Source organism: Stenotrophomonas sp. YJH_SMC_8 (assembly GCF_059371315.1).
In genome coordinates this window covers 1-47,691 of record NZ_JCAFUL010000024.1, presented here as the reverse complement: position 1 = coordinate 47,691, position 47,691 = coordinate 1, and the positions used below count along the sequence as shown (strand labels likewise).

At 63.1% G+C, this 47,691-nt stretch carries 44 protein-coding genes, 1 tRNA gene and 1 pseudogene; 26 read left to right on the top strand and 20 right to left on the bottom strand.

What is annotated here, in order from left to right; translation table 11 throughout:
* Window positions 1–124, top strand: a pseudogene (locus AC5P88_RS19590) (IS110 family transposase); the annotation flags it as partial.
* Between the two features lie 189 nt (window positions 125–313).
* On the opposite strand, the gene AC5P88_RS19585 reads toward AC5P88_RS19590, so the two are convergent.
* Window positions 314–901, bottom strand: coding sequence for an FMN-dependent NADH-azoreductase (locus AC5P88_RS19585; RefSeq protein ID WP_164225645.1), 588 nt, complete (start codon window positions 899–901; stop codon window positions 314–316).
* A gap of 127 nt (window positions 902–1,028) precedes the next feature.
* On the opposite strand from AC5P88_RS19585, the gene AC5P88_RS19580 reads away from it, so the two are divergent.
* Entirely contained in the window at window positions 1,029–2,021 is a 993-nt protein-coding gene (locus AC5P88_RS19580) for a LysR family transcriptional regulator (protein WP_049429058.1), read from the top strand.
* A gap of 54 nt (window positions 2,022–2,075) precedes the next feature.
* On the opposite strand, the gene AC5P88_RS19575 is transcribed toward AC5P88_RS19580, so the two are convergent.
* Window positions 2,076–3,149 (bottom strand): DUF4241 domain-containing protein, encoded by a 1,074-nt coding sequence (locus AC5P88_RS19575; RefSeq protein ID WP_495225830.1) that lies wholly within the window; start codon window positions 3,147–3,149, stop codon window positions 2,076–2,078.
* Window positions 3,150–3,272: 123 nt separating this feature from the next.
* Between AC5P88_RS19575 and AC5P88_RS19570 the strand changes: the two genes are divergently transcribed.
* The 3 genes from AC5P88_RS19570 (at window position 3,273) to AC5P88_RS19560 (ending at window position 8,818) form a co-directional block, all read left to right on the top strand.
* Window positions 3,273–3,362 (top strand) — tRNA-Ser (locus tag AC5P88_RS19570).
* A 700-nt stretch (window positions 3,363–4,062) separates the two neighbouring features.
* Entirely contained in the window at window positions 4,063–8,358 is a 4,296-nt protein-coding gene (locus tag AC5P88_RS19565) for an RHS repeat-associated core domain-containing protein (protein WP_495225829.1), read from the top strand.
* Window positions 8,351–8,818: a tetratricopeptide repeat protein gene (locus tag AC5P88_RS19560; RefSeq protein ID WP_495225828.1), complete on the top strand. Its 468-nt coding sequence runs from the start codon at window positions 8,351–8,353 to the stop codon at window positions 8,816–8,818. Before AC5P88_RS19565 ends, AC5P88_RS19560 begins: the two co-directional genes overlap by 8 nt.
* A 518-nt stretch (window positions 8,819–9,336) precedes the next feature.
* Here the strand turns inward: AC5P88_RS19560 and AC5P88_RS19555 are convergent.
* The gene (locus AC5P88_RS19555; protein WP_495225827.1) at window positions 9,337–12,090 is read right to left on the bottom strand and encodes a UvrD-helicase domain-containing protein; all 2,754 of its coding nucleotides are present in this window, start codon (window positions 12,088–12,090) and stop codon (window positions 9,337–9,339) included.
* A 299-nt stretch (window positions 12,091–12,389) separates the two neighbouring features.
* Here AC5P88_RS19555 and AC5P88_RS19550 point away from each other — a divergent pair, with 299 nt between their 5' ends.
* Window positions 12,390–12,782, top strand: coding sequence for an ankyrin repeat domain-containing protein (locus AC5P88_RS19550; RefSeq protein ID WP_164225441.1), 393 nt, complete (start codon window positions 12,390–12,392; stop codon window positions 12,780–12,782).
* An 88-nt stretch (window positions 12,783–12,870) separates the two neighbouring features.
* Here AC5P88_RS19550 and AC5P88_RS19545 read toward each other — a convergent pair whose 3' ends face one another.
* Both AC5P88_RS19545 and acuI read right to left on the bottom strand, forming a co-directional pair.
* Entirely contained in the window at window positions 12,871–13,191 is a 321-nt protein-coding gene (locus AC5P88_RS19545) for a hypothetical protein (protein ID WP_495225826.1), read from the bottom strand.
* A gap of 146 nt (window positions 13,192–13,337) precedes the next feature.
* Complete coding sequence (gene acuI / locus AC5P88_RS19540; protein WP_495225825.1) at window positions 13,338–14,327, bottom strand: acrylyl-CoA reductase (NADPH); 990 nt, start codon at window positions 14,325–14,327, stop codon at window positions 13,338–13,340.
* Window positions 14,328–14,429: 102 nt separating this feature from the next.
* Between acuI and AC5P88_RS19535 the strand changes: the two genes are divergently transcribed.
* The 4 genes from AC5P88_RS19535 to AC5P88_RS19520 all read left to right on the top strand — a co-directional run bounded on the left by AC5P88_RS19535 (window position 14,430) and on the right by AC5P88_RS19520 (window position 17,977).
* Window positions 14,430–14,777: a winged helix-turn-helix transcriptional regulator gene (locus AC5P88_RS19535; protein ID WP_495225824.1), complete on the top strand. Its 348-nt coding sequence runs from the start codon at window positions 14,430–14,432 to the stop codon at window positions 14,775–14,777.
* Window positions 14,778–15,275: 498 nt separating this feature from the next.
* Entirely contained in the window at window positions 15,276–15,683 is a 408-nt protein-coding gene (locus AC5P88_RS19530; RefSeq protein ID WP_495225823.1) for a hypothetical protein, read from the top strand.
* Between the two features lie 76 nt (window positions 15,684–15,759).
* The gene (locus tag AC5P88_RS19525) at window positions 15,760–16,623 is read left to right on the top strand and encodes a Smlt3025 familytype IV secretion system inhibitor (protein WP_495225822.1); all 864 of its coding nucleotides are present in this window, start codon (window positions 15,760–15,762) and stop codon (window positions 16,621–16,623) included.
* A 31-nt stretch (window positions 16,624–16,654) separates the two neighbouring features.
* Window positions 16,655–17,977, top strand: coding sequence for a Smlt3024 family type IV secretion system effector (locus tag AC5P88_RS19520; RefSeq protein ID WP_495225821.1), 1,323 nt, complete (start codon window positions 16,655–16,657; stop codon window positions 17,975–17,977).
* A gap of 69 nt (window positions 17,978–18,046) precedes the next feature.
* Here the strand turns inward: AC5P88_RS19520 and AC5P88_RS19515 are convergent, their stop codons facing one another.
* From AC5P88_RS19515 to AC5P88_RS19480, 8 genes are all read right to left on the bottom strand, one after another.
* Entirely contained in the window at window positions 18,047–18,244 is a 198-nt protein-coding gene (locus AC5P88_RS19515; protein ID WP_080355030.1) for a hypothetical protein, read from the bottom strand.
* A 115-nt stretch (window positions 18,245–18,359) separates the two neighbouring features.
* Window positions 18,360–18,737 carry an EF-hand domain-containing protein gene (locus tag AC5P88_RS19510; RefSeq protein ID WP_106549076.1) on the bottom strand — a complete coding sequence of 126 codons (378 nt, stop codon included), beginning with the start codon at window positions 18,735–18,737 and terminating at the stop codon, window positions 18,360–18,362.
* 27 nt (window positions 18,738–18,764) lie between these two features.
* Window positions 18,765–19,163 carry a hypothetical protein gene (locus AC5P88_RS19505; RefSeq protein ID WP_106549077.1) on the bottom strand — a complete coding sequence of 133 codons (399 nt, stop codon included), beginning with the start codon at window positions 19,161–19,163 and terminating at the stop codon, window positions 18,765–18,767.
* Window positions 19,164–19,253: 90 nt separating this feature from the next.
* Entirely contained in the window at window positions 19,254–21,215 is a 1,962-nt protein-coding gene (locus tag AC5P88_RS19500; protein ID WP_495225820.1) for a MacB family efflux pump subunit, read from the bottom strand.
* The gene (locus AC5P88_RS19495) at window positions 21,212–22,402 is read right to left on the bottom strand and encodes an efflux RND transporter periplasmic adaptor subunit (protein ID WP_495225819.1); all 1,191 of its coding nucleotides are present in this window, start codon (window positions 22,400–22,402) and stop codon (window positions 21,212–21,214) included. Before AC5P88_RS19495 ends, AC5P88_RS19500 begins: the two co-directional genes overlap by 4 nt.
* Window positions 22,403–22,537: 135 nt before the next feature.
* Entirely contained in the window at window positions 22,538–23,179 is a 642-nt protein-coding gene (locus tag AC5P88_RS19490; protein WP_258179457.1) for a hypothetical protein, read from the bottom strand.
* Between the two features lie 72 nt (window positions 23,180–23,251).
* The gene (locus AC5P88_RS19485) at window positions 23,252–24,628 is read right to left on the bottom strand and encodes a sensor histidine kinase (protein ID WP_495225818.1); all 1,377 of its coding nucleotides are present in this window, start codon (window positions 24,626–24,628) and stop codon (window positions 23,252–23,254) included.
* Window positions 24,628–25,302: a response regulator transcription factor gene (locus AC5P88_RS19480; RefSeq protein ID WP_049429698.1), complete on the bottom strand. Its 675-nt coding sequence runs from the start codon at window positions 25,300–25,302 to the stop codon at window positions 24,628–24,630. The genes AC5P88_RS19485 and AC5P88_RS19480 overlap by 1 nt, the downstream gene beginning before the upstream one ends.
* Window positions 25,303–25,512: 210 nt before the next feature.
* Here AC5P88_RS19480 and AC5P88_RS19475 point away from each other — a divergent pair, with 210 nt between their 5' ends.
* Window positions 25,513–25,794 (top strand): hypothetical protein, encoded by a 282-nt coding sequence (locus AC5P88_RS19475; RefSeq protein ID WP_495225817.1) that lies wholly within the window; start codon window positions 25,513–25,515, stop codon window positions 25,792–25,794.
* Between the two features lie 58 nt (window positions 25,795–25,852).
* Here AC5P88_RS19475 and AC5P88_RS19470 read toward each other — a convergent pair whose 3' ends face one another.
* Both AC5P88_RS19470 and AC5P88_RS19465 read right to left on the bottom strand, forming a co-directional pair.
* On the bottom strand, window positions 25,853–27,994 hold the full coding sequence (locus AC5P88_RS19470) for a TonB-dependent siderophore receptor (RefSeq protein WP_495225816.1): 2,142 nt from the start codon (window positions 27,992–27,994) through the stop codon (window positions 25,853–25,855).
* Window positions 27,995–28,068: 74 nt separating this feature from the next.
* The gene (locus tag AC5P88_RS19465) at window positions 28,069–28,713 is read right to left on the bottom strand and encodes a TetR/AcrR family transcriptional regulator (RefSeq protein ID WP_495225815.1); all 645 of its coding nucleotides are present in this window, start codon (window positions 28,711–28,713) and stop codon (window positions 28,069–28,071) included.
* A gap of 82 nt (window positions 28,714–28,795) precedes the next feature.
* Between AC5P88_RS19465 and AC5P88_RS19460 the strand changes: the two genes are divergently transcribed.
* Window positions 28,796–30,325, top strand: coding sequence for an FAD-dependent monooxygenase (locus AC5P88_RS19460; RefSeq protein WP_495225814.1), 1,530 nt, complete (start codon window positions 28,796–28,798; stop codon window positions 30,323–30,325).
* A gap of 45 nt (window positions 30,326–30,370) precedes the next feature.
* Here AC5P88_RS19460 and AC5P88_RS19455 read toward each other — a convergent pair whose 3' ends face one another.
* The 4 genes from AC5P88_RS19455 to AC5P88_RS19440 form a co-directional block, all read right to left on the bottom strand.
* Entirely contained in the window at window positions 30,371–30,616 is a 246-nt protein-coding gene (locus AC5P88_RS19455) for a hypothetical protein (RefSeq protein ID WP_495225813.1), read from the bottom strand.
* A 122-nt stretch (window positions 30,617–30,738) separates the two neighbouring features.
* The gene (locus AC5P88_RS19450; RefSeq protein WP_106549086.1) at window positions 30,739–31,005 is read right to left on the bottom strand and encodes a hypothetical protein; all 267 of its coding nucleotides are present in this window, start codon (window positions 31,003–31,005) and stop codon (window positions 30,739–30,741) included.
* Between the two features lie 103 nt (window positions 31,006–31,108).
* A complete protein-coding gene (locus tag AC5P88_RS19445) occupies window positions 31,109–31,585 on the bottom strand; it encodes a hypothetical protein (RefSeq protein WP_495225812.1) in 477 nt (158 codons plus the stop codon).
* 92 nt (window positions 31,586–31,677) lie between these two features.
* Window positions 31,678–32,916, bottom strand: coding sequence for an NADH:flavin oxidoreductase/NADH oxidase family protein (locus AC5P88_RS19440; protein ID WP_495225811.1), 1,239 nt, complete (start codon window positions 32,914–32,916; stop codon window positions 31,678–31,680).
* 89 nt (window positions 32,917–33,005) lie between these two features.
* Here AC5P88_RS19440 and AC5P88_RS19435 point away from each other — a divergent pair, with 89 nt between their 5' ends.
* Window positions 33,006–33,485, top strand: a complete 480-nt coding sequence (locus tag AC5P88_RS19435; RefSeq protein ID WP_495225810.1) for a MerR family transcriptional regulator — start codon at window positions 33,006–33,008, stop codon at window positions 33,483–33,485.
* A 16-nt stretch (window positions 33,486–33,501) separates the two neighbouring features.
* Here AC5P88_RS19435 and AC5P88_RS19430 read toward each other — a convergent pair whose 3' ends face one another.
* Window positions 33,502–34,710 (bottom strand): MFS transporter, encoded by a 1,209-nt coding sequence (locus AC5P88_RS19430; protein WP_106549090.1) that lies wholly within the window; start codon window positions 34,708–34,710, stop codon window positions 33,502–33,504.
* A gap of 238 nt (window positions 34,711–34,948) precedes the next feature.
* On the opposite strand from AC5P88_RS19430, the gene AC5P88_RS19425 reads away from it, so the two are divergent.
* The 13 genes from AC5P88_RS19425 to AC5P88_RS19365 form a co-directional block, all read left to right on the top strand.
* Window positions 34,949–35,206, top strand: coding sequence for a hypothetical protein (locus AC5P88_RS19425; RefSeq protein WP_099550990.1), 258 nt, complete (start codon window positions 34,949–34,951; stop codon window positions 35,204–35,206).
* 36 nt (window positions 35,207–35,242) lie between these two features.
* Window positions 35,243–36,922: a type IV secretory system conjugative DNA transfer family protein gene (locus AC5P88_RS19420; protein ID WP_495225809.1), complete on the top strand. Its 1,680-nt coding sequence runs from the start codon at window positions 35,243–35,245 to the stop codon at window positions 36,920–36,922.
* Window positions 36,923–37,349: 427 nt separating this feature from the next.
* Entirely contained in the window at window positions 37,350–37,796 is a 447-nt protein-coding gene (locus AC5P88_RS19415; RefSeq protein WP_010484845.1) for a hypothetical protein, read from the top strand.
* 89 nt (window positions 37,797–37,885) lie between these two features.
* Window positions 37,886–38,941 (top strand): VirB8 family type IV secretion system protein, encoded by a 1,056-nt coding sequence (locus AC5P88_RS19410; protein WP_054172019.1) that lies wholly within the window; start codon window positions 37,886–37,888, stop codon window positions 38,939–38,941.
* Window positions 38,938–39,717 (top strand): TrbG/VirB9 family P-type conjugative transfer protein, encoded by a 780-nt coding sequence (locus tag AC5P88_RS19405; RefSeq protein WP_495225808.1) that lies wholly within the window; start codon window positions 38,938–38,940, stop codon window positions 39,715–39,717. Before AC5P88_RS19410 ends, AC5P88_RS19405 begins: the two co-directional genes overlap by 4 nt.
* Window positions 39,714–40,979, top strand: coding sequence for a TrbI/VirB10 family protein (locus tag AC5P88_RS19400; RefSeq protein WP_495225807.1), 1,266 nt, complete (start codon window positions 39,714–39,716; stop codon window positions 40,977–40,979). Before AC5P88_RS19405 ends, AC5P88_RS19400 begins: the two co-directional genes overlap by 4 nt.
* A gap of 14 nt (window positions 40,980–40,993) precedes the next feature.
* Window positions 40,994–42,037 (top strand): P-type DNA transfer ATPase VirB11, encoded by a 1,044-nt coding sequence (gene virB11 / locus AC5P88_RS19395; protein WP_049398229.1) that lies wholly within the window; start codon window positions 40,994–40,996, stop codon window positions 42,035–42,037.
* A 3-nt stretch (window positions 42,038–42,040) separates the two neighbouring features.
* Window positions 42,041–43,000 carry a lytic transglycosylase domain-containing protein gene (locus AC5P88_RS19390; RefSeq protein WP_495225806.1) on the top strand — a complete coding sequence of 320 codons (960 nt, stop codon included), beginning with the start codon at window positions 42,041–42,043 and terminating at the stop codon, window positions 42,998–43,000.
* Between the two features lie 73 nt (window positions 43,001–43,073).
* A complete protein-coding gene (locus AC5P88_RS19385; RefSeq protein ID WP_049436633.1) occupies window positions 43,074–43,484 on the top strand; it encodes a TrbC/VirB2 family protein in 411 nt (136 codons plus the stop codon).
* Window positions 43,477–43,785 (top strand): VirB3 family type IV secretion system protein, encoded by a 309-nt coding sequence (locus tag AC5P88_RS19380; protein WP_495225805.1) that lies wholly within the window; start codon window positions 43,477–43,479, stop codon window positions 43,783–43,785. The genes AC5P88_RS19385 and AC5P88_RS19380 overlap by 8 nt, the downstream gene beginning before the upstream one ends.
* Window positions 43,786–43,866: 81 nt before the next feature.
* Window positions 43,867–46,305 carry a VirB4 family type IV secretion/conjugal transfer ATPase gene (locus AC5P88_RS19375; RefSeq protein WP_257471430.1) on the top strand — a complete coding sequence of 813 codons (2,439 nt, stop codon included), beginning with the start codon at window positions 43,867–43,869 and terminating at the stop codon, window positions 46,303–46,305.
* Window positions 46,306–46,364: 59 nt separating this feature from the next.
* A complete protein-coding gene (locus AC5P88_RS19370) occupies window positions 46,365–47,162 on the top strand; it encodes a hypothetical protein (RefSeq protein ID WP_257471431.1) in 798 nt (265 codons plus the stop codon).
* A gap of 79 nt (window positions 47,163–47,241) precedes the next feature.
* Window positions 47,242–47,691: type IV secretion system protein (locus AC5P88_RS19365; RefSeq protein WP_495225804.1), on the top strand; the 450-nt coding region annotated here is incomplete at its 3' end.

The window sequence follows — 47,691 nt, the reverse complement described above, 5'->3', positions numbered from 1 at the left end:
TTACGCTGGCCTGAAGGCCAAGGGCAAAGCAAGCAAGGTGGCGCTCGTGGCGGTCATGCGCAAAATGCTGGTGATCCTCAACGCCCGTAAGCGAGACGCCGAGGTGGCCCTCGGCTGCCCCTGACAAGACAGTTGCTACCGCGCGCATCAGTAGATCCACGCCATGCGTGGATAGCGCAGGCCCTCAGACCAGGCGCCACAAAAAAGCGGCCCCGCACAGCGGGGCCGCCAGGGTGGGCCGGGATGGGGGAGGGGATCCCGGCCCGCGTTCAGCGCCTCGACGAGGAGAGAGCGGCGCCGAACGCTGGAACGCTTATGCAGCGGCGGCTTCAGCCGCTTCGTGCGACGGCAGGGCCGCCAGCGCGCCGGCGATGGCGTCTTCACGGTGCTGCGGCGAGTAGGCGATGCCCTCGGCGCGCACGAACTCGATGTCGTTGATGCCCCAGAAGGCGAACGTCTGGCGCAGGAACGGCTCCTGGAAGTCGGCCGGCGAATCGGTATAGATGCCGCCGCGGCTGCTGACCACGATCACGCGCTTGCCGCCGGCCAGGCCGACCGGGCCGTTCTCGGTGTACTTGAAGGTGCGCCCGGCCACGGCTACGCGGTCGATCCAGGCCTTCAGGGTGGACGGAATGCTGAAGTTGTACATCGGCGCGCCGATCACCACGATGTCCGCAGCAAGGAACTGTTCCAGCACCTGTTCAGCATCGGCGGCTTCGGCCGCGTCGGCCTTGGCCAGCGAGCTGCTGCGCAGATGCGGTACCGGATTGGCGTCAAGATCGCGATAATCGACCTGCAGGCCGTCGACCTGCTGCTTGAACCGGGCCACCACGGCGGCGGTCAGGTGGCGGGAGACGGAGTTCTCGCCAAGCACGCTGGCGTCGAGATGCAGAAGCTTCATGGCAGTCACCTATGTTCTGGAAGGAAGAAGCGGGTAGGCCCCGCCGACGGAGAGAACGATAGGTTGTTGCAAAGGCGGGATAAAGGTGATTGAATGCCACGTATTGTTCTAGATATGGAACTCGGGCATGCATGACCTGAATGATCTGTACTACTTTGCGATGGTGGTCGACCACGGTGGATTTGCCGCCGCCGAGCGCGCGCTGGGCATCCCCAAGTCGCGCCTGAGCCGCCGCATCAGCCAGCTGGAGACCGACCTGGGCGTGCGCCTGCTGCAGCGCTCCACGCGCCGCTTCGCGGTCACCGACGTCGGCACCAGCGTGCATCGCCACGCGCAGACGATGCTGGCCGAGGCGCAGGCCGCCCGCGAAGTGGTCGACCGACTCAGTGCGGAACCGCGTGGCGTGGTGCGTGCCAGCGTACCGGTGTCGCTGGCGCAGATGCAGCTGCCCAAGCTGCTGCCCAAGTTCCTCGAGCAGTACCCGAAGGTGCGCCTGCAGCTGAACATCAGCAACCGCCGCGTGGACATCATCAATGAAGGCTACGACGTGGCCCTGCGCGTGCGTTCGCGCCTGGACGACGACGGCAGCCTGGTGATGCGCAGCTTCGGCCAGGTGCAGGAACTGCTGGTGGCCAGCCCGAAGTACCTGGACCGTGCCGGACGCCCCAAGGATCCGGAAGAACTGACCCAGCACGTCACCCTCAGCATCAGCGAAGACGAAGCACGCCAGCGCTGGGAACTGCATGGTCCGGAAGGCGAAGTGCGCCGGGTCGACCTGCAGCCGCGCGTAGCCGGTTTCGACTTCCCGCTGCTGCAGAGCATGGTGAAGGACGGCTTCGGCATCACCATGCTGCCGGAAACCGTATGCGCCGACGCCGTGCGCAATGGCGAACTGGAAGTGGTGCTGCCGGACTGGTCGCTGCCGCAGGGCGTGTGCCATGCCGTGTTCGCCTCGCGCCGTGGCCTGCTGCCGGCGGTGCGCGTGTTCATCGACTTCCTGGCCGAACATCTGCCGCCGCAGCTGGAGGCCTCGCGCCTGCATTGCGATGGTGCCTGCGAGAAGGCCAAGGAGCGGATCAAGGCCAGTGCACTGGGTGCGCTGGCGGTGGATGCGGGCTGAGAGAGCTGAACGGTAGCGCCGGGCCATGCCCGGCGTTGCTGTTTCCGGGGTCGATCACTTCCGCCCGAACAACCGGTCCCAGAAGCTGCGCTGCGGTGCCGGCATCGGCGTGGGGGCGGCAGCCACCACCGGCGCTTCCAGTACTGCCATCAGCTCCGCGCTGCGCGGCTTCTTCAGGAAGCGCGCATAGTCCAAGTAGCTGGTCACTTTGCTCATGTGCAGGCGCTCCGGCATCGCTGGCAACGCGCCGCCCTGCAGCAGCACGCGCAACGCCTCTGGGCGGTCCAGCCTGATCGCCTCGAACACCGCGGTGCCGCCGCAGCCCGGTTCAATCTGATTGGCGCGCTGCGGCGCATCCTTCAACAGGGCGCGCAGCGCATCCGCGTCGTCGCGCTCCACCGCGGCCACCAGTCGTGCCAGTGCCTCGGATTCCGCCGCGGGCAGGCTGTCGCGATAGGCCTGGTCGGCGATCTCGCGCTCGTCGCGCCCGTCACCGCCCTGGATGCACAGGAAATCAGTCACCAGGGCAACTGGAATGCCGGAGGTATCCAGCGCCCAGTAGCTCGGATACACACCGTCGCCCCAGCCGCTGGTGAATACGACCAGGCCGTGTGGCGAGTCCTCGCCCCACGGACGGTACTCGGCGCCTTCATCCAGACCGTCGTGGTCGATCAGCGCATCGGACCACGCGCTGTCTTCGTCGCCATTGGCCTGTTCGATCAGGGCCAGCAATGCCTGCTGGGTATCGGTGTCCATGAAACAGCCGATGCCGGCGTCGACCGGATAGCCGATGAAGCTGTCCTCATCCAGGCCGGTCAGGTCCTGCGTGGTCCAGCGCGCCATCTGCCAGTGCAGGGCAGATGCCGTGAGGGCTTCGCGGGGCTTGAACCAGACCACGGCCAGTGCCGGGCGGCCGCTGTGCACGATGATCTCCACCGGATGGCGGCCCAGCGGGGCGGTGTAGTCGGCCAGCGCAGGTGCCTCGGCCTGGACCAGCGGATCACAGACCACCAGATGCCCGCTGCTGACCGGCAGGTGGCCGGCGAAGGTGCGGTGCAGGGCCACTGCGGCCAGCTGGGTGTCGTCCAGCAGGGTGGTGCGCAGGTTGGCCAGATCGAGGTGGGCCATGGGGGATCCGATTGCAGTGGAGGCCCTACCGTGCCGGATGGGAAGGGCGGGAGCAAGGTGGTCTTGGGCAAATGCCCTTCACGTGCGAGAATACGGCGCTGCCCGGGCGACCGGGACCCGATTGGAGAGATGGCCGAGCGGTTTAAGGCACCGGTCTTGAAAACCGGCGAAGGGTTAAACCTTCCGTGGGTTCGAATCCCACTCTCTCCGCCAAGAAGTACAGATGAGCCCCTGGAAGCAGGGGCTTTTTTGTTTTTCCGAGCAGTGCGAGACGGATCCCTCGGGCGAATGCCGTCAGTTGAGGGCTCGTGTCATCAGTCTGACTCCGGTTGTGCTGGATGTTGCTGCACGAAACTGGTGGGTCGATCTCGTTCGGCTATGCCCAGATTCGCCGCTAATTGTCTCAGTTGACGCTTATGGGCAATGTCATTGATGCGGCGATAGTGTAGGTTTCCTTCGATGTTGTTTGTCCCCTTCTGCGATCGGGTATCACGATTGAGAGCGGGGGGGGGGGGCGGACTGTAGCGTGACGAGGCGGGAGCTCAACTCGATCTATTCAATTGGCTTCATCACGTGCGCTGCTTTTGTACGGCCTGCGCATGATGTTGTGGTCGAGGAGAGCTGATCCCAATTTCATGGAGGAAGTGCAGTGTTAGATATCGAACGAACGATGGATTCACGCATGCGGTCATGGTGCCGCAGCAGGACGTCAGATGCCATCCTGCACAGGGTGCTGATCCTCTTTCTGCTGGTAGCTGGATGTGCCTCAGCATCTAGTGCATTGGCTGAAACAACAATGCATCAGGCGATGTCTTGGTGTGAGTCCGCGCGCGCCCGTCTTTCAGAGCCAAGCTACTGCACTCCCGGCTTCGGAGTTATTAGGCAAGGTTATCCGCCAGAGTCGGGAATCTTCTTGCGCCCTGTAGGCCAGCCGTCACAATACTATGCCTCTTGGCGTTTTGGCTGCCTCGCCGGGGAACGGTGGAGCAGGCGTGCAGGGCGATGCGTTCAAAATGACGGCCCACCCGAGTATCCGCTTCCCGGTCTCGAGGATCCTGAAACTGGCGAGTACGGCTCACCGAAATGCGACAGCAATTGTCTCATTGCGGGAGGCAACGGAAGCAATCCCATTGACAGCGCCACCGGCAACAAGCGGCAGCATGAAGTCGACTTTATTGGTGCGGGCGTCTTCCCTCTGAGCCTGGAGAGGACATACAACAGCGGTCGCGCGCTTGAAGGTGATCCTCTGCCGATGGGGGCGGGTTGGACGCATTCGTACTCAGCACGCCTTTATCCGGTGACGGATGGCAACTATGTGATGTATCGGATCATTGCACGGCGCTCAAATGGAGCGCGGCAGAGCTTCACCCGCGTTGGCGATGAGTGGCTGAGCGATGCAGATGTTGCAGGTAGGATCAGTGTTTTCATGAGTGGAGGGGCACTCAGCTCGTTCACCTATTCGCGCGGCGATGGCGCTGTAGAAACCTATGATCGTGATGGTCTGCTCACCTCGATCACCGATCTTGGCGGTCATCGACAGGTACTGTCCAATACCTATGCGGATGGGATCAAGCGACTGGAGAAGGTAACTGACCCCGAAGGGCGAAGTCTGGTCTTCTCGTACAAGGATCGAATGGTCGCATCGGTCACGTTGCCAACCGGGCGTGTTATCCGATATGGCTACGCCGATGGGGATCTGGTCAGCGTTTCCTATCCGGAAGCGCCAGCCGGTGAGTCCGTCCGTCGCTACCACTACAACGAATTGGATCAGACGACTGGTGTTTCCCAGCCCCACACGTTGACGGGCATCACCGATGAAAGTGGTCAGCGCTACGCGAGCTGGGGTTACGATGGCTATCGGCGTGGTGTTTTGAGTGTCCACGGTGACTACGCGACGGGTACCGTCGATAGAACCTTGCTGGCGTTCAATGACGATGGCACGACGACTGTCACCGACAGCTTGGGGAAGGTGCGCCACTATGGCTTCGATGTGAAACATCGTGTCGCCCGGCTCGCGTCCCTCGATGAGCTGTGTCTGGGGTGCAGTAACACCGCCAGGGCCAAGACCTATGATGGAAATGGCATGGTGCAGTCATCGGTGGACTTTGCCGGTAACGAGACAACATTCAGTCACAACGCGCGGCTGCTCGAGGTCCAGCGTGTCGAAGCTGCCAACGATGCAACGGGTCTGCGGCGAACCGTGCAGACCGACTGGCATCCCAGTTTGAGGGTGCCGGTCGAGCGCCGCATTCTTGATGCGGCGAACGTATTGGTATCCAGGTCCACCTGGACCTATAACGCACGCGGGCAAGCGCTGGCTGCCACGCAGATCGATCCGGCGACGGGCGAGACGCGAACCACGACGAGCACCTACTGCGAAGCGGATGATGTGGCGGCAGGGCGGTGCCCATTGCTTGGTCTGCTTACTCAGGTCGACGGCCCCCGATTGGATGTCACTGACACGACCTCCTATGTCTACTATCCCAGCAGCGATGCGGGCTGCGCTGCGGGCTCCGGCTCATGCCTCTACAGGAAAGGCGACCTGTGGAAAGTAGTCAACGCAGCGGGTCACATCTCCGAGGTGCTTGCCTATGACGGGGTCGGGCGGCCGACATCTGTCAAAGACCCCAATGGCGTCGTTACCGAGGTTGCTTATCATCCGCGTGGTTGGCCAACCATCTTCAGATTTGATTCCGCGTCCGGCGCCGACGCACGCACCACCCGCCTCGACTACTGGCCCACAGGCCTCGTCAAGCGGGTAACGCAGCCAGATGGATCCTCTATTTCCTACTCCTACGACGTAGCTCACCGATTGACGGCGATTTCCGATAGCCAAGGAAACTCAATCACCTTCATCCTGGACAATGCGGGGAATCGCGTCGCGGAAGAGACGCGGGATGTAAATGGCGAACTGAAGCGAGCGCTCAGCCGGATCTACAACCAGTTCGGGCAATTGACGACAGAGGCGGATGCCGGCGCCAATCCCACTGATTTCTCCTACGATGCCAACGGTAACATCGCTTCCACGACCGATGCTCTGGGCCGCAAGAACCGACAGCAATACGATCCATTGAATCGCCTTGTGCTGTCCCTTCAGGATGTCGGTGGTTTGAATGTGGAAGTCCGTACGCACTACAACGCCATGGATCAGGTGACCCGGGTAACTGATCCCAAGGGGCTGTCTACAACCTATTCCTACAACGGCTTCGGCGACCTGACTGGGCAAGTCAGTCCAGACAGCGGTGCCAGTCTGTACACGGTTGACTCCGGTGGTAACCGTCGGACGTTCACCGATGCCCGTGGTGTTACTGCTTCGTATCGGTACGATGCTCTGGATCGGGTGATTGGAATTGCCTACCCGGATACCAGTCTTGACGTGAGCTACAGCTATGACCTGGCGCCAGAGTCGTGCCCTGCCGACGAGCGGTTTGCAAAGGGGAGGCTCGGCGAGGTGCAGCATGCTGGCGGCAGCACGCTGTATTGCTACGGTCGGCTTGGCCAGATCACCCGGAAGGTGCAGACGATCAATGGTCTGACACGGACAGTGCGATACTCCTACAGTCCATCCGGAAACCTTGCGACATTGGTGTACCCGGACGGGAGCATTGTCGACTACGTCCGGGATGGCTTTGATCGTGTGAATCAAATTGGCCTGACCCGGCTTGGTCAGGCCCGGCAGGTCGTGGTGAAGGACGTAGCCTACGCCGCCTTCGGTCCGGCGATCGGCTGGACGTATGGCAATGGTCGGCGGCTGGATCGTTCTCTGGATCTCGACTATCGCGCACAGGCTGTGAATGATCCGACTCCCGGGGGGCTCTCCCAGAGCTACAGCTACGATCCCGTTGGCTCCATCGTTGCGCTGAAGAATGGCAGTGGCTCGCAGGTGATGGCCCGCTATGCCTATGATGCCTTGGGGCGCCTCACGCAGACTCAGGATGGGCTCACCGCAACGCCCATCGAAACCTATGCATACGATTCCACTGGTAACCGCACGTCGCTGAAGACCGCGGGTGGCACCTCGCTCTACACCTATCCCGCGACGAGCCATCACCTGACGGCTGTGGATGGTGTGGGGCGCGATCATGATGCCTCCGGCAACACCGTTCGCGTGGAAGGCAAGGAATACGTGTACAACGACGCCAATCGCATGGCAGCGGTGAAGCAGGACGGGAATGTGCTTGAGGGCTACGCATACAATCACCTAGGGGAACGCATTCTTCGCGTTCCGTTCGGCGGTGATAAGCAGATCACCCTCTATGACGAAGCCGGGCAATGGCTGGGCGACCACTTTGAATCAGGTCGGTCGCAGCAGGCGATCTGGCTTGATGACTATCCAGTGGCATTGATCAGCTCTGCAGACGCTAGTTCTCCGGAGTTGGTCTACATCCAGCCCGATCACCTCGGAACGCCGCGCGTCGTGGTCGATCCTGTCCGCAACACTGCCATATGGGAATGGAGCAGCAAGAGCGAAGTATTCGGCAATCAGATGCCGAATATGGATCCAGATGGAGACGGCGTGGCATTCGACCTTCCACTTCGTTTCCCCGGGCAGCAGGCGACGGAAGCGACCGGCTTGTTCTACAACTATCAACGTGAGTATGACCCAGCAGTGGGGCGCTACTCCCAAAGCGATCCGATTGGGCTTGCTGGGGGCGTTTCCACATACGGCTATGTTGGTGGAGCGCCGACGTCGTTCATCGATAGATTTGGTCAGCAACGGGTTAGGGTGCTGGGCAACTACCACGCGAACGGAGCTTCAGGGTTTGCTGGCAACGAATTTCAGGGTGGATACTACTCGCCTGGTGGGGCATCGACGTCTGACACGTTGAGTACGTTGGCGGGAATGGGGCAGTTGGCAAATCCCGCTGGTTGGGTGAACCCTAATGGCGTTAATCAAGCTGTCGCGGGCGCGCTTCTTAATCAGGCCTTCTCCTCGTCATCCACAGACGGGCGTTCGGTCCCTTGGCCAGAAAGAAAAAGAGGGGGGTATGCTTGCGTCTGTCGCGCGAATAGGGATGGGCGTAGTGAGGGCAATTGCTCAATTGATGACAAAGAGTTCGCGTTTGGGTACGGTTTTGGGAGGAGCGTATCTGAGGCGAAAAGGATGGCTGAAAAAGATGCGAAGGACAATCTTGGGGCAAAATCGACTCACCATGTTCAATGTAGATGTGTAAGCCCAACTGGAGATAGGATTATTCCGCATGGCTAATTTGCCGACTTTGCTGACGACCGAGTTTGATTCACTGGTTGAGATTGGTGATCTGGCTGGGGCTGCATTGGCTATTGCTGAGGGGGTGAGGGCGGGGCTGGCAGAGGCGCTGTTTCTTTCTTCGACCATAAGCAGCTCTGCCGAGCCCTTGTCGGACTTCGAGAAGCGTAGTCTGGAGCAGGTTTGTAAATCTGCCTCATTGGGATATGCGCCTGCACAATTTAGACTTGGTTGCTATCTGCGGTTTGGAGACTTTCTTGACAAGGATGTTGTGAGGGCGGTGGATCTATTCAGGAAATCTGCGATAACCGGCTTTCCTCCAGCAATGTATGAGTATGGATTGGCGCTCCTTCATGGTGAAGGCGCTGAGCGTGAACCCGCGGAGGGTATGCGCTGGATCAGGCGATCAGCTGAGGAAGGAGATGCTGCCGCAGTTGAATTCTTGGCCGGTATTGCATAAAGGTTTTTTTTATTTGTCGATACTCGCTGTTTATTGATGGATGATTTCACATATTTTTGGCTATCGGCTCGATGTCGGAAGCTTGTATTTGCGGGTAACTCGGCTTGGTGTGCGCCACGAGGCGGGTGGTCAAGAGGCGGAAATCTGAAGAGGGTGGTTGATTGTTGCGTGAATTATTTTCTTTTGCGCAAATTTCGTGATCTTGGAGGGGCGATGCAATGGAGATTGGGTTCAGTCAAATTGGTTGTTCGGGAAGATTGAGAGCGCCAAAGTCGTATTGAGAGAGGCGTCGCGACGATGGCACTTTGAATCTCCCAATGTGGGCGTTCTGGTTGAACTTGACAGGCTGAATCAGGTGCAGCTACACATCTCGATTGTGGCAGCGCGTGTATTCTTCATTTCTGCAGAATTTCTTTTACTTTGTTGGACTGTTGATGTAGCGGCGTCCTGTTCCATCTCGGGGGCACCCTAGCCCGCGCCGAGCTAAACGTCGCGAAGTGCGTGGTGTGCGTACGCACTCATCTCCGCTGCCCACCCTTCGGTTTGTTATGGCACAACGGGTAACTGGAGCACGACCGGAAGGCTCCATGTGGCCCATTGCGGTCCACGAACACACCCACCTTGCATACCGGGCAGCGTTCTTCGTGAATGGCTGCGCCTGAAATCGCGGTCACTTCCATTGCACCGTCCTTCACCAGCTCATCCAGGAACGGCGAGTGCTTGCCCTGCAGGGTGAACATCGCAACCGACCGTCGCGCTCGCGTCAGCGCCACATAGAACAACCGCCGCTCTTCGCTCAGTGGATGGGTGTCGCCATCCGGCATCGCCAGCGAAAGCACCGGGTCGTCCGACCGCAGGCTCGGGAAGCCTCGGTGGATCATCCCCGGCAGGATCACGTAGTCCGCTTCGCGTCCCTTCGATCGATGGGCCGTAAGGAACTCTATATCCATCGTGCTGCCGAAGGCTGTCTTCCAATCCGGTGGCACCGCGCTGCGATCGGCGCGGTAGCGCCCCAGGATGAAGACCGTCACGCGTCCGTTGCGTCCTTGCGGCACCGCCCCGGACGACAACTGCTGATGCAGCCTGGCGAGGTACTGGCGAACACCATCCTGCACCTCCTCACGCCGGTTCATCTGGAACGCCTGCAGCACCGGGCCCATTGCCGGCGCAGCAGAGCGAACTTCTTTGGTGATCTGCGCTGGATTCCGGCTGATGAAGCGGCTGGACGCATCGCAGAGCGCCTGCGGGCAGCGGAATGTCTGCTCCAGTTTCAACACCTGGCCTTGCCCCATCCATTCGCGGAACCCCGTCATCACTGAAACGTCGGCGCCGGCGAAGCGATTGATCGACTGCCAGTCATCGCCTACCGCAAACAGGTAGCGCCCTGGTTTTCTGACCAATGCTCGGCAGAGACGGGCGCGGGCGCGCGAGGCATCCTGGAATTCGTCGGCCATCACCAGTTCGTAGGGCGATTCATAGCGGCCCTGTTCCAGCAGTCCGGCCGCCATGTTGAGCATGTCTTCGAAATCGATGCCGTGCTCGTCAGCCAGTGCGTTGTCCCAAGCCTGGAAAACAGGGCTGGCAATCTCCAGGAAGCGCCGATGCCGTTCCTTGAACTGATCTTCGGGCATCTGCCGCAGGCGCTCGGCCATGTCATCCAGCGTCAGGCAATTGCTCTTGGCGTGGGCAATGAACGTGCGCATCAGCCCGATCAGGTCCGCGTCCGGCATGGGCTTTGCGCCCTGTTCGGGTAGCTCGCGGTCGGGGTTGGGGTCGAGTTCGACACCGGACCCGTCAAGCCTCTCCGCAAGATCCTGCAACGCATGTCCACTGCGAAGGCCGAACGAGGTGGTCTCGACAAGGGCGGTGCCGCGTGCCGCGTGCTGCTGGCGCTTCCAGTGCATACCTTCGGCGTAATGGGCGAAGTGCGCCGGCGGTTGGCCATCGGCATCCAGCGCAAAGTGCTCGTGATACAGCCCGGCATCCGGGTAATAGAAGTTGGGGCGATACTGGCGATGGGTGTCGGTGGCCGTATCGAATTCGTAGCGCCGCTCGTAGTCGTACGTCACGCCGTTGTAGAAGAGCCAGTCGGCGATGACGCACTCCTCCAGGCTCTTCACCCGCTCACCCTGCAGGGCGCTGATGTAGGGCGTGCCATCGCGGTCGTAGCCGTCGGCCTCCATTTCCGCGCCGAATGCCGGCAGGTCGCGCCCGAACACCAGGCGGAACATGTCCCATTGGGTGCGGAAGTGGGTCGAGCGGTCCTTCAGGTCGTCCACCAGTTCGGCCAGCTTGTTGAAGCCCAATGTGGCGTCAGTGGCCCATTCCGGGATATCGGGCTTGCGCCCTGTGGCTTTGGCGATGATGGCCAGGCCCAGGGCGTGGAAGGTCCGCGACTCAACCACGGTGTCGCCCATGCCGAGCCGATCGAAGGATCGCTGCGCGCGCTCCTCCAGCTCCTTGGCAGCGTCCTTGTTGAAGGCGAGCATCACGATGCGTTCGGGTTCGACAAAGCCCCGATCAATGGCATAAGCGGCCTTGGCGACCATGGTGGAGGTCTTGCCGGAACCGGCCGCGGCCACGACCTGGACCCGGTTGTCGAAGCAGATGACGGCGCGGGCCTGTTCCTCGGTCAGCGGCTTGCTCTCGACCCGGTCCAGGAAGGCCTTGGCCAACACCAGCTCACGCCGGGTCATGGCCTCGTTGGCTTCGGCCCAGGCAGCGGACCAATCCAGGTTCCAGTCGCGCAGGACGTCCAGCGCTGCGCGATGGCTGTCCGCATGCAGAGCTTCATGCACGTCTTCATCGCGGAACAGCTGCTCCAGCTCCGGCGGCTGCAGGGGCAGGGCGGAGCGCTTCGCCAGCAGCGTCTGCTGCTGTTCGTGAGTGATCCAGCGGCGGCCGGCACTGCCACGATCGATGAGGGCATCCGCGTCGCTCAACCAGGACTGGATCTGCTCCAGAATCGTGTCGAACAGGGCCTTGCGTCCACGCGTGGTTCGCGCAAAGAGCAGGTGCTGCAGGGCCCCCGCAAGCCGGGACGCTGGTCCGTTGGGGAGCCCGTCCACGCACAGCCCGGCAGCATCGCCGGTCTGCAGTTCGACCCGTGACCAGAAGACCCCTCGATGGACCTGCACCTGCTGATCATCATCCACGCGCAGCCGGTACTGCTGGCCGGAGACACTGAGTTCAACGTACTCGCCATCAAGCCGCAGCGACCAATGGGGCGAACGGGTCACGCGTCGGCCCCAGCCCGAGGGGCGCCATTCCATAGACATCCAGATACTGCCTTGCAAGCGTCAATAGGGCTTATTGAGCCCCTAAGCCCACATGATAAGGGGCTTGGAAGCCGCCTGTGGTCATCAGCTCGCGGATTGACCTCGGTAAGGGCTTCGCATACGCAGGAAGTGGTCTGTGGAGTCGCGGGGTGTCGCGCTTATCGCGTGCGTCCCGGATGTGCGCTCCGTACGTGCCACTATGCACCTGTGCAGTGGTGTGCCACCATCCGGCGGCTCACTGCATGTTGAGTGGAAGCGGTGCTTGGAGAGAGGCTTGGGAGGGAATGCCCCCGATGAATGCAGTGGATCCGGAATTGAAGAAGTTGCTGGCAAGGTTCGATGAGTGCCACACCTTCGAAGGCTGCCAGTTGACCAGTCCGGAAAGCCATGGGATCGACGACGATACGCCACTGCATATAGCGGCGTTCAATAACGAAGTGGATCTACTCAAAGAGTTGATGCCGTTCGTCACCAATATCGACGTACTCGGGGATATTGGATTGACCCCGATGGCGAACGCGGTGATTAGTGAAAGCCTCGAGGCCGTTGTCTACCTTCTCTCCTGTGGTGCGGACCCCATGATCCTGGATGAAGTGGGCGATTCGGTGCTGGAGATCATGAAGAGGAGACCCGTCTTCAATCAGTTGGTTGAGCAGATCGAGAGCGAGCTCCCGGGGGCGGTTTGAGGCGGGCGAGGTGTGGGTGTTGGAGCGCGCTCGTGGCTCCGCAACCTGGGGCAGGCCGAGAAGATCACGGTGCTAGGATCGCGTGCCATCACTCGTAGGCGCGATCCTGCTTCGTCGGCGGGACTTCGACCACATTACCGCGCCGGATCAGCTCATCCAGATCCACCGCCGAAGCGGCCAGGGCATCCTGCGCATCGAAATCCCACTTGTCCTTGTACTCGCGTGCCAGCAGATCGCAGACCGCCTTGGCGCGCGAATAGGCATCGTCCTTGCCCTCGTTCTGCTTCAATGCATCACGATGGATCTGGCACAGCGTGAGCTGGTGCGCATCCTCGGCGCGCTCGCGCTCCCAGGTGATGTCGGGCAGGCCCGAAAGCGCAGCGGCAAGCGCGAATGCGGTCATTGGCATGTCAGGTGTCCAGGCGGCGATGGGATTCCGAGCGTATGCGAGCGGCGTTGGCTTGAGGCCACCGCCGCCCGCGTCGTTTCACTGCGTGTTCACCATTCGCCACAGCATGGGAGCTGCTTCAGCGGCAGTTGATCCTGATGATCCGCTCACGCATTCACATCCACGACAATGCGTCCACGCACCTTGCCGGGAATGATCTGGTCATAGACCTTCAGCACCTCGGCAAGCCCAATCAGCTGCACGGTGCTTTCCAGCTTCTGCGGGTCCAGGTCGGTGGCAAGTCGGTCCCACGCGCGCTGGCGGACGTCCTGCGGCGCATTCACCGAATCCACGCCGGCAAGCGTCACGTTGCGAAGAATGAAGGGCAGCACCGAGCCATGCAGCTCATCACTCTGCGCGAGCCCGCAGGCGGCCACTGCGCCGCGGTATTTCGTCTCGGCAATGGCGTTGACGAGGGTGGGGCCACCCGCCACATCGACCACGCCGGCCCAGCGCTCGGCACTCACCGGCCGCTCGCGCGGTTCTGAAAGCTGCGCGCGGTCGATGATCTCGGCGGCGCCCAGGCTGTGCAGATACTCGGCGTGTTCAGGTCGCCCGGTGGCAGCCACCACGCGATAGCCAAGCTTGGACAGGATCGCCACCGCAATCGAGCCGACCCCGCCGTTGGCGCCGGTGACCAGTACATCGCCCTTCCCGGGCGTTACGCCGGCATCTTCCAATGCCAGCACGCACAGCATCGCGGTGTAGCCGGCGGTGCCGATGGCCATGGCGTCGCGAGTACTCAGGTTGCCGGGAATCCTGTTGAGCCATTCGCCGCGAACACGGGCACGCTGGGCGAGGCCGCCGTGGTGGCCCATGCTGAGATCCCAGCCATTGAGCACAACGCGGTCACCGGGCTTGAAGTCGACGCTGCTGGAGTCCAGCACCACGCCAGCCAGATCGATGCCAGGGATCAACGGGAACGTCCGGATCACCGGGCGCGTGCCGGTGAGGGCCAGCGCGTCCTTGTAGTTCAGCGTGGAGTACTCGACCTGCACCAGCACGTCGCCATCCATCAGGTCGGCTTCATCGAAATCGACCAGCTCCGTGGAAACGCCGTCGTGGGTCTTGCGGGTCAGCAGTGCCTTGAAACTCATGGTGCGGTCTCACGTTCAGTGGATGAGCCCATGCTAGGCTCGCACCGTTATCGCAACAAGAACGATGATTTTCCGTAGGTACTATGGTTTTCCGGAGTATGCATGCGTAGCAGGCGTTGGGACGGCAAGAGCGGTTGCGCGGTGGAAGTCACGCTGTCGGTGATGGGCGGTGTGTGGAAGCCGATCATTCTGTTTCACCTGATGACAGGCAAGCGACGCTTCATGGAGCTGACGCGGCGTGTGCCCAACGCCACCCAGTCCATGCTGACCAGCCAGCTGCGGGAGCTGGAGGCTGACGGCGTGGTGATCCGCCACGTGTACCCGGAAGTGCCGCCGAAGGTGGAGTACGAACTGTCCGAATTCGGGCGCACGCTGGTGCCGGTACTGCTTGCCATGCGCGAGTGGGGTGAAACCTATCGCGGCCATAAGAGCGCGGACGCCAACCGCTGAAGGATGAAGGGGCCGCGTACGTGCTTTCGCTGCGCGCGCACTCCGGTCTCGCCAGCGGCCGCTGTCACCACTGGGCAGCGTGTTTCTCGGTGCACGTGTCGCATGTGGCTGGATAGGGTGTCCGGGTAGTGCACGCCAGCCGGGCACGTCTGTTGGCGAAGTGCATCAGTCGATGGATAACCCGCCATGCCGTGACGCTACCGGCGTAAGACCGCGTCAGCGCGGATTTTCCTACTTCCCAGTGCAGATTCAGTGCGGCACTCATGGCCGCGCCAAGGCACTCGCCCTGGCCGGGATTGGCGTCCCGAACTTACGTAGTACACGGCATCGTGCTTGCAACTGATGTTGCGGTCACGACAATGCATCTTCTGCCTGTTCATGGCGGACGGTGCGTGGGGGTCTTAGGGCCCGTCGGCTTTCGTACTACGTATCCGGCACGCCAACCCGCACCGTCCGCCACCTTGCATCTGCAGGTGGCCACACCGTGAGGTTGCCGCCATGCCTGACCGTACTCCCGACGTTCCCCGCCTGCGCGAGCTGCTCGGCACTGCAGTGCGCGATCTGCCCGCGGCCCTGGCCGAGAAGCTCGAAGGCGCTCTCTGTAGATCTGCGGAGTCCGTCGTGCCCTCAGCGTTCTTCGCGCACCTTCAAGGGCATGGCGGCAATCTGCGCGCCGACGGCCAGCCCTGGACCGAAACCCGGCTCAGCCGAGGCCGAGCCTTCGATCTGGCCCTGGCCACCCGCAGCGCGTCGGGCATCACTGCGCTTATCGCCTTGCTGCATGCCGCGCATGTGGCGCGGGAGAGCGACGATCCCGCGTGCTACCCGTCCGCAGCGCTGGTCGACGGCCTGTTCAACGCCTGCCGGGCCCTGTCGCTGCAGGTGGAGCGCTGCCTGGTTCCGTGAAAGACCGCGATGCGGTTCCTGTTCCGTTGACACCCACTTCCCTATAGTGGCGCCGGAGCCCTGCAATGGAATGCCCATGCACGTGATGTCCCCCCGCCGTTGCCTGGCGCTGGCACTTGCCGTCGTAATGAGTGCCGGCGCGTGTGCACGGCCACCGTCCACCGAAAACGAAAGGAATCCCGCCATGTCCGGCGCAACCCAGACCGGCCGCACGATCAACGGCCACACCTATACCGATGCGCCTGTGGACGTGAAGCTCGGGCCGAATACCTTCCGCATTCCGGCCAATTATCTGGACAGCCAGATCGCGCCGTGGCCCGGAGAAGGTGTGACCCTGGTCATTGAGTGGCCGGACATGAAGCCGACGCCGCCGGGCGCCCGGGCCAATCCGCGTACGAATGATTTCCGGAAGGAGATTCCCATTCGGATCAACTACGTTGATCGGGTTCCCGTCGAAACACTGCTCTCAAGGCTGTCGTCAAATGAAGCCATCACGGAGGAGGGCTCTGTGGAAAGGGAGGATCCCAGGGACCGTCTCGATCAACGCGTTGCACAGCCGGAGACCTTGGGTCTGACGCCCTATGCAATCGATGAAGCGAAGATGGTGGTGTACGCGAAGAAGCATGAGGCGCGGTACGGGAAGCCGCCTGTCCGCAATCCGGCCTATGAGAGAGACTGGTACATCGCACGCCAGGGCGATGGCCGGATCAGCTCGTTCATCAAATGTGACGGCGAGGAATTCCGACGCGATGGCGTGCGGTTGGAGGGGGGCGAGGTGATCAGCGAGCCGGGAGAAGTGGCAGCGGGCTGCGTTCACTATTTCGTGGACATCGACAACAGGCTGTCCATCAGCCTGGACTACAAGAGAGCGTTTCTGAAGGACTGGAAGCGTATGGAAGAGGCCGTCAGGGATGTCATCGCGCGCACCCGGTCCAAGTGATCGGTGGTTCAGGGAAGAGAAGGGGTAAGGCATGAGTGGATTGACCGAACACGATCTCAGAATCCTTGGCAGCTATGCCAGAGATGGCAACCGCGAGCTTTACTGGAACTACCTTTCGCAGCTGCCGGGCGCCGATGGGTACGGGACACTGGCGCTGGGTGTTGTACGCAATGACAGCCTGCCGGGGCGCGTAGCGAACAGCTATGCACAGAGCTACGCGAAGACCCAGCAGGAAGAGGGATCCCGTTTCTCGAATGCACAGTTGACCGAGCGGCAATGGGAGTCCTTCGGGCAGACCCTGCTCGAAAGAGATCTTGAACTGCGGCGGCAGTGGATGAACGAACGCCGCCCAGACCTGGCACTGAATCTTCCCGGCAAGGATGTGATGCTGGCGCACGACCGTGCGTTTGAACGGCATGAACTGGACCCCAATTGCTGGACCCCGCGCGTGCTGCTGGAAGCGGCCGAACAGAAGAGCGGTCCCGAGAAGCTGGAACAGATCTGGACCAACATGCTCAACAACGACTATGCCGGGGGCCCCCGCGTAGGCAACACCAGCGTCGATGCCATCAGCCAGATGGGATGGACGAAGGGTGGCCAGTACCTGACCCGGTTGAGCGTGCTGGAAGCCACCCAGGCATTGGAAGGCCGCTCAGCGGTCGATCCGAATGTCATTGGTGGCAACAGCTACTACGCCATGTACTTCGAGGCGGACAGGAAATGGGCCAGCGTCAGTTCCGGCGGCGGCCACATGTCGATGCGCGAGATCACCGACCCCACCCGCATCGCCGAACTCAACGACGCACGCGAGGTTCGCCTTGAACGACAGGAAAAACGTACCCGGTTCCACCCGGACGACCCGTATCGGACCATAACCCGCAGCCCCCTTACCGCAGCAGTGGACGACATGCCTGATCCCTCACTGGCGCCGACTCGCCTGGCCGACATCCGTCCAGGCCACCGTGAGTACGCACTGATGCAGCAGGTACGCGAAGGCGTGGCCGCGATCGATGCCAGCGCCGGGCGTACCCATGATGAGGACAGCGAGCGTCTTGTGGCGAGCGTGATGGCGTTGGCCCGCCGCAACCAGCTTGAACGTGCCGACCATGTGCTGCTGAGCGCCCAGACCGCCGACAGCCCCGCAGGGCGGAACGTGTTCGTGGTGCAGGGCGGGATGAACGATCCCGCGCACCTGCGCGTCTCGATGCCCACTGACGTGGCGGTGCAGACCCCGGTTGCGCAGTCGCTGCAGCAGATCGAGGCCGCCAGCCTGGACCGCCAACCGGCGGCTGTGCAGCGCCAGCAGGACATTGACGTGCAGGCTCGCGAGAGCCCTGGGATGCGGATGGGGTGAAATCACAGCGCCGGGCCGCCAATGCCAGCCCCCGGATGGGGGCCGGCACGCATCACGGCAACGCGTGACTTACGGGATGGTGCAGCCGCTGTTTCTCAGGCAACGTGCAAACGCCGGGTAGCAGACGTTCTCACCATTGCCCGCCGCCAGACAAGCATCGTAGGCGGTGTAGCACGGGGTACAGCGGGACTGCGCGGAGGCACTGCCGATTCCCAGGGTCAGTGCAGCAGCCGCAATAGCAACAGACAGCTTGAATCCAATCTTCATGCTTCACTCCGTTGATAGCCCTCCTTGGGCACCTCGGAGGCTATCGTGGGAAGAGGGTGTATTCAACCCGCAGTGCGTCCGGATGGGCATCCATCCTCAGCGCCCCGCCCCGGATTTACCTTGTTGGCGCGTCTGAAGTCTGTGCGGCCACCATGGCCTGCTGCATTTCCTTCAGCGACAGATAGCCATCACCATCGGCGTCCAGGCCCGCAAAGTACTTCGCGATCTCCGGCACCACGGTGGCCTCCTCTTTGCTGATCCTTCCGTCCTTGTTGGTGTCCATGGCAGTGAACGCAGCGTCGATCGAATCCGCCTGCTTGCTGAAGCGTCCCTGCTGGAACTTCGTGTACTCGGCCTTGTCGACGCGTCCATCCTTGTTGGCATCCATGGCGGTGAACGTGGAATCGATGTAGGCCTGTTTCGGGTCGGCCGGTGCGGCCCCGGCAAGCAATGGGGTAGCGCACAGGGCAATCAACAGAGCAGTTCTGGTCATGGGGTGTTTGTCCTTGTTGAGGGTCAATCAGCGGCAGGGATAGGTGTAGCCGTCGGCGCCGCGATAGGTATCGTTGCGGCGGTCATAGTTGCCGTAGCGGTTCATGCAGTAGTCGGCGCGTTCGCGGGTCTCGCGTTCACGCTTGGCGGCTGCGGCGATCACGCCGGCCACCACCGCCGCACCCACCACGCCCACCACCACGCCGGTGGCTTTGGCGTCGTGCCGGCGCTCGCGTTCCCGCTCACGTTCGCGTTCACGTTCACGACGCTCCCAGGCATCACGATCGCGATCACGGTAGTCCTGGTTCCACTGCGGGGCGTAGCGATCGCCTCGTTGCGCATGGGCGTCGCTGGAGTAGGGCAACAGCACAAGCAGTTGTACGGTTGCTGCCAGCAGTAGTGCGGTTCTTCCTGGTTTCAGAAACATCGTCCAGCTCCTGTGCGGACATTGTTGGTAGCTGCAGTACACATCGCAGACATTGCGCGAACCTGCCGTCACTGCTGGCAGATGCCGTGGCTATCGAACCAGTGCTTCCACTGGGTCCAGCTGGGCAGCGCGGCGTGCGGGCAGGAAGCCGAAGCCAATACCAATCAAGCTGGAACAGGCGAATGCGGCCAGAATCGAATGGACGGAGAACACCAGGCTGAAACCCGCGTCGGCCAGTTCCAGGGCCGCGCCCAGTGCCAGGGCCACGCCGATGCCGAGCACGCCACCGAGCAGGCAGACCAGCACCGATTCGATCAGGAACTGCTGCAGGATGTCGCTGCGGCGCGCGCCCACCGCCATGCGCACGCCTATCTCGCGGGTGCGCTCGGTTACCGATACCAGCATGATGTTCATCACGCCGATCCCACCGACCACCAATGCGATGGCCGCGATGGAGCTGATCATCATGGTCAGGATGCCGGTGGTCTGTTCGATGGATTCACGGATCTGCGCGTTGTTGCTCATGTAGAAGTCGGTGCTGCCATGGCGCCGCGTCAGCAATCGTGCGATGGCCTGCTCGGCCGCTTCCATGCTGATCGCATCGGAAACGCGTACGGTGATGCTGGACACGTGGCTCTGCCCCAGCATGCGTGCCATGGCGGTGGTGTAGGGCAGCCATACCCGCAGCAGTGACGCATCGCCGGCAGCACCGGCATCCTTCTTCACCACGGCCACGATACGCACAGGCATGTTGCCCAGCAGCAGGGTCTGGCCGATGGGATTGTCCGCAGCAGCGAAAAAGCGGGCGCGGGTATTGGCGTCGATCACCACGACCTGCTGGTAGCCGCTCACACCCGGTGGGCCGAAGAAGGCGCCTTCGCCAAGCTTCAGGCCATGCACGCGGAAGTACTGCTCGCTTACGCCCTGCACCTGTACGCTGGCCGAGCGGTTGCCGCGCAACGCGGTGCCGGTGGTGGCAACGCCGGGCGTGGCGCTGTCGACGAACGGCTGCCGGGCCAGGGCCACGCTGTCGCCGGGGGTGAGCGTTTCCACGCGCGCCGAGTGCAGGTCGCCAAAGCCGGATCCGGGATAGATCTCGACGGTGTTGGTGCCCAGGGAGGCGATGTTGGACAGGATGGCCTGCCGTGCGCCGGTGCCCAGCGCTACCACCGACACGACCGATGCAATGCCGATGATGATGCCGAGCATGGTCAGGAAGGTGCGCATGCGATGCGCATTCATTGCGCGCAGGGCCATGCGGAAGGCTTCAGCGAACCGGTCCCGCCAGACCTGCCAGCCGCCCGTCGTGCGCTGGGGCACGGCGGGCGTCGCCACGCCCGCTGCCGAATCAGTACCGGTTGCACGATCATCCACAATCCGACCATCGCGTATCTCGATGATGCGCTGCGCATGTTCAGCTACGGCCATGTCATGCGTTACCAGCACCACGGTATGGCCCTCGGCATGCAGTTCGCCGAGGATCTTCATCACTTCCTTGCCCGAATGTGTATCCAGCGCACCTGTGGGTTCGTCAGCGAAGATCACCGCGCCGCCATTCATCAGTGCGCGCGCAATCGAGACGCGCTGCTGCTGGCCACCTGACAGTTCACCAGGAAGATGCTGCATGCGCTCGCCCAGGCCAAGCCGCGACAGCAGCGTGGCCGCGCGCGCATGGCGTGCCTCGGCAGGCATGCCGGCGTAGATCGCGGGCACTTCCACATTGCCCAGTGCAGTCAGGTCGGTCAGCAGGTGATAGCGCTGGAAGATGAAGCCGAAATGCTCCCGGCGCAGCTCGGCCAGTTCATCGGGCGACATCTGCGCAGTCTCGCGCCCGTCGATCTGATAGATGCCAGTAGAAGGGCGATCCAGGCAGCCCAGTATGTTCATCAGCGTGGACTTGCCCGAGCCGGACTGGCCGACGATGGCCACCAGTTCACCTGCATGGATGTCCAGGTCGATGCCGTCGAGTACCACCAATGTCTGCTCGCCTGCAGCAAACTCGCGGCGTACGCCGCGAACGCGCAGCAGTGGCTCGGTCGTGGTCGTACTCATTTCGGCTGCACGGGTGCGATGGTGGCTTCGTCGCTGGCCTGCGCCAGCACGACCTGTTCGCCTTCCTTCAGCCCGCTGCGCACTTCTACCTGGATCTGATCGTCCAACCCGGTGGTGATGCGCCGGGTGCTGGCATGGCCGTCGGCGCCACGTACCAGCACGCTGTAGCTGCCATCGGCGGCGCGCGCGCCCAATGCGGCCGAAGGAATGGTCAGTACGTCGTTGGCGCGGCCCAGCACGATGCGAACCTGCGCGGTCATGTAGCTGCGCAGGCGTCCGTCGGCGTTGTTCACGTCGAACTGGCCGTTGTAGTACATGGCCGCGCGGCTGCCGCCCGACGCTGCCGGTGAAGCCAGGCTGGAGCTGTCTTCATTGGTGATCGATTCCGGGGCTGGTGCGATATCGCGCAACGTGCTGCTGTAGCGGCGGCCGGCATCACCCAGGATGGTGAAGAATGCTTCCTGGCCAACCGAGGTGTGAACGACGTCGGCCTCGGAGATTTCCGCGTATACCGTCATCACGTCCTGGTTGCCCAGCATCACGATGGTCGGTGCACTCTGTACTGCGTTCACGGTCTGCCCCTGGCGCGCGACCACGGCCAGCACGGTGCCGTCGGTGGGAGCGGTGATGCGGGTGTACTCCAGATTGGTTTGTGCGATATCCACATCGGTCTGTCGCCGCACAACCTCACCGTCCAGGGCAGCAATCTGTTCCCGGGTGGCATCGACCTTGGCCTTGGCTGCATCGAAGTCGGCGCGGGCCACCAGTTGCGAGGCCACCAGTTGCTGCTGCCGATGCAGTGCCAGCTCGAACTGGCGCAGGTCGGTGGCCAGCGCATCGCGGTTGGCGCGGGCAGTGCGCTGTGCGGCCTGCGCGCTCAGCAATGCATTGCGCTGGGTACGTGAGTCGATATCGGCGATGGGATCGCCTGCTTTCACCTTGTCTCCCAGCTTTACGTGCAGGGTATCGATGCGGCCGGAAACCTGGGCGCCAACGCTTACCAGTCGTGAGGGCTTCAATGTTCCGGTGGCTTCCACCACCTGTTCGATGTTGCCGCGACCGACCGGCGCAACCTGAAGTTGCGGTGGTGGCGCGGGCCGCAACCATGCAAACAGAATCAGTGCGCTGCACAGCAGGGTGGCAGCAACGATGAGCGCACGGCGACGCTTGCGCGGTACGGCGCTCATCGGAGCAGCATCCAGAAGAGACGGTTCATTGGTGGTCCTCGCGACAGAAGAAGCGCACGTCTGTCGTGACAGACGTGGATGGCCGTCGAGTCTCGATGCGCTGGGTTGCGTGAACCTTGCGGGCCTATCGCTGTGTCAGCCTGCGGCAAGAAGGGCGAGCAGTGCCATGGCGATGAACTGCAAAGCGCTACCGAGCACCAGTAACGCGTTGCGCAGCCGCTGGCCTGCCATTCGCGCACCGAAGAGTTGACTCACCGTGCCGGCCAGCAGCCAGAAGAACGGTGAAACAGGCAGCTTCGCCATCCCTGCACCGATGGCGATCAGAAGCGAACTGGCGATCATTATCCCGGCGGCATGGCCATCCAGAAAGCGCACTATCGGCGGAATCGAGTGCGTGGTTGCCGCTCGCCACGTCGCCAACCCATGCAACGCAGCATGCACTGTGACGAACAGGAACACGGCGGCGGCCGCCGCTGCACTGGCGTGCCGATACGTAGAAGCCACCAGCGCAATGCCGGGAAGCAGCAGAAACAAGGCGCCGAACAGTCGCATCAATGCGCCAGCGCGCTCGACGTCGGGAATTGCCCGCAGCCAACGCGGCCAATGTTCCAGGCCGAGCGCGCGGCCATTGCGTGGGCGGCGATTCCATGCAGCAGCCGTGATGTCTGGCGAATTCGGCGGTGGCACGGCGCGGGTGGAAGAGGAGGGTGGAGGAGCTCCCTGGGTCACATGCAGGCTTCCTGTCAGATCGGAATGCGGTGGCACGGCAGCTGCCACTCCCCCGATGCTGTGCAGCGAACATTGCCGCAACCTTGCCTGTCCTCGCGGCCGTCCACGCACGGACAGGCGTCAGTTATCCTCGTGCATGCGACGTTCCCGGTTCTCTGCGGGTGGCGAGTGGGTCACGCCCGGATGCAGTGGAAACTCAACACGGATCAAAGCACCACCGCCAGGAGCATCCAGAATCGTGACGCGGCCGCCATGACGGTCGATCACCTGACGTACGAGGTTCAGCCCCAGGCCCGCGCCTGTCTGTCGTGGCCGCAGCCGCTGGAAGGGTTCGAAGACGCGCTCGCGCTGGTCGAGCGGTATGCCGGGGCCGTCGTCCTCAACCTCCAGGCAGCTGCCCTGCACGCGCACGACGATCTGGCGCCCGCCATGCTCGGCAGCATTCAGTACCAGGTTGGAGATCACACGTTCCACCGCGCCGGTCTCGCCCAGCACCGGGAAGTGGGGTTCCACCGCCACGGCTACGGCCTTGTCTGACTGGATCAACAGCGGCGCCAGATCAGCGGCCACCCGTTTGGCCATCCGCGCCAGGTTGATGGTCTCCTTCGGCCCGTCCTCGTCCATGCGGTGCAGATCCAGCAGCTGCTCTGCCAGCGTCGCCAACCGTGCCACTTCCACGGCCAGGCTGCGCGAGGTGGCATCGTCGGCCGCATCGACCTTTACCCTCAGAATCGCAATGGGTGTGCGCAGCTCATGTGCGGCGGCGGCAATGAAGCGGCGTTGCCGTTCGTGCCCTTCGTCCAGCCGGTCCAGCGCTTCATTCACCGCTGTCACCAACGGAGCGATCTCTACCGGTACAGCGGTTTCTGTCAGGCGGACACCGCGGCGGCTGGCGGAGATGTTGCGGGCTTCCTGCGCGATGCGCTCCACCCCGGCCAGGGCCCGTCTCACGATGACCGGTGTCAGGACGATGGTGGCCAGGCCCAGCAGCAGGAAGATCGGCAGGGTGATGATGTGTGCCGCCAGCGCCATCTGCCAGGTCAGCGTGTCGGTTTCGCCGTGGGCCATGATGGTCAGCTTGCCGGCCGGGCCACTGTGCTGGCGGACCACGACGGCCAAGCCATCGCTGCGATCGCGCCCACGCAGGTCGCCAAAGGGGATCCCATCCAGTGCACCTACCAGCGAGGCATAGGCCGGCGGCACAGGTCCGAACGTAACGTGGTGGCCGTGCTCATCCTCGGCGATGAACCATGCGCCGGGAACGGTTTTCAGCAGCTCGGTCAGTTCCGGCGTGTGCTGCACGTACAGCTCGCCATTGCGGTCGCGGTGCACCGCCTCGGCGGCCACCGGCGCGAAGGTCTGGATGCTGTAGTAGCCACCGCTGTCGGCACGTATCAGCACCATCAGCAGCGCGAAGAACGCCACCAGCAATGCCAGCAGCTGATAGATCAGCGTTTTGACGATCAACGGGCGCTTCAGCGATGGACGACGCGCCATTACTTGGCTTCCCGCATCAGGTAGCCGACGCCCCGGATGGCGTGTATCTCTACTCCTGCGTCGGCATCGGCCAGCTTGCGGCGAAGGCGCGAGACATGCGAATCGAGCGTGTTGGAATGGATGCCGTCATCGAATCCATACACCGCCATTTCAATCGACTCGCGCAGCACGGTGCGGCCCAGCCGCCGGGCCAGCGCAGTCAGTACACGGATTTCGCGGCGCGGCAGCTCCAGCCGTTGCCCGCCCACGCTGGCCTCGCCCGAGGCGGGATCGAACAGGAGCCGGCCGATGCTTATCGGCTCTACCTGCATGCCGCCCGGCCGGCGCCCCGCAGCGCGGATGCGGGCGAACAGTTCCTCCAGTGCGAAGGGCTTGGCCAGATAGTCGTCCGCGCCCTCATCCAGGCCGGCGATGCGGTCCGGCAGCTGCCCCAGCGCGCTCAGTACGATGATCGGCACCCCGGGGTTGCGATCGCGCAGCAGTGAAATCAATCCCAGGCCGTCGCCGTCGGGCAGCGTGCGGTCCAGCAGCACCAGGTCGTGCGATCCGTACAGGGCCGCTTCGCGGGCCAGCGCCAGGGTGTTGGCCAGGTCCACCACATAGCGCTCGCGCTGCAAGGCGGACTTCAGGGTGGCGGCCAGTTCGGCTTCGTCTTCGATCAGCAGGATGTGCATCGGCAGGGCTTGCGCAGGAAGGGGGCGTGGCCGGGCAGTTCGGCACGCGCCGGCACCGTATTACAGGAACATTGCGTGAACATGGCGTGCCTTCCGGATGCCCCGCAGGTCCCTTGTGCCGCATGAAAAATGGCATCGGCGCAAGGTTCGCGCAATCCGGGCACTCCAGCCTTGGCGCCCTCCCGCCGATCCCCAACCCCTGGAGTACCCATGAAGTTGTTCGTTCCGTTGTTGTTCGTGGCCGCGCTGAGCGCCTGCACCACCGCCAGGATGACCGTCACCCCCGATGGCCGGCGTGGCGTCTCCATCGATTGCAGCGGCTCCAGTTCCTGGAGTGGCTGCTACGAGAAGGCCGGGCAGATGTGCCCCGGTGGCTATGTGGTCTTCAGCAAGGATGGCGACGACGGCAACGCGATCGCGGTGGGCAACAAGAACGGCTTCACCTCCACCCAGATGGCCACCCGCTCGATGCTGGTGGCCTGCTCGCACTGACGCCAGCAGGGGAGGTGGGCAGCCACCTCCCCCTGTCATCATGGTTCGCAGCCCTGCCTCAGAAGCTGTAGGCCGCCTGCACATACACCCGTCGTGGCTCGCCGGGGAAATGCCCGTTGCGTTCGATGAAGCCACTTGCCGCATACACCTTGTCGAACAGGTTCTTCACGTTGACCTGGAACTGCCACTGCTTCCACGTCGTCTTCCAGCTCATGTCGAACACCGTGTAGGCCTTCACCGTCTGCCCATCCAGGCTGACACGCTCGCCAACATGGTCTGCCCCGAAGCCGATGGCGGAGTTGATTGCCGGCAGGTCGTAGCGGGTCCACAGGCCCAGCTTGTTGCGGGGCGCATTCGCGAAGCGGTCGCCGGAGGCGTTGGTGATGCCGTTCGGGCCGGCGTCCTTCACCCGCGCATCGTTGTAGGCGTAGGTCAGATTCAGCACCCAGCGCTCGGTGAGGTCGGCCAACAGGTCCAGCTCCATCCCGGTACTGCGCACCAGGCCCAGCGCGGCCAGCTGGTTCACACCACCGATCACTTCGCCGGTGGCCTGCACGATGTTGCTGCGGTCGATCCGGTAGGCCGCCATGTTCAACGTCACGCGCTCGGCCAGCAGGGACTTCATGCCCACTTCCCACTGCTTGCTGCGCTCGGCATCGAAGGGTCCGCCGGCGGCCGGATTCTGGTTGGCGGCACTCTGCGGCACGAAACCACTGGCGACGTTGGCGTAGACATTCAGGCCTTCGCGCACGGTGAACGTACTGCCCAGCCGCCAGCTGAGATCGCTGCCATCGACACTGCTGCCGGCGATGCGATCCTCATCCTTGAAACCATCCCAGCGCAGCCCGGCCAGCACATGCCAGCGCGGGCCCAGTGCCAGCTCATCCTGCAGGTAACCGCCATAGCGTTTGCTGCGGGTGGACGTGCTGCGCCAGGGCAGGGCGCCCAGGTTGTAGTCATGCCAGGTGCTGGCGCCGTACACCGGATTGAACAGTTCGATGCCGCGCACCGGTCCCGCGCCGCGCGCAAGGTCAGCGCTGTTGGCGGTCTGTGCGGTGAAATCCGCATCCAGCTGGTATACATCGGCGCCGAACAGCACCTTGTGCTCCACCGCGCCGGTGGTCACCCGCCAGACTGCATTGCCGTTGGCAGTGAACGCCTCGTTGTCACGGATCTGGTTGCGCAGCTGGCGGGTCATCCATTCGGCCACGCCATCGCGGTCGCGATCGATCAGGCCCATCGGCTCGTGGTACATCTGGTGTTCGGTGTTGCTGAACCAGCGGGCGGCGAAGTCCACGTCCAGGGTATCGAGCGGCGCGAAGCGATACTGTGCCAGTGCCACCTTGGCGCGCATGTCGAGAAAGTCGCTGGCCTCGTTGTGGTTCCAGCGGCGGTCGGTCAGGAAAGTGCCCGCATCGTTGACCGGTACACCGCGCAGGCGGTTGCCGCCAAGGTTCTGGGTGATGTCGGTGAACTGCAGCACCAGTTCGCCGGTCTGGCCGACGTCGAGGGCCAGCGAGGCATCGCCGATAACGCTCTCGCTGTCGGTGTTCCAGCGCACGCCCTTTTCATTGTCGGCATAGAGCCCGGCGCGATAGCGCACGCTGCCGGCGGCATTCAACGGCCCGGTACCCTCGATCGATCCGGCCCGGAAATCCTTGTCGCCCAGCTGGACCTCGATGCGGCGCTCGGCAGTGGCTTTGGGCTTGCGGGTCACATAGTTGATCACGCCACCGGCATCTCCGCCGCCATACAGCGCTCCCGCCGGGCCCTTCAGCACTTCCACGCGCTCGATGTTGAACAGCTGCGGCACCGAGAAGCCTGCATAGGGATCGCCGCGCAGACCGTCATACAGCACGTTCTCCTGGCGGAAGCCGCGCAGGGTCACCCCGGCATAGCTGAAATAGCTGATGCCACTGATGCTGCGATAGAGATCGGTCACCTGGCGCGCGGCCTGGTCGTCGATCAGTTCACGCGGGATGACCTGGATCGACTGAGGGACCAGTTCCAGCGGCGTGTCCGTGCGGGTGCCGACTGCGGCGTCGTCCACCCGATACAGCGTCTGCGCACGTCCGCGGACTTCGATCTTGTCCAGGTCCTTGGGCGAGGTCGTCGACGCGTCGGCAGCCTGGGCGAGGGATGCCAGGGGCAGGGTCAGTGCCAGGCACAGGGTGTGTTTAAGGGCCGTGGGAAGGGGCATGGGGGGGTGTTTACGGATCCGCAAATGAGAAAGATTAGCATTTGCAACACTTCGTGACCTATCCCCCGAATGCGTTATGGACGCGCGCCGGGATCGGTATATGGGGTGCCTGCCAAGGCCACCAGTACTCCGGTGCCACCGCGCACGATCAGCTGCAGCATGGCCTCGCGCGGGTCTTCGCCCTGCAGCTGGCTCGCCAGTCCTTTCTCATAGGCCGCCACCATCGAGGCCAGCAGCATGGCGGCGCCCAGGCGCGCTTCGGCGTCGCTCTCCGGTCGCCCGATCGCCTCGGCCATCCATTTCGCCAGATCGTCCGTCAGCTGCGCCTGCAGGCGCCGGGCATGCGCGGTCAGTACCGGGCTGCCAGCGACGGTTGCCCAGAATGCAGCGGCGCCAGCATTGATGCGCAGCAGCGGATGGCCCGCCTCCAGCAACTCGCGCGCGAGTGACTGGAAGGCCGCCAGCGGGGTCATGCCGGCGCGCGCCGCCATGCCCTCGCGCAGCAGCGCACGTGCTTCCTCGTCGCGGTCGAAGACCAGGTCTTCCTTGCTCGCGAAGTAATTGAAGACCGTCTTGCGTGATACCCCCGCAGCCTCGGCGATCTCGGACATGGACACGGCCTCGAAGCCGCGCGCGATGATCAGCCCGGTGGCGACGTCGGAAATCGCTTGTCGGGTCTCGGCTTTGCGCTGCTCGCGGCGGCCTGGGAGCGGGGTCATGGGCGGTTCACTTGTGCAAACGTACACCCAGTGTAACATTTGGCTTGCCAGAGCGCCGGCCCGGCGCTCACGAGGAATCCCCATGTTGTACGACGTCGTCATTGCCGGTGCTGGCCCGGTTGGCCTGTTCCTGTCCTGCGAACTGGCCCAGGCCGGGTGTTCGGTGCTTGTGCTGGAACAGGCCGGGTCCGCCGACTCACCGTTGAAGCGCCTGCCGTTCGGGCTGCGCGGCCTGAACACCCCCACGCTGGAGGCACTGGATCGGCGCGGTCTGTTGGACGCGGTCGCCGCGGCGCAGGTACTCAAGCCCGACAAGGGCGCGCCGCCGCCCGGCACCGCCCATTGGCTGGCACAGCCGCGTGCGCTGGGTGGGCACTTTGCGGGTATTCCGTTCGCACTGGACAGCGTGGACACCGGGCGCTGGAACTGGCGCCTGCCGACGCCGGTCGGCACCCAGATGGCGGGGGAACTGCAGGCGCTGGAAAGGGTCCTCGCCGAACGTGCGAGCGCGCTGGGTGTCTGTATCGAACGCGGGCGAGCGGTAGAGGCGGTACAGGCCGGCGAGACGGAGGTGGTCATTGAGACTGCTGGCGGAGCCGTGCGCGGTCGTTGGCTGGTCGGCTGCGACGGTGGCCGCAGCACCGTGCGAAAGCAGTGTGGTTTCAGCTTCGTCGGCACCGATCCGGAGTTCACCGGCCATTCGCTGCTGGTTGAACTGGAAGATCCGTCGGTGCTGACGTCGGGCCGGCAGTACACCGCGCAGGGCATGTGCAATTTCAATCCGCCGGGCGTGCTGGCGCTGGCCGATTTCGACGGAGGTGCCGGTCATCGCACGCACCTCGATCTGGACGCTGCGCAGGCCCTGCTGCGGCGCGTGTCCGGTCGCGATGCAACGATCACGGCCCTGCATCTGCACAGCACCTGGACCGATGGCGCGCGCCAGGCCAGCGCCTATCGCAAGGGACGTGTCCTGCTGGCGGGCGACGCTGCGCATGTGCATTCGCCACTGGGCGGACAGGGCCTGAATCTGGGCATTGGCGATGCGATGAACCTCGGCTGGAAGCTGGCCGCCGTGCTGCACGGCAAGGCCGATACTGCACTGCTGGACAGTTACGGCGCCGAGCGGCACCCGATCGGGGCGCGGGTGCTGGACTGGTCGCGCGCGCAGGTTGCGTTGATGCGTCCGGGGGCGGCTTCGCGCGCGCTGGCGGCGGTCCTCGCCGATCTGGCCGGTACGCGGGATGGCGCAACGTATCTGGCCGAGCGGGTATGGGGTGTTTCGCAGCAGCTCGACCTGGGCGCGGGGCATCCGCTGGTTGGCCGCAGCGCACCTGATTTCGCGCTGATCGATGGCCGGCGCTTGGGCGAAGCACTGAGGACGGGGCAGGGCGCATTGCTGGTGTTCGATGCACGACCGCAAGGGGGCTATGGCGACGGTGAATGGCCACCCCGTCTACGCTGCGCCACGCCCCGGATGGACGACGTGCTCAGGCTGGGTGCCGCGCTGGTGCGTCCGGATGGCATCGTCGCCTGGGCCTGCGACGCGGGAAGCGATGAGGCAGGGCTGGAGCAGGCATTACAGCGTTGGTTCGGACCGTCGGCGACAGGATGACCTGCATGCCGAAGGCGCAGCCGCCGTCGGCTGCGCCTGGCGCGGTTACAGATCCTTCTTCTTGCCGCTCAGGTCGATTGGCCTGTCACTGCCCTTGCGCTCGCTCGACCACACTTCCATGCTCTTGTTGCAACGGCTCTCGCGGGCCGCTACTTCCCGCGGCAGATCCTTCAGATGCGGCGACTCCTGGCAGGCCTGATGCATGTTGCTGTCGTCATAGGTGGCACACGCGCCGAGCGAGGCCAGGACAATGGCGGAGAGGGAGGCGCGGATCAGGGGCTGCAGGTTCATGGGGGTCTCGGGTAGCGCCGGGCTGGCCATGCGATTCAAATCCGTGACCCAGGGCACGCGCAATCCAACCCAATGCACTTGTTATGTTGTAACAAATGCGTCATGGTAGGCGATTGCCGTGCTCAGGCGATGCAGATCACCACTACCGCGCACAACGCCAGCATCAGCGCGAACACGCGCCGGCTCAGCGCAAGGCAGGCCAGATAGGCGGCCAGTGCCCAGGCACCGAGGAGCGCACAGGTCAGCAGCCACAGCCCGATCACCATCAATGATCCCGTTGCCAGTACCGACAGCGCGATCGCCTTGAACAGTGCCACACCCAGCACACTGCCAAGCACGCCTGCCTGCAGGGCAATGGCATCGTGGCGGGCAGCGGCGGGGTGATGCATGTTGGCCGGACTCGATCTGTGGAAGGGCAGCACAGGTACTGTGCCCGAGCGCATATCCACGTCATGTGTTTTTCGTGCGCGCGTGGCGCTGCGCGCGCTGGCCTCAGTCGAATTCACCCTCGGCCGATTCCAGCCGCTGCCGGTAGGCTGCTCGATGCTGGTACAACCGCTGGCATTCTGCGGATCTGTGGATGCGGCTGGCCGGTTCGTTGGCCACCGAGTCGCACATCCGCGCGATGTGGTTGTTGGCCGCCAGCTCGGTGACGAAGAACACGGCAGTGACGCCGGTGCCGAGCAGCACGACATACAGCAGGCGGCTGAGCCAGCGTGACAGCTTGCGCTCGAAGTGCTGCTGGATGGTCAGGTCGAAGCGGATGATGCTGAGCACGATCCAGATGATTGCGACGAGGAAGCAGGTCGTGGGCAGCAGACCGCGCCAGATGCCTGCTTCGTACACCGACTCGCTGTAATGGACCGCTGCGCCGGCACCGGCGATGGCGATCGCCAGTGCCCAGTTGCGGCCCAGCGAGAGCAGATCATCGAGCAGCTTTTCGCGGTTCTTGGTCGGTCCTGCTGCCACGGTGGTTCCTTCTGCCTGCTGCGACCGGCGACGGACTGCCGCCGGTCATGCAGATGGTGGAGCATCGCTGCAGTGATGAGAAGCCCGCCCGCTCAGTATCGACCTGCGCGTGCACTGATCCAGCGCCGGTAGCGGCGAGCCCGGCATTTGCCGGAGGCCTGCGCCAGCAACAGCGCCCACACCGGCGAGACACCGGGCACAGTGGGGCGGCGCTGGCTGAGCCGGCCCAATTGGTATTTCACTGCCGCCATGTGTGCGCTGGCCGCCAGCGGCTTGCTGCGCCAGTTGATGTTGCGCAACGCCGGCACCGGGTCGCGGCCCTGCTGCCAGTGCTGCGGCAGATCCGGCTCGATCGCCAGCGCGGTGGCGATGCCGATCATCGCAACGCCGCTGGCCAGCACCTGTTCTGCCACCCCGCGGCGGCGGATGCCGCCGGTGACCATCAGTGGCATCGTCGCCACCGTGGCGATCTCGCGTGCGAATTCGAGGAAGTACGCTTCGCGGGCCACGCTGCGTTCGTTGCGTGCGGCGCCGGTCATGGCCGGCATCTCATAGCTCCCGCCGGACAGTTCGACCAGATCCACGCCGAGGGGCACCAGCATCTCCACCACGGCGCGCGCGTCCTCGGGCGAGAAACCGCCGCGCTGGAAGTCGGCGGAGTTGAGCTTCACCGCCACTGCGAACGTAGGCGACACGGTGGCGCGTACACCCTGCACGATCTCCAGCAGCAGGCGCGCACGGTTGTCCAGGCTGCCGCCCCAGCGATCCTCGCGACGGTTCGACAGCGGCGACAGGAACTGGCTGAGCAGGTAGCCGTGCGCGGCATGGATTTCCACGCCGCTGAAACCGGCGCGTTCGGCCAGCTCGGCACTGCGGATGAAGCGGGCGATCACTTCTTCAATGTCGGCTTCGCTCATCGCCTTTGGCGGCGCGAACTGCTTGGACAGCGCGCCCATGTCCAGTGGCACCGCCGAAGGTGCCAGCGCCGGTTGGCCAAGCGCGGCCGGCATCTGCCGACCGGGATGGTTGATCTGCATCCACATCTGCGCCCCCCGCGAGCGTGCTGTCTCCGCCCAGGCGCTGAAGCGGTCGAGATGGCGATCATCTTCCAGCACCACGCCGCCGGGGCCGGTCATGGCGCGGCCATCAACCATCACGTTGCCGGTGATGATCAGCCCGGCGCGGCCGTCGGCCCAACGCTGGTACAGCTCGAGCAGTGCGGCGGAGGGTGCATGGTTGGCGTCGGCCATGTTTTCCTCCATCGCCGCCTTGGCGATGCGGTTGCGGATGACGGCACCGGAAGGCAGTGCCAGGGGCGAGAACAGCGACATCGGACAGCTCCAGGACAGGGGAATGGCGCTACGCTAACCTTCAAGTTTGATTGAAGGTCAATGAGTTCCAATGTCCAGGATTCAGGCAGATGAAGATCGGTGAGCTGGCCCGGCGCACGGGCCTGGCGGCGTCCCGCATCCGCTTCTACGAAGGCGCGGGGTTGCTGGTGGTACAGCGGCAACCCAATGGCTACCGGGATTACCCGGAGCAGGCGGTGCTGCTTCTGGAACTGATTGCCGGTGCGCAGCGTGCCGGTTTCAGCCTGGAGGAGATACGCGCCTTGCTGCCGCCAGACATGGGCCAGTGGCAGCACGACGCATTGATCACGATGCTGCAGCAGAAGGTGGCCGATATCGAAGCGCTGCAGCTGCGGCTGGCCGACAGCCGCGCCCACCTCCTGGCGCTGATCGAGGACATCCAGGCGCGGCCGGACGGGATTGATTGCGCGGCCAATTCGCGGCGGGTATTGGACCGTGTGAAACGTGGCGAGCTGGCGCGTCCGACACTTGCGGCCGGCGACGTAGCGATGCTGCGGTCGGGGCGCCGCCGCCGCATGGGCAGCGGCTGACGACCCGGCGCCGTGTTCAGTGGCTGCCGGCGGTGGCCTTGCGCTTCCTGTCCAGCATCACCGCCACGCACCACAGCAGCAGGCCGCCGATGGCGGTGGCGGCACCGACATAGCCGGTGCTGGCCGGGCTGAAGCCAGCACTGATTGCCATGCCGCCCAGCCACGGGCCGAGCGCATTGGCGGTATTGAAGGCGGCATGGTTGGAGGCGGCGGCCAGGGTCTGCGCTTCGCCGGCCACGTCCATCAGGCGCGTCTGCAGTACCGCCGCCAGTGCGCCCATGGTGCCGACGGTGATGATCATCGGGCCGATCGTCCACACCGACTGCGCGGCCAGCGGGTACAGCAGCAGCATCACGATGGACCACAGCAGCACCACGGCGGCGGCCTTGAAGTGGAACTTGTCGACCAGCCATCCACCGGCGATGTTGCCGATGATCGCGCCGATGCCGAACACGCCCACCGCCAGTGGCATCCAGGATTCGGCTACACCGGTGACCTGCACCAGGGTGGGTGCCAGGTAGGTGAACACGCAGAACATGCCGGCGAAACCGACCGCGCCGATGGCCAGCGCCAGCCACACCTGCGTGGTATTGAAGGCGCGCAGTTCGCGCATCGGCGAGGTGCGAACTTCATCCGGATCCGGCAGCAGGAAGCGCGCGATCATCGCCACGGTGGCGACGGCCAGCACGCTGACCAGAGCGAAGGCGGTGCGCCAGCTCAGCTGCTGGCCCAGCCAGGTGGTCAGCGGATTGCCGACCAGGATCGCGATCGACAGGCCCAGCAGCACGCGCGACATCGCCTGGCCACGCTGGCCGGCGGGGCTGATCGCCGCGGCCACCAGCATCGCCACGCCGAAGTAGGCGCCGTGCGGCAGGCCGGCGACGAAACGGGCCACCAGCATCGTGCCGTAGTTCGGCGCCAGCGCACTGGCGAGGTTGCCGATGGCATAGAAGCCCATCAGCGCCAGCAGCAGCTTGCGGCGCGGGAAGCTGGCGCCGACGAAGGCGAGGATCGGCGCACCGACGACCACGCCGATGGCATAGGCGCTGATGAGGTGGCCGACCTGGGTTTCGGAGATCGACAGGCCACGGCTGATCTCCAGCATCAGGCCCATGCTGGCGAATTCGCTGGTGCCGATGGCAAAGCCGCCCAGTGACAGGGCGAGGATGATCAGGGTGCGCTGACGGGGCGTCAGCCGCGCAGCCAGGGAAGAGTTGGGGCTCATGCGGAGGGCGCGAAGGGGCAGGGGAGCCGGACATTGTACTGCTGCACCGCAGCAGGGGCAGCCATGCCAGGGGGCAAATCAGCGTTTGATCGATGGGATTGTGGCCAGCCGATCGTGGGCTCGGCGCTGCAGGAGGCGTGGCGCCCTGAGTCTGGCGTCCTGCATGTGACGACGACATGCCCAGCGGCATGATGGTGCACGCAGGGGATCGTGGAGCGCTTGGACAAGGAGGAAATCGATGCAGGAATTCAGGCATGTGCTGGAGACGCGTGGCCGCTATCAGCTGGTAGCGGTGTCCTACGAGCCGGTGTACGCTCCGGGCGATGTGGTCGGCCATGCGGTCGTCGCCGACGATGGGGATCGTCTGACCGACCTTGTATCACTGGCCGAAGCGCGCCAGCTGCTGTTGCAGCGGGTGCGTGAAGAGGGCGAGGAGCCCGGGCTGGAGAACGAAAACCACCTGCGGAAGAAGGCGTCGCGCTGGCGCCGCCGCTAGGCCGTCGCGCCCTCGTGCGCATCATGGAGGATCCGGGTGTTGCCCAGTAAGAAGTATTCGCTCATCGCCATCATCACGCTGGCGACCCTGCTGCTTGGTTTCGTGTTTTCCGGCTACCTGACCCTGCTGTTCCTCGGGTTGGACACCAAGCTGTTCACCTGGAACACGTACTACCAGTACTACCACGCCATTGACCAGCCGCAGGTTGCCCCGTTCGTGGGCAAGATCAAGTGGGCCGGCTACGTGGGCTTCGGCCTGCCGCTGCTGGTCCTGCTGGTGACCGGCCTGGTGCTGCTGTTGAAGAAGGACAAGCGCTCGTTGCACGGCGACGCGCGCTTTGCCACCGGCGCCGACCTGTCCAAGCACGGCATGTTCAAGAAGACCGGCCAGAGCATCGTGGTCGGCAGCCACGGCGGCAAGCTGGTCCGGCTGGACGGCCAGCAGTTCGTGATCCTGGCCGCGCCCACCCGCTCGGGCAAGGGCGTCGGCGTGGTCATCCCGAACCTGCTCGAGTACGGCGAATCACTGGTGGTGCTGGACATCAAGCAGGAGAACTTCGACCTGACCAGCGGCTGGCGCGCCAGCCAGGGCCAGGAGATCTACCTGTTCAATCCCTTCGCCGAGGATCGGCGCACGCATCGCTGGAACCCGCTCAGCTATGTCTCGGATGACCCGGCGTTCCGGGTGTCGGACCTGATGAGCATTGCGGCGATGCTGTATCCCGACGGCGCCGAGGACCAGAAGTTCTGGGTCAGCCAGGCGCGCAACGCGTTCATGGCCTTCACCCTGTATCTGTTCGAGAACTGGGACGACGAGCGCAGCAGCGGCTTCCCGGGCGGCTCGGGCACGCCGACGCTGGGTTCTGTCTACCGGTTGTCATCCGGCGACGGCACCGATCTGAAGAAGTACCTCAAGGCCTTGTCGGAGCGTTCGTTCCTCAGCGCCAACGCGCGCTCGGCGTTCGCCAACATGCTGTCCCAGGCCGACGAGACCTTCGCCTCGATCCTGGGCACCTTCAAGGAACCGCTCAATCCCTGGATCAACCCGGTGCTGGACAAGGCCACCAGCAGCAACGACTTCCTGCTGACCGACGTCCGCAAGAAGAAGATGACCATCTACATCGGCATCCAGCCGAACAAGCTGGCCGAGAGCCGCCTGATCATCAACCTGTTCTTCAGCCAGCTGATCAACCTCAACACCAAGGAACTGCCCAAGTCCAACCCGGACCTGAAGTACCAGTGCCTGCTGCTGATGGACGAGTTCACCTCGATCGGCAAGGTCGAGATCATCGCCTCGGCGGTGTCCTACATGGCCGGCTACAACATCCGCCTGCTGCCGATCATCCAGAGCATGTCCCAGCTTGATGCCACCTATGGCCGGGAAGTCTCGCGCACGATCATCACCAACCACGCGCTGCAGATCCTGTACGCGCCGCGCGAGCAGCAGGACGCCAACGACTATTCGGACATGCTGGGCTACACCACCATCCGCAAGAAGAACGTCACCCACGCCCGCGAGAAGACCCACAGCTTCACCGAAGAACGGCGTGCACTGATGCTGCCGCAGGAGCTGAAGGCGATGGGGCCGGACAAGGAAGTGCTCCTCTACGAGGGCATACCGCATCCGGTGAAATGCGACAAGATCCGCTACTACAAGGACCGCTACTTCACCTCGAGGCTGCTGCCGAAGGTCGACGTTCCGATGCTTAACGTCTAATTCACGTCGCTAAATTTGTGACGTGTATTCACATTCACTGACATGAAATCGTGACCTGAGTCAAAAATTCGGCATCTGTTCATAGATTTTCAGACTTGTCTGACATGGAATTGACGCGTGGTTGTGTAACTCTGTGTTCGTCATCCAGAAGTGTGTGCTGGATGGCAAAAGTTGTAACGCAGGGTGGCCAGGAGTTTGTGCCATGGAAACAAGGATGGTTTCGACGTTGGTGAGGGTGTGCGGGTGTGTCGTCGGCAACGTCTGGCGGCCCCGCGATCTGGTTGGCAGCTTTCGGGCTGCAGGGGAGCCGGGGCAGGTGTGCTGCATGCCAGCGCGTCTCCCCGATTCCGGCGTGCGCCATGCAGCGCCGGACGACCAGGGAACCAACGCTCGGGACTGCTTTTTCGTACGTCAAAGTGAAGCCCGTATGAATCAGGCGTTTATCGCGAAAATCTCCATCGCCGCAGTCGCGGCGCTGATGGTGGCAGGGTGTGCCACCAAGTCCGCCCCCGATTTCGGTGGGCGCTGGAAGCCGGTCAATCGCTTTGCCGTGGCGACGACCGAGATCCCGCTGTACTCCAGCTACGTCTACCAGGCCTCGCCGATGGATGGCACGCTCAAAGCCATGCTCGAGCGCTGGGCCAAGGATTCCGGACGAACACTGGACTACCGCCTCAACTCGGACTTCACGCTGTATGGCGCGGTCTCGAAGATCGACACCACCAATGCACAGCAGGCTGTGATCGATCTGACTTCGGCGTATTCGGCGCAAGGCATCTCCGTCTCCATTGTTGGCAACCAGATCGTTGTGCAGAGCGCTGGCTCGACGCCCACCGCGTCGGCGCAGGGCGCTGATTCCAACAGCGGCACCTGAGTCCACCTCGAAACCATCGAACGTGCTGCTCCCCGCGCCTGTCGCAGGGGCTCCATGCCCATTGATGTTTCAGCAGTACGGAAGAATCCATGTTCCGCAAGAAGGATCCCGGCAACAGTCCCAAGGTCGAGCAGTCGGTCGCCAAGGCGGTCAGCTACGAGATCACCGTGGCCGACATGGCGCGTCGCAGCGAGCGGCGCGCGTGGTGGGTCGCCACGGGCTCGTTGCTGATGTCGCTCGCACTGGCGGGCGGCTACTACTACATGCTGCCGCTGAAGGAGAAGGTGCCGTTCCTGGTGATGGCCGACGCCTACACGGGTACCGCGACCGTCGCGCGCCTGAGTGGCACCTTCCAGGGTGAGACGATCACCAGCAACGAAGCGATCAATCGCAGCAATGTCGCCCAGTACGTGCTGGCACGTGAATCGTACGACTCGGCGGTGATGGGCCTGCGCGACTGGGAACTGGTGTTCGTGATGTCCACCGATCCGGTGGCGCAGTCCATGCGCGTGCGTTATGCCGGCAACAACCCGCAGAACCCGTTCGTGATGTATGGCCGCGAGCGCGCCATCCGGGTCAAGATCCTCAGCATCACGCCGCTGGGCGCCGAACCGAACGGCAGCTTCCGCGGTGCGTCGGTGCGCATCCAGCGCAGCCTGTTGGACAAGCGCACTGGCGTTGCCACCTACCTGGACAATCAGCTGGTGACGATGCGTTTCGGCTACAACCAGAACCTCGCGCTGTCCGAGCAGGATCGTATCCTCAATCCGCTGGCCTTCCAGGTCACCGAGTATCGCGTCGACAACGACTATTCCCGTGGCGTCCCGGTGCCGGATGACGGCGCCATGCAGGCGCAGGCGCAGCAGGCTGCACAGGCCGCGCAGCAGGCACAGGGCGTCTACGATCCGAACAATCCGGCTGCGGCCACGATGATCGATCCTGCCACCGGCCAACCGGTCGCCGCTCCGGTCAACGGCCAGGTGCCGGGTCAGGCGATGCCGGGCCAGCCCGTACAGGGTCAACCCATGCCGGGTCAGCCGGTGCAGGGGCAAGTAACGCCGGGGCACGCCATGCCCGGACAGCCGGCCATGAGGCCGGCGCAGAACAATTCCACCGGAACTGCTGATGGAGCAAGCAACCGATGAGTAGTCGAAATGTCAGGGGAAGCGCGCTGGCGCTGCTGTCGATGTTGTCGCTGTTGTTTTCAGCAGCGGCGATGGCGCAGGCGGTGGACCACTACGAGTACGAGAAGGACCGCATCTATCCGGTTCGCACCGGCCTGGGCCTGACCACCCAGATCGAGTTGAGCCCGAACGAGAAGATCCTCGACTACAGCACCGGCTTCAGCAGCGGCTGGGAGCTGACCCGCCGCGAGAACGTGTTCTACCTCAAGCCGAAGAACGTCGACGTGGACACCAACATGATGGTGCGCACCGAGACCCACTCCTACATCTTCGAGCTGAAGGTGGTAGCCACTGACTGGCGCCAGTTGGAACAGGCGCGTCGTGCAGGCGTGCAGTACAAGATCGCCTTCGTCTATCCGAACGACACCGTGTTCGGCGTCGCCCAGGAAGCGGTCGAAGAAGAGGCCAAGCCGTTGTTGAGCTCTGAACTGGCCAAGGACCGCCAGTACAACTTCAACTACTCCTATTCGACCAGCAAGGCGAAGAAGATGGGGTGGCTGATCCCGGTCAACGCCTATGACGATGGTCGTTTCACCTACCTGAAACTGCCGAATTCGCCGGAGTACAAGACCGGCATCTTCCCGGCCGTGTTCGGCCGGGAAACGGAATACGGTGAAGACTTCGTAGTCAACACCACGGTTGAAGGCAATACGCTGATCGTGCACGGGACCTACCCGTACCTGGTCATCCGCCACGGCGACTTCGTCGTCGGCCTGCGAAGGAACGTGAAGAAATGAGCCAGCAGAACACTCCCGGAAACGACCCGAACAACGGACGCGACGAGAGCCAGAGCCCGTACGGCGCACAGGGTGCCCCGGACGCGCCGTCGAATCCCTACTTCGGCACGGCCCAGGCCGAGCCGGCGCCGGATCTGGACGCGGCCGCGCCGCAGCTGCGCTCGGCCGAAGAGCAGCGGTTGAATCGCAAGGCCCTGCTGTTCCTTGGCGGCATCGTGGTGCTGCTGGTGGCCATGGGTTTGTTGCTGTTCCGCAAGGGCCACGACAAGGACGATGCGCCGAAGGTGCCGGATGTCGCGCGCGCGAGCACGCCAACGCTGCCGGATGCTGTCCAGACCGATCCGGGTCCGGCCCAGGCGATGCAGCCGGTTGACCCGATTCCGATGTTGCCGCCGCCTCCATTGGGGCCGAGTCGTCCGGAGCCGCCAGTGACGTTGGAAGATCGCTCCGCAGGCCCTCGTGGTCCTACGCTTGCCGAACGTCGGATGGGCGCCAGTGCGGACGGTTTCGTTGGCAACGGCGGTTCACAGGATGAGGAGCGCTCGCAGCAGGCGGGCATGGACGAATACACGCGGGCAATGCTGCAGCAGATGAATGGGCAGCAGAATGCAGCGCCCGCGCGCGTGCGCCGTGGCCCCGACGTGGATGACGTGTCCAATGCCAGCTACATCCGCAGCCCCGATGCGCTGCTGGTGCGTGGCACCTATCTGCGCTGCGTGCTGGAAACCCGCATCATCACCGACATCGCGGGCTACACCTCGTGCCTGGTGACAGAGCCGGTGTACTCGATCAACGGCCGTAATCTGCTGCTGCCGAAGGGCTCCAAGATCTATGGTGCCTATGGCGGTGGTCCCACCGGCAAGCGGGTGGAAGTGATCTGGGACCGCATCACCACTCCGAATGGCATCGACGTGGCGATGTCCAGCCCGGGCGTTGATCAGCTGGGTGGCGCAGGCCATCCGGGCCAGTACAGCGCCCACTGGGGCAGCCGTATCGCCTCGGCGCTGATGATCAGCCTGTTGGCCGACGCGTTCAAGTACGCCGCCGCCGAACATGGCCCGGAAACCACCACGGTGGCCAACAACGGCATGACCATCCAGTCGCCTTATGAGAGCGCCACGGCGCGCACCATGGAGCGCCTGGCCAACGAGTCGCTCAGCCAGCGTCGCCCGCCGACCGTGACCATCAACCAAGGCACCATCGTGAATGTGTACGTCGCCAAGGACGTCGACTTCACGAGCGTGCTGCATCCCCGCCGGTAACCCAACGAACGATCATGGACGCTGAAGTGTCACCCCTCGCCCTCGTCTCCAGCGATTTCCTGCGCTATCAGTACGAAGTGCTAGGCATTGCCGAGTACATGACCTCGCCGGAGGTGACGGAAATCTGCATCAACCGTCCCGGTGAGCTGTACCTGGAAACCCGGGCGGGGTGGCAGCGGGTGGATGTGCCGGGCCTGACCTTCGAGCGGGCCCGGCAGTTCTGCACGGCGGTGGTGAACGAGAGCAACACCGGCCAGCGCATCACCGATGCAGATCCGGTGGTATCGCTCACGTTCCCCACCGGTCAGCGTGCGCAGTTCGTAATTCCGCCGGCGTGTGACGCCGGGAAGGTGTCAATCACCATCCGCTTGCCTTCCAAGCACACCAAGTCGCTCAGCCAGTATCACGAAGATGGGTTCTTCAACCAGATCCTGGAAAGCGATGGCAGCATCAGCGAGCAGGATCGCGAGCTGCTGGAACTGCGCCAGCAGCGCGAGTACGCCGAGTTCTTCCGGCGAGCGGTGATGTACCGCAAGAACATCGTGGTATCCGGTGCGACCGGTAGCGGCAAGACCACCTTCATGAAAGCGCTGGTCAATCATATCCCGGACAACGAACGCTTGGTCACGATCGAGGACGCGCGCGAGCTGTTTCTGACCCAACCCAATGTGGTGCACCTGCTGTACTCCAAGGGTGGGCAGAGCACCAGCAACGTCAGCGCCAAGAGCTGCATGGAAGCCTGCCTGCGCATGAAGCCCGAACGCATCATCCTTGCCGAGCTGCGCGGTGACGAGGCGTTCTACTTCATCCGCAACTGCGCATCGGGCCACCCGGGTTCGATCACCAGTTGCCATGCGGGCAGTCCGGAGCAGACCTGGGACCAGTTGGCCCTCATGGTGAAGGCCTCCACCGAAGGTTCGGGCCTGGAATTCAACGTGATCAAGCGACTGTTGATGATGACCATCGACATCGTTGTGCATATCAAGGCGCACGCCGGTTCGCGCTACATCACCGGTATCGATTTCAATCCTGGGCGCGCCCAGGGGCAGGAGGGCTGAAGGATGCTGCCAGGACTGGAGATGATGGCGTGCCCGGAGATGGCGGTGTCGATGGACGTGATGCAGCACGTCATCAACGTTGAATCGTCACGCAACCCTTATGCCATCGGCGTAGTCGGTGGCGCTCTAGTGCGCCAGCCCAAGGCGTTGGATGAAGCGCTGGCGACGGTTCGGATGCTGGAAGAGAAGGGCTACAACTTCTCCATCGGGTTGGCCCAGGTCAATCGCTACAACCTGGGCAAGTACGGGCTGGATTCCTACGAGAAGGCCTTCCAGCAGTGCCCGAACCTGCAGGCGGGTTCGCGCATCCTCGCCGAGTGCTACAAGCGCTCCGGTGGTGACTGGGGCAAGTCGTTCAGCTGCTACTACTCGGGAAATTTCGAGACCGGCTTCCGCCATGGTTATGTGCAGAAGGTCTACGACTCGATGCGCCGCGGGCAGCAGCTTGCCAGCAATGGCGTTGCGCCAATCGACGTGGTGAGCCGCGGCGAACGCCGCAGCGTAAAGGTCGAGCATCATCCGCAGCTGGCCTCTCCGGCGCAGGCGCGCATCGTTGCCCAGTCGAATGGACCGGTGTACGTGCCGTCGGAAGACCCGGCACGCGCGTATGTCGTGTATCCGTCCACCGGTGCAATGGCGCGGGGAAGCCTGTTGAATATCGCTGACCAGGCGCTGTCCAAAGTGGTACTGGGTTCCGTTGACCGGATGATGCAGCCTGCCCAACCGCAGCAGCAGGCCGCTGCCATACCGCAGCAGTTTCCACCTCCGGGCGCAGCGCAGGGGATGTCCATGCCGCAGCAGTTGCCGGGTACCGCCGCCGCCAGCAATGAGGGGCCGGTGATGTTGCGGCCCTGGAGTGAGCGGAATCTGCCGGTGGCAGGCAATGGCAATTCATACAACGCGCCGGCACAGTCCGCACCGGTGCAGCAGATTCCCGCAGGGGATGCGGCCTTCGTGTTCTGACGAAGTCGTGGTACGGCCAGTCCCCCGGCTGGCCGATTCAGTTGTGTTAGTCCATCAACAAGGAAATCAATCCATGAAGCGATCCAATCTCGACCTCGTCCAGGCCCAGCGCACGCTGAAGACCCTGCTGATGGCCACCCTCTTCGTTGGCGCACTGTTTGCCCCGCAGGTCTTCGCCAACGGAGCCACCGACTTCGGCGGCACCGACAAGAAGGTCTGCGGCTTCTTCAACAACATCAACGGCCTGCTGAACATCGCGTCGATCGCCGTGGTCACCATCGCGGTGATCTTCGCCGGCTATCAGATTGCATTCGCACACAAGCGCATCGCTGACGTCGCCCCGATCCTGATCGGTGGCGTGCTGATCGGCGCCGCTGGCCAGATCGCGCGCATGCTGCTGGGTGATGGCAGCGACGGCAAGTGCGGTGGTGGCACCAGCACCTCCTACCTGATCAACCACGTGATCCAGTACTACAGTGCATAAGAACGTCTTGTTCCGCGGCTGCACGCGCCCAGCGATGTTCCTGGGCGTCCCCTACCTGCCATTTTTCATGGTGGCAGGTGGGTTGTTGCTGCTCAGCATGTACACGAACTTCTGGTTCCTGCTCACCATTCCGGTGGCGGTCTTCATCATGCGGCACATGGCCAAGCGTGACGAAATGATCTTCCGGCTACTGGGCCTGCGCCTGATGTTCAAGCTGAAGGTGCGCAACGTGCAGGAACACGATGGCATGTGGGTGTTCAACCCCAACCATTACCGCGACAAGCCGGCCCGAATGGATTGAGGTCCGGATCCGGCCTGGCGGGCGTCCGCGCCCGCCAGGCCTCTTGAAACTCCTTGGCAGTACCTCTTTGGAAGCAGTCGTATGTTCAGCCCTGACACCTCCATCAGTGAGTTCATTCCGTTGTCGTCGCATGTTGCCCCGAACGTGGTCAAGACCACGGGCGGCGACTACCTGCTGACCTGGCATCTGGAAGGGCTGCCGTTCGTCGGCCGTGAGGAGTGGGAGCTCGAGCATCGCCACAACACGTTCAACCGCCTGCTGCAGACCCTGCGCGCCCCTGACTTCGTCAACGTCGCCTTCTGGGTGCATGACATCCGTCGCCGCCGCACGCTGAAGGGCAAGAGCAGCTACAAGCAGCGCTTCAACCAGGATGTGTCCGACCAGTACATGGGCATGCTGTCCTCGCAGCGCATCATGCAGAATGAGCTGTACCTGACCATGATCTACCGCCCGGTGGTGACGGGTAAGCGCTTCGTCGAAAAATCGGCGAACGTGGACAAGTTGCGCGCCGAGCAGGAGCAGGCGATCGAGAAGCTGATGGAGCTGGCCGGCAACGTCGAGGCCGTGATCCGCGATTACGCGCCGTATCGCCTGGGCATGTACGAAGCCAAGAATGGCGTGGTGTTCTCTGAGACGCTGGAGCTGTTCGGCTACCTGATCAATCGCATCGACGAGCCGGTGCCGGTGCTGTCGGCACCGATCAAGGATTACCTGCCTGTCAGCCGCCACATGTTCTCGGCCAAGACCGGTGACTTCGCAATCAACACCCCGAATGGTGCCAATCATTTCGGCGCCATCCTGAATATCAAGGAGTATGCCGAGGGAACCTACCCGGGCATCCTCAACGGCCTGAAGTATCTGGATTACGAGTACGTCATCACCCATTCGTTCAGCCCGATGGGGCGCCAGGATGCACTGAAGGTGCTCGATCGCACCAAGGGCATGATGATCTCGTCCGGCGACAAGGCGGTCAGCCAGATCGTCGAGCTCGATCAGGCCATGGATCAGCTGTCGTCGGGTAACTTCGTACTGGGTGAATACCACTTCATCATGGCGGTCTACGGCGACACCCAGGCCAAGCTCTCGCAGAACGTCGCCTCGACCCGCGCCGAGCTCTCCAATGCCGGTTTCGTGTCGACCAAGGAAGACCTGGCGGTTACGTCGTCCTTCTACTCCCAGCTGCCGGGTAACTGGCGCTACCGCACCCGATTGGCCAATGTCAGCTCGCTGAATTTCCTGGGCCTGTCGCCGCTGCACAACTTCGCCACCGGCAAGCAGCACAACAACCCGTGGGGCGACTGCGTGACCACGCTGCAGACCACCAACGGCCAGCCGTACTACTTCAATTTCCACGCGACCCACCCGTCGGAGAACTCGCTGGGTGAGAAGGCGATCGCCAACACCATGGTGATCGGCAAGTCCGGTACCGGTAAGACCGCGCTGATCAACTTCCTGCTCAGCCAGGTGCAGAAGTACGAGCCGTCGCCGACCATCTTCTTCTTCGACAAGGACCGCGGCGCGGAGATCTTCGTGCGTGCCTGCGGTGGCAACTACCTGGCCCTGGAGAACGGCGCGCCAACCGGCTTCAACCCGTTCCAGTGCGAGAACAACGAAGCCAATGTGCAGTTCCTTGCCGACCTGATCAAGGTGCTGGCCGGCAAGCGTGAATACAGCGCCCGCGAAGAAGAGGATATCTACCGCGCTGTGGAGAGCATGCTCGATACGCCGATGCACCTGCGCAGCATGACCAACTTCCAGAAGAGCCTGCCCAACATGGGCGACGATGGCCTTTATGCGCGCATGCGCCGTTGGACATCGGGCAATTCGCTGGGCTGGGTGTTCGACAATCCCGTGGATACCGTTGACCTGAGCAAGGCCAACATCATCGGCTTCGACTACACCGACATCATCGACAATCCTGAAGTGCGCGTGCCGGTGATCAATTACCTGCTGCACCGCCTGGAGTCGCTGATCGACGGTCGTCCGCTGATCTACGTCATGGACGAGTTCTGGAAGATCCTGGACGGCGAGGGTGGCCTGAAGGAATTCGCGAAGAACAAGCAGAAGACCATCCGTAAGCAGAATGGTCTCGGCATCTTCGCTACGCAGAGCCCGGAAGATGCGCTGAAGAGCGATATCTCCGCCGCCCTGATCGAACAGACCGCAACGCTCATCCTGCTGCCGAACCCGAATGCCAGCAAGAGCGACTACATGGATGGCCTGAAATTGACCGAGGCCGAGTTCAGGGTGGTGACCGCCCTGGACGAGCGCTCGCGCTGCTTCCTGGTCAAGCAGGGCCATGCGTCCAGCGTCTGCCAGCTCAACCTGCGTGGCATGGACGACATCCTGTCGGTGATCTCGGCCTCAACCGACAACATTGATGTCATGCATCGGGTGTTGCAGACGGCAGCGGTACGCAATCGCGTCACTGTCGACGAGCTCAGCCCGGAGCAGTGGCTGGAAGATTTCTACAAGAACCGGAAGGGATCGGGCAAGGAATCCCGTTCCGACGCGGCCTGATGGCCGTGAGAGCAGGAGACAGGCAAGTGGACGTCAATCAGAACAACAGGAGTTTTCCCATGAACAACGTCAAGCGTCGGGCCAGCGCCCGCAAGGTACTCAAGCCGATGGCCAAGGTGCTGGGCGTTGCCTTGGCCCTTGCAGCGACCAATGCAGGGGCATTTGGCCCGGTGCAGGAAACCGGTCCCGCACTGTTCCAGCATATCCTCAATCAGATCAATACGTACCAGGCTCGTTTCCAGGAGAAGTACCAGTTCGTCAAGGAGAACACCCAGTGGGCGAGAGACTGGGCACAGACGATCAAGGAGTATCAGGAGACCATTGTTCAGATCCAGGGTATCGTGAACTCCTTCGGCTTGCCGGATTCCGCTCCGCTTACGCCGGTTGCTCCCAATTATCTGGTTGCCGAAACCTGCGGAATCGGCACCGACTTGAAGAGTCTCGCGACCCGGGTCGTTTTCAATTCCAAGGGCGATTGGAAAGATCAGCAGCAACAGATCTGCGTGAACATCCGGATGATGCAGAACCGCAAGTACAACGATGCGGTGGATTTCATGCTCAAGACGATGCCGTCGTTCTTCGATAGCCTTGAGGCCATCGAGAAGCAGCGCAATCTCAGCAATCTGCTGGGCAACATGAACGCAACGCAGAATGATACGTTGCGCACTGCCAACGACATGGCAGCCAAGGCCAAGTCATTCGAGGCGCAGCAGAAGGCTTACGACGCCTACATCGAGGTGATGGAGGCCAATCAGAAAGTTGTTGCGCAGGCGGCGCTGAAGGGCGATCCGATGAAGACCATTGCCAGTGATCTGGTCAAGACAGCTGCGTTGAAGGCGGCCCTGTCCGTCGACTGATGCATGGAATGGAACACCGAGGGTGCACGCGTTGGTGCTGCTCCTCATGTGATTGCAGTATTACCAAGGGAATGCGGGTATGACGATCAGGTCGATTGCCAACTTTGATTTTTCGGGCGGATTCCAGGATCTGATGGGGCACGTTGCGCGTGTCCAGTCGATCGGTGATTTCGTGTTCTTCAAGCTCATCCTCGACTATCTGCGGGAGAGGATCGGCAAGTTCGGCTTCGACCTGATGGACAACATGATGGCGTGGGTGGGCGGCATCGCGCTGACCCTCATGACCTTGTGGGTGCTGATCCAAGGCTATCGGATCGTTACAGGACGCAGTCGCGACTCGATGATGGTCCTCGTGACCAATATGGCGCGCGCCGCGTTGATTGTGGCCGTTGCCACCAGCATGGGCATGTTCGGGCGCGATCTTCATGAGTTCCTGACCGAGGACGTGAAGGGCCTGATCACCCACGTCGTCACTGGCAAGGATCAGAAGCCGGAAGAGCAGATCGACAAGAGCCTGGCTTGGATGCAG

Excerpts from the sequence above, each read along its gene's own strand:
- AC5P88_RS19470 (WP_495225816.1), bottom strand. The coding sequence starts at position 27,994 with ATGCCCCTTCCCACGGCCCTTAAACACACCCTGTGCCTGGCACTGACC.
- AC5P88_RS19430 (WP_106549090.1), bottom strand. The coding sequence starts at position 34,710 with ATGAGCCCCAACTCTTCCCTGGCTGCGCGGCTGACGCCCCGTCAGCGC.
- AC5P88_RS19535 (WP_495225824.1), top strand. The coding sequence starts at position 14,430 with ATGCGTAGCAGGCGTTGGGACGGCAAGAGCGGTTGCGCGGTGGAAGTC.
- AC5P88_RS19415 (WP_010484845.1), top strand. The coding sequence starts at position 37,350 with ATGAATCAGGCGTTTATCGCGAAAATCTCCATCGCCGCAGTCGCGGCG.
- virB11 (WP_049398229.1), top strand. The coding sequence starts at position 40,994 with ATGGACGCTGAAGTGTCACCCCTCGCCCTCGTCTCCAGCGATTTCCTG.
- AC5P88_RS19440 (WP_495225811.1), bottom strand. The coding sequence starts at position 32,916 with ATGTCGCTGTTCTCGCCCCTGGCACTGCCTTCCGGTGCCGTCATCCGC.
- AC5P88_RS19575 (WP_495225830.1), bottom strand. The coding sequence starts at position 3,149 with ATGGCCCACCTCGATCTGGCCAACCTGCGCACCACCCTGCTGGACGAC.
- AC5P88_RS19580 (WP_049429058.1), top strand. The coding sequence starts at position 1,029 with ATGCATGACCTGAATGATCTGTACTACTTTGCGATGGTGGTCGACCAC.
- AC5P88_RS19525 (WP_495225822.1), top strand. The coding sequence starts at position 15,760 with ATGCACGTGATGTCCCCCCGCCGTTGCCTGGCGCTGGCACTTGCCGTC.
- AC5P88_RS19390 (WP_495225806.1), top strand. The coding sequence starts at position 42,041 with ATGCTGCCAGGACTGGAGATGATGGCGTGCCCGGAGATGGCGGTGTCG.
- AC5P88_RS19560 (WP_495225828.1), top strand. The coding sequence starts at position 8,351 with ATGGCTAATTTGCCGACTTTGCTGACGACCGAGTTTGATTCACTGGTT.
- AC5P88_RS19500 (WP_495225820.1), bottom strand. The coding sequence starts at position 21,215 with ATGAGTACGACCACGACCGAGCCACTGCTGCGCGTTCGCGGCGTACGC.
- AC5P88_RS19465 (WP_495225815.1), bottom strand. The coding sequence starts at position 28,713 with ATGACCCCGCTCCCAGGCCGCCGCGAGCAGCGCAAAGCCGAGACCCGA.
- AC5P88_RS19425 (WP_099550990.1), top strand. The coding sequence starts at position 34,949 with ATGCAGGAATTCAGGCATGTGCTGGAGACGCGTGGCCGCTATCAGCTG.
- AC5P88_RS19480 (WP_049429698.1), bottom strand. The coding sequence starts at position 25,302 with ATGCACATCCTGCTGATCGAAGACGAAGCCGAACTGGCCGCCACCCTG.
- AC5P88_RS19495 (WP_495225819.1), bottom strand. The coding sequence starts at position 22,402 with ATGAGCGCCGTACCGCGCAAGCGTCGCCGTGCGCTCATCGTTGCTGCC.
- AC5P88_RS19530 (WP_495225823.1), top strand. The coding sequence starts at position 15,276 with ATGCCTGACCGTACTCCCGACGTTCCCCGCCTGCGCGAGCTGCTCGGC.
- AC5P88_RS19515 (WP_080355030.1), bottom strand. The coding sequence starts at position 18,244 with ATGAAGATTGGATTCAAGCTGTCTGTTGCTATTGCGGCTGCTGCACTG.
- AC5P88_RS19400 (WP_495225807.1), top strand. The coding sequence starts at position 39,714 with ATGAGCCAGCAGAACACTCCCGGAAACGACCCGAACAACGGACGCGAC.
- AC5P88_RS19545 (WP_495225826.1), bottom strand. The coding sequence starts at position 13,191 with ATGCCAATGACCGCATTCGCGCTTGCCGCTGCGCTTTCGGGCCTGCCC.
- AC5P88_RS19460 (WP_495225814.1), top strand. The coding sequence starts at position 28,796 with ATGTTGTACGACGTCGTCATTGCCGGTGCTGGCCCGGTTGGCCTGTTC.
- AC5P88_RS19485 (WP_495225818.1), bottom strand. The coding sequence starts at position 24,628 with ATGGCGCGTCGTCCATCGCTGAAGCGCCCGTTGATCGTCAAAACGCTG.
- AC5P88_RS19475 (WP_495225817.1), top strand. The coding sequence starts at position 25,513 with ATGAAGTTGTTCGTTCCGTTGTTGTTCGTGGCCGCGCTGAGCGCCTGC.
- AC5P88_RS19450 (WP_106549086.1), bottom strand. The coding sequence starts at position 31,005 with ATGCATCACCCCGCCGCTGCCCGCCACGATGCCATTGCCCTGCAGGCA.
- AC5P88_RS19405 (WP_495225808.1), top strand. The coding sequence starts at position 38,938 with ATGAGTAGTCGAAATGTCAGGGGAAGCGCGCTGGCGCTGCTGTCGATG.
- AC5P88_RS19505 (WP_106549077.1), bottom strand. The coding sequence starts at position 19,163 with ATGTTTCTGAAACCAGGAAGAACCGCACTACTGCTGGCAGCAACCGTA.
- AC5P88_RS19555 (WP_495225827.1), bottom strand. The coding sequence starts at position 12,090 with ATGGAATGGCGCCCCTCGGGCTGGGGCCGACGCGTGACCCGTTCGCCC.
- AC5P88_RS19510 (WP_106549076.1), bottom strand. The coding sequence starts at position 18,737 with ATGACCAGAACTGCTCTGTTGATTGCCCTGTGCGCTACCCCATTGCTT.
- AC5P88_RS19370 (WP_257471431.1), top strand. The coding sequence starts at position 46,365 with ATGAACAACGTCAAGCGTCGGGCCAGCGCCCGCAAGGTACTCAAGCCG.
- AC5P88_RS19455 (WP_495225813.1), bottom strand. The coding sequence starts at position 30,616 with ATGAACCTGCAGCCCCTGATCCGCGCCTCCCTCTCCGCCATTGTCCTG.
- AC5P88_RS19550 (WP_164225441.1), top strand. The coding sequence starts at position 12,390 with ATGAATGCAGTGGATCCGGAATTGAAGAAGTTGCTGGCAAGGTTCGAT.
- AC5P88_RS19585 (WP_164225645.1), bottom strand. The coding sequence starts at position 901 with ATGAAGCTTCTGCATCTCGACGCCAGCGTGCTTGGCGAGAACTCCGTC.
- AC5P88_RS19435 (WP_495225810.1), top strand. The coding sequence starts at position 33,006 with ATGAAGATCGGTGAGCTGGCCCGGCGCACGGGCCTGGCGGCGTCCCGC.
- AC5P88_RS19520 (WP_495225821.1), top strand. The coding sequence starts at position 16,655 with ATGAGTGGATTGACCGAACACGATCTCAGAATCCTTGGCAGCTATGCC.
- AC5P88_RS19375 (WP_257471430.1), top strand. The coding sequence starts at position 43,867 with ATGTTCAGCCCTGACACCTCCATCAGTGAGTTCATTCCGTTGTCGTCG.
- AC5P88_RS19385 (WP_049436633.1), top strand. The coding sequence starts at position 43,074 with ATGAAGCGATCCAATCTCGACCTCGTCCAGGCCCAGCGCACGCTGAAG.
- acuI (WP_495225825.1), bottom strand. The coding sequence starts at position 14,327 with ATGAGTTTCAAGGCACTGCTGACCCGCAAGACCCACGACGGCGTTTCC.
- AC5P88_RS19410 (WP_054172019.1), top strand. The coding sequence starts at position 37,886 with ATGTTCCGCAAGAAGGATCCCGGCAACAGTCCCAAGGTCGAGCAGTCG.